This is a genomic window from Nocardia sp. NBC_01499 (assembly GCF_045040275.1).
Classification (GTDB): Bacteria; Actinomycetota; Actinomycetes; order Mycobacteriales; family Mycobacteriaceae; genus Nocardia.
The window spans coordinates 5,340,882-5,398,552 of record NZ_CP109426.1 but is presented as its reverse complement, the minus strand read 5'-3'; the positions used below and the strand labels follow the sequence as shown (position 1 = coordinate 5,398,552).

Below are 57,671 nucleotides of genomic sequence, written 5' to 3'. Positions count from 1 at the left end.
CGCCGACATCGCCGACTTCCTCGCCGCCATCGTTCACACCGACACCGGCTTCATCGCCCGCACTTCCTCCGGCGAACGCGCCCTTGCGATCGTCGCGGCCACCGCCGCCGCCCTGTGCGGCGAAGACATCCGCACCGCCCTGTCCACGCCGGACACAACATTCCTGAACGCGCTGAAACCCCCTGCGGTAGAGGCCCTCCGCACCGTCCTCCTCGCCGTCGAGACCGACGCCGTCGACGAAGTGACCCAAGCCCTGCACCCCCTCGCCCGCGGCTGACCCAGCCTCGGAAAACCGGGCTGGGGTTGGGGAGGGGGTTAATACCGGGAGCGCCGGTCGCGGACGCAAGTAAGGTCGTAACCGTGCCGCGCATCGCGTACTTCGGGCCCTCCGGAACCTTCACCGAGATGGCCCTTGCCGAACTCGAATCCTCGGGAGCCTTCGAAGGGGCCGTCGAGCGTATTGCCGCGCCGAGTCAGGGGGCCGCGCTCGAGTTGATCCGGTCCGGCGACGTGGCGGGTGCGGTGGTGCCGATCGAGAGTTCGGTGGAGGGTTCGATCTCCGCGACGCTCGATTCCCTCGCCATCGGTCCTCGGCTACAGATCGTGGCGGAGACCGAGTTGGAGGTGACCTTCACGATCCTTGGTCATCCGGGCACCAGCCTCGCCGAGGTGCGCACGCTGGCCGCCTATCCGGTCGCCGCCGCTCAGGTGCGCGAGTGGGTGTCGCGGGAGTTGCCGCAGGCGCGGCCCTACGTTTCGGCGTCGAACGCCGCGGCGGCCGAGGACGTGATGGCGGGCAATGCCGACGCCGCGGTGTCCACCGCGCTGGCCGGTGCGCGGCTGGGGCTTGCGGTGCTTGCCTCCGGTGTTGCCGACCACGAGCAGGCGATCACCCGTTTCGTGCTGGTCACCCGTCCCTGCGTGGCGCCACCGGCGACCGGCGCGGATCGGACATCGTTCGTGCTGGAGTTGACCAACGAGCCGGGTTCGCTGATGCGCGCGTTCGCCGAGTTCGCTACCCGCGGTATCGATTTGACCAGGATCGAATCCCGGCCGACGCGCACGGGCATGGGCACCTATCGCTTCTATCTCGACTGCGTCGGGCACATCGATGACACGGCGGTGGCCGAGGCGCTCAAGGCTTTACATCGCACCGCCCGGATCCGGTTCCTCGGTTCCTGGCCTGCGACGTCGGCGACCGGCACGCCGCCGCCCTCAGACGAGGCGGCCGCGGCGTGGCTGACGCAGCTACAGAAGGGGGTGGCGGATCTGTGACCGAGGCAAAGATCGGCCCTGGCAAGTTGATTCTGGTCCGGCACGGGGAGACCGAGGGCAATGTCGCGAAACTGCTCGACACCAAGGTTCCTGGTTTACCGCTCACCGAACGCGGTGCGGCACAGGCCAAGCTGTTCGGCGAAAACCTGCTGAACCCGCCGCAGGTGCTGTTGTGCTCGGCGGCTCAGCGCGCCCGCCAGACGGCCGGTTACATCGAGGCCGCGACCGGCGTGCCCGCCGTCGTCCTGGACAACGTGCAGGAGGTGCAGGCGGGCGATCTGGAAGGCAAGCACAGCGAGCAGGCACACCTGTTCTTCCAGCGGATCTACCGTGCCTGGCACAACGGCGACCTGGACGAGCGGGTCCCCGGCGGCGAGTCAGGGCGCGACGTGCTCGCCCGTTTCCTGCCGGTCGTCGAAGAACTCCGCGAAACGTATCTGACGCCCGACTCGACCGGTGATGTTCTACTCGTCAACCACGGCGCCGCGATGCGCCTGGTCTCCCGCTACCTAGCCGACGTGCTACCCCCGTTCACCACGAACAACCACCTGGACAACACCGAAACCATCGAACTCGTCCCACTCCCCGACGGCGGCTGGGACTGCACTCGCTGGGGCCGGTTCACCCCACCCTTCGGCTACGACGTCGCACCCACCTCCGACGACCCGATGGGCTAGCGCTGGCGACCCGATGAGCTAGCCACCCGAGGCTGTGGGTCCGTCTACACCTGTGGGTCCGGCTAGACCTGTTCGGGCTTACGCGGAAACTCCGCGCGTTCGGGCAGTCCACTGATCAAGTCCTGCAACGCGGTTCGCAATCGTGCCGGTGTTCCGGTGCTGAGCGACGTCCATTTCACGCCGTCGTCGGATTTGCTCGCGGTCGCGATGAAACGTCCTGCGCGGGTGTTGAATACCGCGATGTGGTTGTCGGTGACGTCGCGGGTGCCGTCGCCGTACACGACGGCGACGATCTCGGCGTGTGAGTGGATCTGCACCATGGCCGAGGCGAGGGCTTGCGCGTCGGCGGGTGGGGTGCCGACCTTGGCCAGCCGGTTGGCGGTTGCCGCCGCATCGCCGGTGTCGTCGAAGATCGGCACCAGCTGTTCGGTCGGGGCCCGCATGCCGGTCAGGTCGAGCGGCTCGCCGGGGCCGAGCGCCGCGATCACCGGGCCGGGCAGGTCGTCCTCGGCCTCGTCGATCACGTAGGACTGCGGCCCGCGCAGGGCGACGGTGACAACGTCGTCGCCCTTCGCGAGGCACATGCGACTCGCTCGACCTTCTACGAACAGCCGTAGCGCGACCACCCAGTGGGGTCGGTACAGCGCGAGCAGCCGGTCCTCGAGTTCCTGATGGATCACATCACCGACCAGGAGTTCCCGATCGGTGAGCGACTGGGCGGCCACGGCCATCGCGGCATCGTGATCGGCGACGTTGTCGTATTGCCCGCGTGCGTCAAGCACGACGGGCACCTCGTCGATCTCCAGCTTCTCCAGGAGAAACTGCATCTCGTCGAGCGACAGCACCACCGACGCGAGCATCGACGGGCCGCGGCCCGCACCGAGCACCGTCACTTAGCGGCCGACCCGGTGGCGTCGGCGCCGATCACTCCGTCGGCGGCGTAGCGGCCGTCGTTGAAGTGCTCGACCGAGCGCAGGTATTCCTGGCTCTTGTGCTCGGACTCGTCGTCCTCGTCGCGAACCTGGTTGCCGAGCAGCGGGCTGCCCGGCGTGCTGTTGCGCTGCACCGGTGCCGCGGTTGGCTGGCTGACCGCGACGTTCTCGGCGGCCGGTGCCGCGGCGGGCGCACCGCCGGGCGTACCGGAACCCCAGCCCTCGGGGAGCTTGAGCGAACCGTTGCCGAGCGAGACCGAGGCGCCGGAGCCGAACGACGCGGAGCGCGTCGCGGCCGACACACCGGCGGAGGCCAGACCCGCGCCGCCGACCATGGTTGCCGGTGCCGCCACCGCACCGCTGATGCCCGGTGACGCGGCGGTGGTGACGGCCGCGATCGCGTGCGAGCCGATGGTGCCCGCGGTGGACACGCCGGTGGTCGCCACCGAGCCGGCGAAGTTCGCCGCCTGCGTCGCTGCGCCGACCACGCCGGGGTTGTTCACGAACGCCGCTGCCGTCGAGATCGCGGTCTGCACCGGATCGACACTGGTGGCCTGGTATGCCTGATCGGCCTGGCCCGCCGAATCCGCGGTGCCGGCGCCGTGCGCGATCGCGGGCGGGTTGACGAACTCGCCCGGGGTCAGCACCATCGCGGTGGTCGCCGCCTCGTAGGTTTCCATGGTCAGCGCCGCGCGCAGGTCGAGCGCGGCCTTGGCCGCCTCAGCCGCTTCGGAGGAGCCGTTCAGCACGCCGCCGGTCGAGGCGGCGGCGACCCGCGCCGCGTCGACGGCCGCGATCTCCGGGAGGCTCGGCATGGCAAGCGATGCCACGGTGTAGGCGATCGCGTTGCCCGCCGCCTTCGAGCCCATAGTGGCCGCCATGACACCCTGCTGTTCGGCCCAGCCGATGAAGCCGGTGAGCTTGGACAGCGCCGAGATGCCGTTGAGGCCCTGCATGCCGACGCCGAGCTCCGCCATCACCCTGGCGACGGTCGCGGTGGCGTCGATCCATGCGGCGGTGAGCCCGCCCCAGGCGGTGGCCGCGGCCGAGATCGGGATGGCGTGCGCGCCGGAGTTCAGCGCGATCGAGTTTCCTTCTGCCAGACGGGGCAGCCAGAACACCCCGGTGATTCCTGCGGTCATGCTTTCTCCCCTTGCTTGTTCTTTTGCTATGCCCGCAGGCGTTAAGCGATTGTTCCGCTGATGACGTTGACGACGCCCGCCCGGGCGACATCCTCACCGATGTGTGTGACGAGCTGGCTGCGCAATGTCGCGGCAGCGTGATGCAGCTCCAGAATTCCCTGGGCGACTGCCTGGTCGTGTGTCATCGCCCCCCGGTTGAGGTGGTTCGCGGCATGCAACGACACCTCGTCGATGCCGGACGGGATGACATGCGTCGCCGGCGCGGTCAACGTGGCGGCGGCGGCCAGCCGCTCGGCGAGTAGATCCAGCTCAGCAGCGGCAGCGAGAACGACTTCGGGTTGTACTAATACGTGACCAACCATGACTCGACTCCTTCTAGTGGCGGCTATGGGGCGGAACCACGAGAATTCCCCCTTCGAGTGATAGGACGCGACAGCGAAGCGATCGGTTCCATCAGATCCCCTAAAGTTTCTTCCTGTCTCACCCCAACTGCAACCGCACTCATACAGCTGGGGTAAAGACTAACCCCATCCCAGCTGATGTAGACGGTCTTCGTCAATCCCGAAATAGTGTGCGATCTCATGGATCACGGTGATCGCCACCTCTTCCACCACTTCACTCTCGTCCGAGCAGATGGCGAGGATGGAGTCGCGATAGATCGTCACCGTGTCCGGCAGCGCACCCCCATAGTGGCTGTCCCGTTCGGTCAGCGCGATGCCGTGATACAGCCCGAGTAAATGTGGATCCTTCGGATTGCGTGCTTCGATCAGCACCACGACGTTATCGATGGCGCGCGCGAGTTCCGGCGGAATGCGGTCGAGCGCATCGCCGACCAGTTCCTCGAACCGATCCTCGGACATGGAGACCGACATCGTCGCGGACTACCTCGGCGCTGGCTGCGCGGGCAGCGGCGCCGCGCCGGGCAGCGGCGTCGGTGTCGAGCGGCCGGTGTTCGGCGGCGGCTGCGGTGCCTGGCCGTTGATCAGGATGTCGCCCTTCGCGGAACCGGTGATCGGCGCGAATCCCTCCCGATCCGCCCCCTTGCCGACCATGCAGTCCAGCTTGCGACTGCCGGCCAGCCAGCTGCGGGCGTCCAGATAATCGAAGAACAATGTCAGCGTCTTGTTCTTGATCACATCGGGCCCGCCGAGATAGTCCGACGAGGTCCGCGTGCATTCGTCCTCGACGAACTTGTCCTGATCGTCCTTGGCGGGCGGGCCGCCCTGGAACCGCTGGCCGAGGTCGATGGTCGAGACGACCTCCACCGCGTGCACCTGCGAGCAGTCCACCGGATCGGTGGGCAGGTTCTGATTGATGCCGAGGCATACGCCGGGGCCGTACACCTTCGACTGATCGTGTTCGGCGGCGCTGCCCGTCGACGGCGGTGTGCCCGTGCTCGCCGCGTACTGCAGCCCGCAGCGCAGCGTGCGGTCGCCGTGCTGCCAGCCGTCGGGGCTCGGATACATCAATCCGACGATGTAGCGCCCACGCGGATCGAACTTCCCGCCCATGTACTGCTGCACCGCGGGAACGCAGTGCTCTTCCTTCAGCTCGGTCAGCCGCAGCGAGTCGGGGAACCGCGACCCGGGCCCGAACTCCTTGCCCGGATACTTGCTCATGTCGACATCCGCCGCGACCTCGAACATGTGCTTGCTGTCGCAGCGCACCTTGAACAGGTCGGAATGGTCCGGCTTGGACCAGCTAAGGCAATCCCCCTTGACCGCCGTGCCGAATTCCTTGTCCACCACCGGCTCACCGGGCGAGCCCGGGTTGTGCGCCTCGACCTTGTTGTTGTCGAACCCGGTCACGAACAACGTCACCAGCGCGGCGATCACGGCACCGGCGGCCACCAGCAGTAGCCCCCAGCGCAGGGTCGGTGCTGGCAGGGCGACATCGCCGCTGAACAAGCCCCGAACCTTGTCGAGCGGACGCCGCGCCGTGCCAGGGCGTGACGGCAGGCCACGCTTGGGCAGCCGACTCGATGGCTCTGGCTTGGGTGCATGATCGGAGGGGGACATCGCGGTCCATCATGGCAGTCTCTGAGCCGCGGTGCCACGACCCGGTCTGATCAGCGCTTTTGGCCGCGCCCGGCCGGGCTAGCCGCGGAACGCGGACACGAAGATGCCGGGAATTCGCGCCGGGTTGCCGCTGGCGTAGAACTCGGTCAGCTTCTGCCCGGTCACCGCCGCGGCCGCGTTGTCGACGAACCACGGCGGCTTCGGTGACAACGCGAGCTCACCGTGCAGCACCGAGCGCGGCGCCGGTCGGAACGGTCCGTGCACCACCGTGCGCTCCACGTCGTCGAGTAGAAAAGCGTTGTGCACCACGCCGATTCCGCTCTGCACGTCGTCGAGGGTGTGGCCGGGGAACGCGCCCCACGAGGCGCGCGGGGTGAGGAAGGCGAGGCCGGTCCACGCGTTCACCGCGATCGCGCCGTAGCTCAGCCGTTCGATGGCTCGCTCGAAGCCGATGCCGAGCTTGCGGATGGTCGCCGGATGGGCGAGCACGTTGGCGCCGAGCGTTCCCGCTAGCTCGTTGTTCGCGAAATCGACTGCCTGCTGCAGGAATTCGCCGTCCGCGTAGGGCAGTTCGACCACGCCGAGGACGGGCGAGAAGTACTCGGTGCGCAGCAGCGGCGTATCGGTGAGCGGCAGCCGCTCGACCAGCACCCGGCCCGATCCGACCTGGTCGGCGCCGGGGTAGGCGGCCAACGCGTCGGCGACCCGCGCGTCACTGCCCGGGTAGTACGCGGCCCGCTGCGGTGCCTGCGCGAGCGCCGTGCGCAGCTCGGCCAGGAACTTGTCCTTGAGCGCCCAGTCCTTGCTGATCACGATCGCCTGCGCGGCGATGCAGTTGTAGCCGCCGTTGTGCAGCCGCTGGGTCGCCACGTGCTCGGCCTGGAAGCGCAGATCGGCGTCGGACCAGTCACCAGGCACCACGATCGTCGGCGATACGCCACCGAGCTCGCTGGTGATCGGCTTGTCCAGCAGCGGCCGCTTGTCCTGCTTACGTTCCAGTCCCTCCGGACCCGGCCCCCACACGATGGTGTCGTGCGTCTGCGCGCTGCCGGTCATGTGCACATGCGCGACGTCCGCGTGGTGCACCAGGTAGCTGCCGGTCGCCGCGCCACCGGTCACGATGCGCAGCACACCCAGCTCGCACAGCGGCGCGAACACCATCTCGAACACCGTGAACAGCGGGTCGGTGATCGGGTTCAGCTTCAGCACGACCACCCGGTTGTGCGCGTACAGCTCGTACAACGCGTCCAGCGGCGGAATAGAGGTGATGTTGCCCGCGCCGAGCACGGCCCCGATGCCGCCGGTCGCGGTCGGATCGAGCTGCGCGAGCCCGGCCCGCCGCCGCGCGGTATCGGCGTCGACACCGGGCCGCAGCCACACCTCGCCGTGAAAACCGTTGAGCAGCAACCGGTCATAGGTGCTCAGCGGCATAATCGGCACCGCGACCCGATTGCCGGGCGCCGCCTTCACCGCGACCCCGTCGAGCGGGCTGCGCCCGTCTTCCAGCGCGGCCAGCGTCGCGGACAGTGCGGCCGTGGCCTGCAGCATGGCCAACGGTCCCGACATCCACTCCTCGCCGACCAGCGGCGAGTCCGCGTCCAGGCCCTTGATGGTCCGCGCGGCCCGCACCCAATCGTCGGCGAAGCGCCCGGTTCGGGCGTGGATGTCATCGAGGAGCTCACGGCGGCGGCGCAGCGGGGTGCGCGACCACACCTTCTCGCCCTCGGTCAGCTCGACCAGTGCGTCATCGATCGCTGATTCGTCGAAAGTTGTACCCACAAGCCAACTATGCGCGCGCGATCGGCCGAGTGGTCCGCATCGTGGGATATCGGCGTGAAACAGCAATATCCGGACCACTAGGCTGAGGCCCCATGATCGACCTCCGATTCCTGCGGGACAACCCCGACGCGGTCCGCGCCTCGCAGCGCGCCCGTGGCGAAGACCCCGCCCTCGTCGACGCCCTGCTCGAAGCCGACGCGGCCCGCCGCGCGGCGGTGGCCACCGCCGACAACCTGCGCGCCGAGCACAAGGCGATGGGCAAGCTGGTCGGCAAGGCGAGCAAAGACGAGCGGTCCGCGCTACTCGCGCAGGCGCAGGAGATGTCGGTCAAGGTCAAGGAGGCCGAGGTCGCGCAGCACGCCGCCGACGCCGACATGGACGCCGCGCACCGCGCCATCTCGAACGTGGTGCAGGACGGCGCGCCCGCCGGTGGCGAGGCCGACTACGTCGTGCTGGAAACCATCGGCACGCCACCGCGATTCGACTTCGAGCCGAAGGACCACCTCGAGCTCGGTGAGTCGCTCGGCCTGATCGACATGGAACGCGGCGCGAAGGTCTCCGGCGCCCGCTTCTACTTCATGACCGGCTACGGCGCGCTGCTGCAGCTCGGCCTGCTGCAGCTCGCGGCGCAGCAGGCCGTGGCAAACGGCTTCACCATGATGATCCCGCCGGTGCTTGTTCGCCCGGAGATCATGGCGGGCACCGGCTTCCTCGGCCAGCATGCCTCGGAGGTCTACCGCCTCGCCGAGGAGGACCTCTACCTGGTCGGCACCTCGGAGGTGCCGCTGGCCGGTTACCACTCGGACGAGATCCTCGACCTGAGCAATGGCCCGAAGCGGTACGCGGGCTGGTCGTCGTGCTTCCGGCGCGAGGCGGGCAGCTACGGCAAGGACACCAGGGGCATCATCAGGGTGCACCAGTTCGACAAGGTCGAGATGTTCGTCTTCACCACGCCCGACCAGGCCGACGCCGAGCACCAGCGCCTGCTCGGCTGGGAGCGGGACATGCTCGCCGCCGTCGAGGTCCCTTACCGGGTCATCGATGTCGCCGCCGGCGATCTCGGCAGCTCGGCCGCGCGCAAGTTCGACTGCGAGGCCTGGGTACCGACCCAGCAGACCTACCGGGAACTCACCTCGACCTCGAATTGCACCACCTTCCAAGCCCGTCGCCTTTCCGTGCGCTACCGCGACGAGAACGGAAAGCCCCAGATCGCAGCCACTTTGAACGGCACGCTCGCGACTACCCGCTGGATCGTGGCGATCCTGGAGAACAACCAGCAGGCCGACGGTTCGGTCCGGGTGCCCGCCGCGCTGGTTCCGTTCGTCGGTACCGAGGTGCTGGAACCGCCGAAGTAGGCGGTGGGCGGACATCGGTCCGTCCGAAGTGCCCGCGATTCGCCTCTGGACAGACCGCGCTCGCGCAAACGAATGTCGAGTATGGGCACCCGTGGCCAAGTCGCGTTGGCTACCCGAATGTTTCGCGAAGATGAATAGCTGTCGGTTCGCCATGCCGGATTCACGGGATGTGGCAACCGCTGGGATTCGTTGTGTCTAGGCTATTCCCCGTGCGAGGAATCGGGGCGCGCGGCGATACCCGAACCCGGGTGCGGGCGGCATCGGCGCTGGCGACAGCTATGGTCATGGCTCGGACCACCGGGGCGTTCTACGTCATGGGTGGTGTGCTCGGTCTGCTGATTACCGCGATCGCCCCGGGCGACGAGGGTAGTCGGCCGCTGGTTGGTGCGGCTGCGGCGATTGCGCTGACGCTTGGGCTCACCCTGCTCGCGTGGGGTCCGCGCCTGCCGCATTCGGTGCATCACGTCTACGTCGCCATCGCGACGGTGCTGGTGACGATCGCGGTCTATGCCTTCCCGAACACCGTCGGCGCCATCAGCCTCGCCGCCTTCTACGTGTTCGTCGCCTGTGATGCCGCGCTGTTCTTCGCGTGGACGCAGGCCGCCGCGCACATCGCCTTCGCCATGGTGTTGTGCCTGTGGGTATTGCCCGCGCGGCCGGTGCATCCCGGGCTGCCGTGGTGGTCCGGGTTGATCCCGGCCGGGGTGACCTTCGGCGTCGGCGTGGTCGTCGGAATCCTGACCAGGATGGCCTCGGAAGCCGATATCGACGTGCTGACCGGGCTTTTGAACCGGCGTGGCTTCGATCGCGCGCTCAACTCCGCGATCGAGCAGGCCACCCGCACCGGCCAGGGACTTGCGCTTGTCCTTGTCGACCTCGACCGATTCCAGAAGATCAACGACCACCTCGGCCACCGCGCCGGCGACGCCGTGCTGCAGCGCGTCGCCGACACCTGGTCGAAACTGCTTGCGCCGGACCAGCGCCTGGCCCGCTACGGCGGTGACGCGTTCGCGATGCTGCTGCCGAACACCACCGAGCAGGCCGCCATTCTGCTCACCGAGCAATTGCGCGCGGCGGTGACCACCGGCTGTTCGGCGGGCGTGACCTCGTGGCAGCCAGGCGAATCCGGTTCGCTGCTGGTGAGCCGCGCCGACGTCGGCCTGTACCGGGCCAAGCAGGCGGGACGCAACCGGACGGTGCTCGAGTCGTCGCGCCAGCTGCCGCTTGCGGTGGAGTTGCGCGAGGCCATCGACCGCGGCCTGCTCGACGTGCACTACCAGCCGATCGTCAGCCTCAGCGAGGGCGGCGGCAAGGCGGTCGGCGTCGAGGCGCTGCTGCGCTGGTCGTCGAGCGCGCAGCCGGACGTCACCACCGAGGGACTGATCCGGGTCGCCGAGGAATACGACCTCATCTCCGACCTGGACGAGCTGGTGTTGCGCAGGGCCTGCGCCGACGCGGCTCGGCTGCAGGACACCTTCGCCCAACTCGATCTGACACTCAACGTCAACGTCAGCGGCTTGGAACTGGCCGAGGCGGGCTATGCCGACCGAGTCGCGAGCATCCTCGCCACCACCGGCTGGCCCGCCGAACAGCTGGTGCTCGAGGTGACCGAGAGCGAGCTGGCCGCCGAATCGCACACCGCCATCGCGAATCTGCACACGCTGCGCAACCGAGGCGTGCGCATCGCCATCGACGACTTCGGCACCGGCTACTCCTCGCTCAGCAGGCTGGCCACGCTGCCGAGCGACATCCTCAAGGTCGACCAGTCCTTCGTCGCCGCCATCCGCTCCGACTCCCCGGCGCCGCCGCTGCTCGGCGTGATCGCCGCACTGAGCAGCGCACTCGATCTCCAGGTGATCGCCGAGGGCGTGGAGACCGAATACCAGGCCGCGGTGCTCACCGAACTCGGTTTCGCCCTCGCCCAGGGCTACCACTACAGCGACTCGCACCCGGTCGCCGACCTGATCAGCGACCTCAACGAGAACCACGGCAGGGTCGGTCCCGGTGCGGCGGACCGGGAGCTCGACGAGGGCGGCTCGCGGGCCGCCGCCAACGGCTGGCTGCCACTCGGATAAACGGTTGACGCGGCAAGCTTCGGCTGCGCATGCTGATTCACATGCGCTTGCTCGTCTACGTCTGTTGATCTGTCCGAGGGGTGCTCACCCGGCTGACGGGTAGCGCCACTGTTCGTTCGTGCCCGGCGATGTCGCGCCGGCGGCTGAGTCCTGCGGTGCCGTCACTGACGATCCGCGCGGTGCTGTTCAAGGGTGTCGGCGACCTCATTCCGCTGTACGCGCTGTACGCCCTGCTGTTCGCCGAGCACGGGCTGAGCACCGGGCAGATCTCCTCGCTGTTCGCGATCTGGTCGACCACCTCGTTCCTGCTCGAAGTGCCGTCCGGCGCCTGGGCGGACACGGTTTCCCGGCGTGCGCTCCTCGTCCTCAGCGGTGTCCTGCTGACGGCCGGATTCACCCTGTGGACCGTCGTCCCGACCTACCTGGGCTTCGCCCTCGGATTCGTACTGTGGGGCGCGGCAGGCGCTTTGATGTCCGGCACCTTCGAAGCCCTCCTGTACGACGACCTGGCCGCCCGCGGTGCGCAGACCTCCTACGCCCGCATCCTCGGCTACACCCGAGCGGCCTCGGAAACCGCCGTCGTCGTCGGCATCGTCGCCGCCACCCCGCTGTACCTCTGGGGTGGCTACGCGCTGATCGGTTGGTCCAGTGTCGGTTTCGCCGCATTGCACACGGTGATCGCGATGTCGCTGCCAAGCGCGCCGAAGGTGGTGTCCGCTGCGGCTATCGATGAGCTGGAAGACGAAGTGGATCAAGGGTATTCACTGGGTGGCCGCGAACCTGTCGGGGCGAGTCACTCGGTAGGCCGCTATGGTCTGCCGGGCGCGCTGGTCGGAACGGGACCGTTCGCGCGCTACCTCAGCATGCTGAAAATCGGTGTTGGGGAAGCGATTCGGATGCGGACGGTGCGCAACGGTGTGCTGCTTGGCGCACTGCTGTTCGGGGTCACCGCATTCGACGAGTACTTCGCGCTGCTCGCCGAGTCGGTCGGCGTGGCAACGGCGGTGGTGCCGCTGCTCGTCGGGTTGACCGTGCTCGGTTCTCTGGTCGGCGCACTATTGGCCGGGCGCACCGAGGGCATGTCGGGGCGCACCATGGCGATCGCCGTCGGCCTCGGCGGCATCCTGTTCCTCGGCGGCGCGCTGATCGCCGGACTGGCCGAGCACCAACCGAATGCCGTGTATGTCCTTACCGGACTTGGCTTTACGGCGATCGGCCTCTCCTACGGCATCGTCTACAACGCCGGTATCGTCGCCGGAGCCCGTCTCCAGGACACGATCGAAGGGTCGGCCCGAGCGACCGTGACCTCGGTATCCGGCCTCCTCGGCGAGGTCGTCGCCCTGGCGGTATTCGCCTTCGCCGCCCTCGCCACCACCTGGTGGTCCATGTCGACCACCCTCGCCATCCTCGGCGCCACCATCCTGCCCATCGCCCTGCTGACCCCGTCCTGGCTCCCGCCTAGTCGAGCGGGACGCCGATGAGATGGCCTGCGGTGAGCAGGAATTGGTCGGTGGAGCGGTCGATCAGGGCGGCCCGGGTGACCGGGAGGGTGCCAGCAAGCCAGCTGTTGGTGGTCTCCCAGAGGCCGCCGAGGAGGTGGGTTGCGGCGAATTCGGCTTGGTCACCGGCCTTTTCGACCACGTCGGCGCCGACCTCGCCCGCGCACACGGCCACCATGATGCCCGCGAACGACCGCATCACCTCGGCCCTTCGCATGAGTAGCGCCGGGTTCAGTTGCGCCTCAACGGTGGCGATGCGCGCCTTGCGTGGGTCGTCGGCGATCAGGTCGATCGCCGCGGCGATGGCCGCCCTGGTTTTGGCGCGGATGTCGGTGGGCGTGGTGACGAACGCGGCGACCACCGCCTGCCCGATCTCGTCGACGATCCGGTCGAACAACTCGCTGAACACCGCGTCGAGATCGCTGAAGCTCTCGTAGTAGTACCGCTCCGACAGCCGCGCCTGCGCGCACAACCCGGAAACGGTCAGCTTGGCGAAACCCGAGGTGCCGATGATTTCCTGCGCGGCGTCGAGCAGCGCCGCCCGCCGCCGCGCTCTGCGCTGTTCGATCGGCACGCCGCCGTAGGACCGCGAAGTGGTAGCCACCCGAGTCATTCTGGCATGCATCCTTGCCAGATATCCGATTGTGTGGGACGGTCTTGTCAGAATGCTCGACCGCGAACCTCGATCCGACGGGTGAAGTGCAATGGCGCATGACAACCAGAAACTGCCAACTCCGCAGCTGTTCACGGAGTTTCCGTTCAAGTACGCCGTGCCTGTCATGGCGCCCGGCGACCTGAGCTGCACCGCCGCCCAGCGCGATTCGTTCCGCCGCTTCACCGCGGTCGGCGATCCGCTCGCGGACGCCATGGTCGCGATGTTCAAGCGGCTGCCCGTCGGCGAGGGACGTCGAATGTTCGAGATCGCGCTCGAAAACGGCATCGACGCAGTGCCGGACGCCCCCGCCGAGCTGGCCGCGTTCTTCGAGCAGGTCGAAGCCGATCCGTACTGGCTCGACCGGGAGAAGATCGATCGCGGCGCCCGCGTCGTCGGCCGCACCAGCGTCTGGGGCGGCATCGCGATGGGCATGTTCGCACTGATGGGCGGCTACCTGGCCTCGCGCGCGGACAAGACCCTCGTCGGCACCGGCGATCTCGACGCGATGGCACCGCGCCGCCTCGCCGAAACCACCCAGTGGTGGCTCGACGTGACCACTCCCGGTGCCCTGCGACGCAATGCGGTCGGCTACAAGAGCGTGCTGCGCGTGCGGTTGATGCACGCGCTGGTGCGGGCGGGCATGAACCGGCGGCCCGACTGGGACTACGAGGCGTGGGACCATCCGGTCAACCAGGTGCTCACCGTCGGCACCCTCGGCCTGTTCTCCATGGCGAATCTCGTTGGCGCGCAAGCACTCGGCCTGCAGTTCTCGGCCAAGGAGAAGGACGCGGTATTCCAGCTCTGGCGCTACATCGGGTTCCTGCTCGGCATCGACGCGGAGATCCTGCCGACCTGTGAGAACGACACCTGGCGCGCCTTCTGGATCCTCGCCGACACCGAATTCATCCCCGACGCCGACTCACAGCGCCTGGCCCAAGCCCTGATCCCCGCGGCGGGCGGCCTGTTCGTCGACAACACCACCGCGTCGCGGCGCGCGCTGCGCCGCGTGGTCACCAGCTACCTGGTCGCCTACAGCCGAATCATCCTTGGGTCCAGCAACGCCGATTTCCTCGGCCTCCCCGACAGCAGATTCTTCCAGGGCGCCGTCATGGCCACCGCCGTCGTCAACGGCGCGCTCGAGGTACCCCGCCGAATCCTGCCCGGTGCCACTCGCTTCCAGGAGAACCTCGGCGCCCGCGTCCGCACCCGCCTGGTCCGCGGTTCCATCGCCCGCAACGGCGGCGACCGCACCTACAACCGCCACGACAGCTACGCCACCCGCCCCGCCCTCCGCGCGGGCTGACCCTCATGATGAGGGTCCGGTGGAGCTTCCCGCTCGCACCCCGACATTCGGGGCCGTGTCTCAGCTCAGCTTGCGTGAGCGCAGTTCGTGGCCCTTCGACGTCTTGCAACGCCCCGATTCCAGGTCCCACTGCCAGCCGTGCAGATTGCAGGTGAGCGTGTTGCCTTCCACCACACCGAATTTCGACAGATCCGCCTTCAAATGCGGGCAGCGGCGCTGTACTTCCCAGCCGTCCAATTCCGTCGAGGCGGAATCGTCGTGCGCCTCGGAGAACCAGCCGTCGGCGTAGGCGATGCGTTCGTCGGTGAGGCATTTGAAGAAGGTGTAGAGGAATTCGTTGTAACCGCCGATCCGCCACGCCTGGAAGCGGGTGGACAGGAAGATGGTGTTCACCCAGTCGGGTTCGTTGTCCCGCAGCACGGTGCGCACCAGTTCGGGGGCGATGCGAAAACCGTAGCGGTACTTGCCTTCTCCCTCGATGGCCGCGCGCACCAGGCGCTTGGGGAAGTCGAGCACCACGGTCTCGTCGCCGATTACCAAACCGACCGGGTAGCCGATGCCGTCGCAGATCAGGTCGCTCTGCGCCATGATCGGCTCGAACAGCGCACGCAACGGTTCCAGCAACGGTCCGTCACCCGTTGCCCAGGAAGCCTTTTCGGCCTCGAGCACCGGCGCGAGGCGCTGCGCCATCAGCTCGATGTACTCGGCCTTGTTGTCGTAGATCAGTCCTGGCTCGAACGGGTGGGTCAACTCCAGCTCGGCACCGCGCACGTCGGCGACGGATCCGGGGATCATCAGGATCCCGCCCTCGTTGCCGTGGATCCGCATCTGGTCCAGGAACACCATCTGGTCCGGGAAGATATTGCCCTCGTCGCCGCGATCGTCGTTGAGGTAGCGCAGTTCGTCGTCGAGGAACACCGGCGGCCCGGCCGACGGCACCACCCAGGTGGCCCCGACCTGCTCGATGTAGCTGCGGCAGCGGTCCATGCCGCGCTGGCGCTTCTGCTTACCGAAGTTCGACTTGGTCCGGCTCGGGATGTCGTAGACCATCGGGTACCAGATCGCGCCCGAGTACTGCAGCAGATGGATGTCGATCGTGCCGAACGAGTCGTGCAGCACGTCCATGTCGACCGGGCGGGCGTCGTTCATGTTGAAGCAGGTCGTCTCGCCGTCGGAGACGACGAGGCCGGAGTCGCCGATCGGCCCGTCGGCGGGCGCGCGCAACGCGATGATCATGATGTCGAGCTCGGCGCCATGACCGCTGATCGTGTGCTTGACCGAGTCCTCGGTCTCGAAGAACTTGTGGAAGCCGAGCTGCTCCAGCTCCCGCTTCAGATCCGGCACCGGGTAGTCCGGCAGCAGCACCGTCGCGTCCTTGTTGACGTGCTTGGCCAGGTTCTCCGCGTCGAAGTGGTCGCGGTGCAGATGCGAGACGTAGAGGAAATCGCAGTTGCCGAGCTCGTCCCAGTCCAGCTGGGTGTTGTCGGGAAACGGGAACCACGAACCGAAGTACGCGGGGTTGACCCAGGGGTCGCAAAGGATCGACCCCGCCGCGGTGCGGATGTGGAATCCGGCGTGTCCGACGCTGGTGATCTGCACGAGCTGCTCCTCCTACCGTTACCAGCCATCCAGGGTAGTGGCTGGGTGGAACTGCCGGCGCTCGCGGTGCCCCTCGATGGTGCTGCCGCGCCGTCCTGCTCGGCTTGCGAGCGCCGCCCAGTGACCGGCGTTGTGCTCTCGGCCGGATCCGCCACGAGCGCGGCTAGGGGGAGACGTCGCCGATGCAGTAGCCCTGTGCCCCGGCGGCCAGGGTGAAGGTGCGAGTCTTGGTCGCCCCCGCAGAGCTGGTGACCGGAACATCGACGGTCAGGTAGTCCCCGCGTAGCGGCTCGGAGTGGATCTCCTGGTCGGCGAACTTGGTGGCGCCGGTCAGCTTTCCCGGGTTGTCGGCCAGTGGCGCGGCGATCGCCTTGCCGGTGCCGCTGGGATCCCAGGTCGCCGGGGACGCCTTGCAGACCAGCGGATAGGTGCCTTCTTTATCGGTCGCGTCGAGCGGAGTTCCGACGAACCTGGCCAGGTAGCGGCGCACCGTGTGTCTGGCGTCGGCGTCGTTGTACTCGATGTCGCCGCCCGCCGTGGCGACCCTTGGGCAGGCGTAGCCGGTGTCGAGGGCGGCGCGGTCGACGGCGACGGTGGTGGACCGGCTCTTCCAGGTGATGGTGTCCGGCGTCGCGGTGCCGGGCAGGGCGAGCGCGGCCAGGATCGGCTGATCGTCGGCGTACATCTCGGCCACGTTCCGTGGCGCGATGGTCCAGCACTTGGCCTGCATTTGCGCGACGGTGCTCGCCTTCAGATCCGTGATCCAACGCTGCACCGCGGCAGGCGGTTCGGCGACGGCACCGACCGAGGGGGCGGCGGCCGACGTAGTGGGCGGCGTCGTGGTCGCCTGCGTGGACGGGACCGCGGTCGCCGGTGTTCCGATCGAGGCCGTGGCCTCGACCGGCTCGTCGTTTGGAATACCGACCGCGGAATCACACCCCGCCAGCACGAAGGCCCCGGCGATCGCCAAGCCGCCGGCTAACACCCGCCCGCCACGTGCACCCGACCTGCGCTCGACTCGCCCTGCTGTCCCGCCGAGCGGTGTCCTCCGGTCGCGTCCAGGTGGATTCAAATGGGCGCTTTCCACTTCGACGATCCTCTTCTCTACAGCGTGCGACGGGCGATCGAACCGTCCAAGACCCGGTGCGACCCACAAAGCAGCGGCCCACTGCCGGATGAGACAGTCAGCGACTACGCTAGCGGAATTGTGGAACCCGTCTACCGGACGATCATCGGCCTTGCCCGTACCGTCTTCTTCGTCGAAGGCCTGAAGTTCACCGTCAAGGGCGCTGAACATATCCCCGCGCGGGGTGGTGCCGTGCTCGCGGTCAACCACACCGGGTACATGGACTTCACCTACGCGGGCCTGCCGGTGCGCACCCCCAAGCGCTACATCCGGTTCATGGCCAAAAAAGAGGTCTTCGACGACAAGATCTCCGGCCCGATCATGCGCGCGCTCAAGCACATTCCGGTCGACCGGGGTGCGGGCGCCGACTCCTACCAGGCCGCGGTCGAGTACCTGCGGCGTGGCGAGCTCGTCGGCGTGTACCCCGAGGCGACCATCAGCCGCAGCTTCGAGATCAAGGACCTCAAGTCCGGTGCCGCGCGGATGGCCATCGAATCGGACGTGCCGATCATCCCGATCGTCATCTGGGGCGCGCAGCGGGTGTGGACCAAGGGTTTTCCGAAGCGTCTCGGCCGCACCAACACGCCGATCTCCATCGCGGTCGGCGCACCCATCCCGCCGTCCGAGCCCGCGTCCGAGTTGACCGCGAAACTGCGCTCGACCATGCAGGAGATGCTGCTCGACCTGCAAAAGGACTACCCGCACGAGCAAGGCGCCTACTGGGTACCGGCCCGGCTCGGCGGCAGCGCTCCTACCCTGGAAGAGGCCGACGCGCTCGATGCCGCCGAGGCCGCGGATAAGGCCGCGCGGAAAAAGACGGCCTCGTAGTAGCGGAGATTCGGATGGCGCGGGAACCGGTTTACGACATTCTCACCGGCTTGGTCCGCACGGTGTTCTTCGTGCAGGGGCTGCGGATCGACATCGCCGACCAGCACCGGATCCCGAGTTCCGGCGGCGCGGTGCTTGCCGTGAACCACACCGCGTACCTGGATTTCATGGAGGTCGGGCTGGTCGGCCGCAAGTCAGGTCGCAATGTCAGGTACATGATGAAGGCCGAGCTCGAGCACGGCATCGTCGGCTTTCTGATGAAGCACTGCAAGGCAATTGGCGTTGACCGCACGGCGGGCGCCGAATCCTATAGTCGCGCGGTCCAATCGCTGCGCGACGGCGAACTCGTCGTGGTCTATCCCGAGGCGACCATCAGCCGCAGCTTCGAACTGAAGGAGTTCAAGTCCGGCGCCGCCCGGATGGCGATCGAAGCCGACGTCCCGATCATTCCCCTGGTCATTTGGGGTGCCCACCGGGTCTGGACCAAGGACATCCCGAAACAGCTCGGCCGCCACAACTTCCCGATCAACATCCGCGTCGGCGAACCCATCCCACCCGCCGAACCCGCGGAAACCCTCACCGCCACGCTGCACACCCACATGAGCGACCTGCTCACCCAGGCCCAACACGACTATCCCATGCAGCCCGGTGCGCGCTGGGTCCCCGCCCGCCTCGGCGGTACCGCCCCCACCCTCGCCGAAGCCGCCGTTCTGGAACAAGAAGAACTAGCGCGTCGCCGAGCCAAGTCCCAGCGCCCGAATCCCTGACCGAGCGGGACATAGCTGCGCCACCACCGAACAGCCTTCGGCCGTGCGTGGGATCGGCCCGAGTAGCTCCCGGCGCGGTGTGATCAGAGACGGTCCAGCGGGCGGCAGGGGGATGGCGTTGGGACGGCACCGCGCAGGAACGAGCTCGGCGGGACACCCATCAGGGTGCGGAAGTCGGCGGTCATGTGGGATTGGTCGAAGTACCCGTTGTCGGCGGCGAGTCGCGCGAGGGACGTAGTCGGCGCGTAATCGCAGGTGCCTTCGGGAATGTGCGCCGACGGCGTGCATCGCGCTTGCGCCACGATGCGGCGCACCCGATCGATACGCGCGAAGTGCTTGGGGGAGACGCCGATTCCGGCGGTGAACAGGTTGCGGAGTTGGCGTTCGCTGACGGCGAGGTCCCCTGCCAACGCACGCATGGAGCGGCCGTTCGGAGCCGCCGACAGTGCCGCGACGGCCGAGCTGAGCACATCACGGTGCGCGCGTCGTGTCGCGTTCTCGGAAATGCGTTGCGGCAGTGCACCTTCCAGGAAATCGAAGATCTCGTCGGCATTCAGTTCGATCAGTTCGCCTGCGAGATCGGCGGCGACGCCGGGCAGGTCGGCGAGGCGGATGACCCGATCGGTGAGCAGCGCCGCGGGCACGCCGAGCAGCGGACGGGCCGCGCCGTGCGCCAAGCGCAGCCGCAGGCACGACGCGGGCTTGTTCGGATGGGAGTAGAGCGCCTTGGTCTGCGGCCCGATGACGAGCGCTTCACGCGGCCCGGACTCCTGCGTGCGCAGCACGATCGTGGTCGCGGCCTGCGGGATGTGCGCGAAGGACTCGGCCAGGTCGCGCACCGTCGGAATGCGTCCGAGTTCGGTGAACCACGGCCGCAACGACTCGGGCGCGGGGACCGTCGTCTCGACGAGGTCGGCGGTCACGACGGGCGCCGTGCGCAGCATGGTGGTCACCGAATCCACTGTAAGCACTCGGCGCCGCGGCGGCTGTGCCGAAATCTCCTAGAGAACCCGGTGGTCCTGGCGGCAGCGTAGGCCTCATGATTCTGATCACCGGTGCCACGGGCACCATCGGCAGCGAAATCGTCCGGCAGTTGGTGGCGCGCGGCGAGCAGGTCCGTGCCGTCACCCGCGACCCGGCGCGGGCACAACTACCCGCAGGCGTCGAGGTGGTTCGCGGCGACTACCACGACCCGGCCTCGATCGAGGCGGCCACGAAGGGTGTCGATGCCGCGTTCATCGTCGGCATCCTCGGCCCCGAATACGTCGACGCCGACCGCACGCTGATCACCACCGCGCGCGACGCCGGCGTCCGTCGCATCGTGAAGCTCTCCGCCATCGGCACCGGCGAGGACGCAGTCGGCGGGATCGGCACCTGGCATCTGCCCGGCGAGCAGGCGGCCCGTGCGAGCGGCGCCGAATGGACCATCCTGCGCCCGAGCTCCTTCGCCTCGAACACGCTGAGCTGGGCTGACGCGATTCGCAACGGCCAGCCCGTGCCAAGCATGACCGGCAGCGGTCAGCAGGGCGTCGTCGATCCGCGCGACGTGTCCGCGGTCGCGGTGGCGGCCCTGCTCTCGTCCGACCACGCGGGCCAGATCTATACCCTCACCGGCCCGGAATTGCTGACCAGCGCGGACCAGGTTGCCGTGCTCGCCGAGGTGCTCGGCCAACCGCTGGAAGTCGTCGACGTACCGAACGAGGCCGCCCGCGAACACCTGCGCGCCGCCGGGCTGTCCGAGGCGTTCATCGACGGTGCCCTCGCAGGTCAGGAGTATGTCCGCAGCGGCGGTAACGCCATCGTCACCGACGATCTGCGCCGAGCCCTCGGCCGGGCACCGCGCACCTACGCCGAGTGGGCCGCCGACCATGTCGCGGCGTTCCGCGAGGTGTCGACCGCCTCTCGTGGCCGAGGAACTATCGCGTAGCGAGGCCACCTCGGCGCCGAATCACCGGCTGTGAATCGGCTGGCAATTGCGCGGGAGGTTGCCGAGAGTTCGGGTTCGGTCATTGTGGAGTGCTGTTGGGCGGCAGTAACTTTCGCTTGCTGATCAATGGCTCTACGAAAGGTCGAACTCATGATTCTGCTATCCCTCTTGGCCGCGACCGGTAGTGCCGCCGCAGCATGGGCCACGGGAAGTGCCGCGATGGGACTCGCCAATAGCGGCGTCCTGCAATAGCCCGAACCGCCGAACGGGACGGCACTCGTTGGTGCCGTCCCGTCGGTTTTCCCTCGACTACTGTGCCGTCGAACGGAAGGTCCGCAGCCGCAGGCTGTTGCTGACGACGAAGACCGAGGAGAACGCCATCGCGGCGCCCGCGAGCATCGGATTCAGCAGTCCGGCCATGGCCAGCGGGATGGCGGCGACGTTGTAGGCGAAGGCCCAGAACAGATTGCCCTTGATGGTGCCCAAGGTCCGGCGGGACAGGCGAATCGCGTCGACGGCGGCCCGCAGATCACCACGAACCAGGGTGAGATCGCTTGCCTCGATGGCGACGTCGGTGCCGGTGCCCATGGCCAAGCCGAGGTCGGCCTGAGCCAGCGCCGCGGCATCGTTGACCCCGTCGCCGACCATCGCGACGACCTTGCCCTCGGCCTGTAGCCGCTTGACGGTGTCGACCTTGTCCTGCGGCAGCACCTGCGCGATCACCTCATCGATGCCGACCTGTGCGGCGATCGCCGCCGCGGCGGCCGCATTGTCACCGGTCAGCATGATCGGCCTGAGACCGAGCGCACGCAGTTGCGAAATCGCCTGTGCGGAAGTCGGTTTCACCGCATCGGCGACGACGAGCACGCCGCGTGCCTTGCCATCCCAACCCACCGCCACCGCGGTTTTACCCTCGCCCTCGGCGGCCAGCATGGCCCGCTCCAGCTCGGCGTCCAAGTGCTGTGCCCAGTCCGCGAGCAGCCGGGCGCGCCCGACGATCACCGCGTGCCCGTCCACCACGCCCTGCACCCCGAGGCCCTCGATATTCTCGAAGCCCTCGACCGAGTGCAGCGCTGCGGCCTCCTTGGCCCCCTTGGCGATCGCCTGCGCGATCGGGTGCTCGGATGAATCCTCCAGTGCCCCGGCAAGTGCCAGCACCTGGCTGGTGTCTTCGCCTTCGGCCGCAACAACATCGAGCAAGGTCATCTTGCCGGTGGTGACGGTGCCCGTCTTGTCGAGCACCACGGTATCCACCCGCCTGGTCGATTCCAGCACCTGCGGCCCCTTGATCAGGATACCGAGCTGCGCACCGCGGCCGGTGCCGACCATCAGCGCCGTCGGCGTTGCCAGCCCGAGGGCGCAGGGGCAGGCGATGATCAGCACCGCGACGGCGGCGGTGAAGGCGGCCGCGACGGAACCGCCGGTGCCGAGCCAGAATCCGAGCGTCGCGACGGACAGCGCGATCACGATCGGCACGAAGATGCCGGAGACCCTGTCGGCCAGCCGCTGCGCCTGTGCCTTTCCGGTCTGCGCGTCCTCGACCAGCTTCGCCATCTGTGCCAGCTGAGTATCGGCGCCGATTCGGCTGGCGCGCACCACGATCCGCCCGCCGACGTTCACGGTGGCGCCGACCACCGCGTCCTCGGCCCCGACCTCCACCGGCACGGACTCACCGGTCAACATCGAGGCGTCGACCGCCGAGGAACCCTCGACCACCACGCCGTCGGTGGCGATCTTCTCACCGGGACGAACCACGAACCGATCACCAACGATCAACTGCTCCACGGGAATCCGCTGCTCAGCGCCCCCGCGCAGCACCGAAACCTCCTTGGCGCCGAGCTCGAGCAGCGCCCGCAACGCGGCACCGGCGCGCCGCTTGGCTCGTGCCTCGAAGAACCGTCCGGCCAGGATGAACGTGGTGACACCCGCCGCCGCCTCCAGGTAGATGCTGCCGGTGCCGTCCATCCGGGAGATGGTGAACTCGAACGGGTGCTTCATGCCAGGCATGCCCGCGGTGCCCCAGAACAGCGCGTACAACGACCAGCCGAGTGCCGCGAGGGTGCCCATCGACACCAGCGTGTCCATGGTCGCCGTGCCGTGGCGCAGGTTGGCCAGCGCCGCCCGGTGGAACGGCAGCGCGCCCCACACCACGACCGGCGCGGCCAGCGTCAGCGACAGCCACTGCCAGTTGGTGAACTGCAGCGCGGGGATCATCGCCATCGCGATGACCGGTACCGTCAGCACCAACGAGACCAGCAGCCTGGTACGCAACGCGGTGGTCGGATCAGACTCGGTGGCAACGGTTTCCGCGACTTTGGGCGTAGGCAGTGCCGCACTGTATCCCGCCTGCTCGACTGTGGCGATCAGCTCGTCCGGCGAGACGTCACCGGTGACATCGACCCGCGCCTTCTCGGTCGCGTAGTTCACCGTCGCGGTGACACCGTCGAGCTTGTTCAGCTTCTTCTCGATGCGATTGGCGCAGGACGCGCAGGTCATGCCGCCGATCACCAGTTCGACCTGCCCGATGCCTGGTGGTTGTGTCGTGGTGGTCATGGTGTGCTCCGTTCTGTGCGGCACGGTAGTGCAGATTCCGTCGTCGCGGTGGCTGCGCGACGGATCAGTGGTGCGCGACTATCAGTGGCTGTGCGCCGGTTCGGGAAGGGGCGCGCCGTGCCCGGCGTGTGTCGCGGGCTCGGCCGCTGCCGTGCCCTGGTCGACGGTCAGCGTGAATTCGGCGGTGCGGACCACTCCTTCGTGCTGGAAGTCGAGGAACAAGCGGTAGTCGCCCGCGCTGGGCGCGGTGACATAGAAGGTGATGCCTGGTCCGGCCGGGGTGACGCCGTCGCCGGGGTGGCCGTCCGGGTGTACGTGCAGGTAGGCGAGGTCGGCGGTGCGCAGCGCGACGAGGTGACCGTACGCCGCCAGGTAGGGCTGCAGGTCGGTGACCGGCTTACCGTCCCGGCTCACCGACAGCGTGACCTTCGATGCCTGGCCGGTGACGACGGTGCCGTCGAGGGTGACCGTGTAGCCGCCGACTGTGGTGGTGGTCGCCGCGGCGGGCAGCGGCTGCGGGTCATAGTTGCCCGCAACCCGCAGATCGGCGCCGAGGGTCAGGTTCGCACCACCCTCCGGTATGAAATCGGCGAACACTCGATAGTCGCCCGCGCGAGTGAGATCCAGTGGGACGCTCCAGGTTCCGTCGCCGCCGAGGACGGGGTGCACATGCTGGAAGGCGACCATGTCGCGCCGGACCACGATCAGGTGCAGGTCCTTGTCGTGGTTGGGCAGGTAGCGGGTGAGCGGTGTGCCGTCCTGGTTCAGGATGCGGAAGCGCAGTGGGACGTTCGGCGCCGCGGTGGTGAGCGCGGTGTCGAGCCGCAGGGTGTATCCGCTGTCGGTGGCCATCGTTGCTCCAGGTGCGTGGTCCGGACGGGCGGCGGGCGCGTCCTCATGAGCGGGTGATTCAGGGGCGGCGGGATCCGGGCCGATCGCGGCGCCGGTCGCAATGGCGATTCCGAAGACGGCGGCCAAGCCGAGGGCGAAGCCGGCGAACTTGGTGGATGTGTTCATCGGATGCCATCGATCCGGCCGATTCCGTCGCGCACCCGGTTGGCGCAGCCGCCGCAGGTCATCCCGGTAATGGTCACGGTGATCGCGGTGCTCATGATGTCTCTCCTTCTGCGGCGACGGCCTCCGCCGTGCCGATGAGACTTACCATACCCCCCTAGGGTACTGAGTCAAGATGTAGTTTTGCGGGATCGGAGTGCGCCTGGTCACAGCCGTGACCGCAGCGGGGCGCCATGCGGCACGAAAAAGGCCATCGCTCTGGGCATTAGGGCGATGGCCTGTGCTTTCGGCGAGCGCTAGGCGTGCAGGTGGCGGGCGGTGGGGGAGGATTCGGTGGCGGCCGGGTCGGGATGGGTGCCGAAGAGGCGGTCGGCGGTGCCGGAGGTGGTGACGGTGAACCAGTAGTGCTCGTTCTTGTAGTGGTGGTGGCGGTGGTTGCGCCAGACCGCGCGATAGAGCGAGCTCTTCGGCTTGTAGTCGGTGTGGATGAGGTAGTGGATCCATTCGTAGCCGAGGCCGAGCATCGTGATGGTGAGCAGGAAGGTCAGGCCGAGGCCCAGGCGTGGGAAAGCGAAGGCGGCCAGCGCGATCAGGGCGACGACCAGCACCGACAGTGTCCTGGTCGGGATGAAGATCAGCGGGATATCGCGCGGATCGACGTGGTGCTCACGGTGTTTGCGGGCCAGCTCGCTGTCGAGCGCGATCGGGCCGAGTTGCCTTGGTCGCCAATGCAATACGGTGACGTGCACGATCCATTCGAAGACCGGGAACACCGCGAGCATCGCCGCGGGCACCAGCGCGTCGGTCCATTGCCAGTCGCCGACCAGGATTCGGCCGATCAGCGCCGCGATCAGCGTGAGGCCGACGAGCCATGGCGAGGGATGGCGGCCGAACTCGCGGAATGCCGCGCCGAGCGTGCGTCCGCGGCGCACGGACCGTTCGTCGTCGCGCACCCGCGCGCGGGCGTTCGCCTCGACCGAATCTTGTTCGGCGGAAGGGGGTTTCGTCATGGTGTTTCCTAGGTGAAGCGTGCTCAGTGTCCGCTGAGGACCTCGAGCAGTGCGGTGGTCGCCGGTTCGAGCAGTGCCCGAGCGGTATCGGCGGCCTCTTGCGGCCGACCTGCCACAATGGCGGCGGCCAGTTCGCGGTAGGCCTCGGCATTGCCCACCTCGGCGGACATGATCGGGGCCAGCGCCGCGAGCGCCGGTTCGTAGGCGGCGCGCAGCATGTTGAACATCAGCCGGAACACGATCGAGTCGGCCGCGTCGACGACGTGATCCCAGAACTCCATCGCATGCCGCTGCCGCGCCACCGGATCCTGTTCCACGGCAAGCGCTTCCACGCTGTCCGTCAACGCGGCCTCGACCGTCGCGGAGTCCGTGGCGCCGAGCCGGACGGCGGCCAGCTCGGCCACCTTCGGCCCGTTGTGCAGCCGCGCCTCCAGAATGCTGCGCGCCACACCGGGATCCAACTCTCCGGCCCGCACAAGCAGCCGAGGCAAAACCTCCAGCCCCGCCCCCCGCCGATAATCCAGCACGGTCGTCGCGTCCCCCTGCCGCACCGCGACCAGTCCCGCCGCCGCCAGCCGCTGCAACGCCTCCCGCACCGCGGGTCGCGACACCCCCAACGCCTCCGCCAACTGCCGCTCACTGGGCAACGCGGTCCCCGGCGCCAACTCCCCACTCAGCACATCCGCCGCGATCTGCTCGAAAACATCCCCCGACACCGACCGCTTGACCACTGGTTGCAACGCCATACCCCCACTCTGCGCCCAAATAGGTCAGGAGGTCAAGTGGTCAGACCAATTCGCCACGTCCGTCGAACGGGACATGGCGGCGCGGCTATTCGCACTATCCCGCCGCCATGTCCCGTTCGCTGACCAGACGGGCGGGCCAGGTCCGCCATGGGAGCAGCAGTGAGCTGGCCAGTAGGGCGACGGCCGCGCAGCCGATCGCGAATCGGACGGTGGTGACAGTGGCCAAGGCGCCGCCGAGGGCGATGAACAGCGGCTGGCAGCCGCGGCCGCTGATGGACCAGGCGATGCCCACTCGCGACATGAACTCGTCGTCGGTGACGCGCATGCGGAATGTGGTGAATACCGGATTGAACACACCGGCGCAGAACAGCAGGGTGGTCTCCGCCGCGACAATGACCACCACTCCGACCAACCCCGGTCCGGCGAGCACTAGAAAGCCCATCCAGCAGGTGCGCAGCACACCGAAGCCGAGCAGGACGGTGCGTTCGCCGACGCGCGCGACAAGTCGGCTCGTCAGCAACGATCCGATGATCCCGCCGAGGCTGGGAATTCCGAGCGCCAGACCGTACTGCCACGGCGCGAGCTGGAGATCGCGCAGCATGAGAATCGCCAGCAGCGGGCTGGTGAGCCGGATCGCGCCGCCGAAGACCATGGCATTCCAGAACAGCGCGTGCAGTGTGCGATGTCGGAAGATGTAGGCCCACCCGGCGCGGATGTCGGCGATCCAGTGCTGCTCGACCTGCGCGACCGGTGGCGGTGGCTCTGGTCGCTGCAGCGAACGAATCCCCAACGCGGACAACAAGAAACTGACCGAATCGAGCAGCACGGTTGCGCCCGCCCCGAACACCCCGATCAGGATGCCGCCGACCGGAGCACCGAGACCGGAAACGGTCCAGAACGTCGTATCGAACCGGCTGTTCGCGGTGGTCAACATCGATCCCGGCACCAGTGCTTTGAGGTGTGCCCCGCTGGCGGCATTGAAGACCATCGTCCCGAGCACCTGGGCGGTGGCCACGACACACAGCTGCCCGTAACTGAGCACCCCGAACATCATCGCCGCCGGAACCGTCGCAAGGGCCGCGAAGCACAAGAGATCCGCACCGATCATCACCGGACGTTTGCGACGGAACTCGACAAAGGACCCGAGCGGCAGCGCGATGGCCGCACTGACCACCGCCGAGAGTGCCGCGAGCAGCGAAACCCGAAAGTCGGACGCCCCGAGCGCAATGATCGCGATCAACGGCAATGCGCCTGAGCCGAGCGAGCTTCCGAGCTGACTGATCGTGAACGCGCCCCACAATCGATGAAAGTCGTTGGGCAGCTTCGCTTCCGCCAGCACAGCGGACCGCGCGATCAAGGCTCAGCTCGGGTCGGAGCCGCGGATGGCGGACAACCAGAGGGCGGCCGCCGCGGCGACGCAGGTGGCGGCGAGGAAGGTGGTGAAGCCGCCACCGTCGATGTAGATCCACATGAGGGCGGCGAACGGTGCGGCAACGGTGGATTGGGCATCGAGGACCAGCCGTCGACGTAGCCGGGTCGCGGTGGCGGTGAGCGCGGCGGCATCCGGGTCGGGGCGGGACGGGTTGTCGACGAGTCGACCGGGCGGCTCGGTGGTGCTGATGCGGCCGGAGGGGTAGAGGCGGTGGCCCGCGAGGTGGATGGTGCGGTCGGTGAGATCGGCGCGAGTCTCGGTCAAGGTCAGCAGATCCGGGTCGAAATAGACCGGGAGCCAACGAGGTCGACCGGTGCCACTGATCTCGAGCCAAGAGCGGCTGACCAGCCGATGCTGCTGACGCATTCGGGAAACACTAACGGTGCGTACCGTTCCCGAGGGCCAGAACGCGAGAAGCCCCTGCGCGACAGCGATCCGGTACCCGGAGTACCCGATGATCCCCAGCGCCACCGCACCCAGCGCCGCCACCTGGTCCGAATCGCCGAACGGCGCCAAGGCGAGGCATATCGCCATGGCGCCGATCGTCACGCTGATCGGATAGGCCAGGTGCCGGCCCGATCCGAAACTCACTTCAGGAAGCCGACTTTGGTGTAGTCGGGCGAGGCGAGGCCGAATGCGCCCCAGTTGGCCAGGTTGTCCCGTACGGCGTAGGTGCCCGACGCCTGGTACAGCGGGATGGAATAGCCTTCTTCCCAGATCATCTGATCGCACTTGTTGGCCAGGTCGATGGCCTTCTGCGGATCCAGTTCCGCGATGGTCTGCTCGATCAGCGCGTTCAGCTCCGGCGATCCGATCCGTGCCTTGTTGCCCTGCAGATTGTTCGGGTCGTAGGCATAGGTCTGCGGCAGCGCGCCGAGCGGGAGAACGCTACCGTTCCAACTGAATTGGGCGATATCGAAGTTACCAGGATCGATGACATTCTTGAACAATCCACTGCCTGGCACCGTCTGGATATCCAGCTTGACGCCGACCTTCGCCAGATTCTGCTGCACGATCTGCGCGGTCTGCACCCACAGGTCCTGCTGATACATCACATCGCGGAGCTCGAGCTTGCGGCCATCCTTCTCGCGCACATCGCCATTGAGCTTCCAGCCGAGCTCGTCCAGCATCCGCGCGGCCGCGTCGGGGTCGTACGCGATCGGCGCCGCGTTGTCCTGGTAGCCCTTCTGACCCGCCACGAAGATGTGATTGTTGAGCGGCTTCGGGTTATCGACCACACCGTTCTGGGCGGCGTTGGCCAGACCCTGCCGGTCGATCGCCTTCGAGATCGCGACGCGCAGTTTGGCGTCATCGAGCAGTGCGCCGGGCGCGCCGTTGAAGGTCAGGTGCGACCAGCTCGGCTCGGGCGTGCGCCGAATGACGACATTCTTGGCATTGCGTGCGGCGGTGACGTTCTCGATGCCGGACATGTAGGAGTAGTCGAGTTCGTTGTTCTGCACCGCGGGCAGCGTCGCCGTGCTGTCGAGCACGCTGAAGGTGATCGAGTCGAGCCTCGGCGTCGCACCCCACCACTTCGGATTGCGGCCCAACGTGATTCGGTTCTGGCCGCGGTCTATCTGGGTGATGACGAACGGACCCGCGCTGACCGCGAGGCCATTGCGGTCGCGATCGTTGAACGCCTCGGGGGTCGCCGTGGTTTCCTTCGGGTACAGGAAGCCGAACTGGCCTTTCCATTCGGAATAGGGCTTGTTGAACGTGACGATCGCCTGCCGATCGTCCACCCCGCGTTCGACCTTCTCGACCCGTTCGAAACCGATGGTCGCGGAGACGAGGAACCGGTTGTCCCGGCCACTCAGCGCGGCCGCCTGGGAGCGAAGATCCTCCCAGGTGATCGGCGAGCCATCCGACCACACGGCCTTCGGATTGATCGTGTAGGTGATCTGCTGGGGGCTGGTATTCGTCAGCTGCACATCGGTGAAGTAGTCGTGATCGACGGTCAGCTCGCCCGCCGCGTCGCTGGTGAACGACGTTGGCATGGTCGGCGAGATAACGGACGAGGTGTCGGCGTCGCCGCCGTCGATGTGCAGATAGTTGAAGGTCTCCGGTAGTGCGGTCAGTGCCAGCCGCAGATTGCCGCCGTCGCGCAGTTCGCTCGGGTCTTTCGGGTTGATGTCGTTCGTGCTGCCGACGGTGCTCGTGCCCGGCGTCACGCCGCCGTTATCGGCGCAACCGGCCACGATCAGCCCGACGGCGACGCAGGGGATGGCGAACCGCGCACCCAGAGAGCGAATCCTCATTCGGGGACCTTCCTGTTCAGTGAACAATCGGAGACGTCTACTGCACGAAACCGATCTTGGTGTAGTCGTAGGAGGCGAGGCCGACGGCACCGTAATTGGCGAGATTGTCGCGCACGGCGATGGCTCCGGGCGACTGCGTGATGGGCAGCGAGAAGCCTTCCTCGAAGATCATCCGGTCGGCCTTGTTGGCCAGCTCGATCGCCTTTTGCGGGTCGAGTTCGGAAATGACCTGGTCGATCAGCGCGTTCAGTTCGGGTGTGCCGATCTTGCCCTTGTTGCTCTGCGGGTTCGCGGGGTCGTAGGCGTAGATCTGCGGCAGGGCGCCGAGTGGCAGGGTGCCGCCGGACCAGACGAATTGGACGATGTCGAAGTTGCCAGGATTGACGATATTGGTGAAAAGCCCGTTACCAGGGGCGGTTTCGATATCGAGCTTGACGCCGACCTTCGCCAGATTCTGCTGTGCGATCTGCGCGATCTGCACCCAGGTGTCCTGCTGGTACATCACGTCACGGATCTCGAGCTTGCGGCCGTCCTTCTCCCTGACGTCGCCGTTGAGCTTCCAGCCGAGCTCGTCCAGCATCCGCGCGGCCGCGTCGGGGTCATAGGCGACCGGGGCCGAGTTGTCCTGGTAGCCCTTCTGACCGGCGAGGTAGATGTGGTTGTTCAGTGGTTTGGGGTCCGTGACGACCCCGTTCTGGGACGCCGTGGCAATGCCCTGCCGGTCGATCGCCTTCGAGATCGCCACGCGCAGTTTCGGATCCGCGAGGATCGAGCCGGGCGCACCGTTGAAGGTGAAGTGCGAGTAGGTCTGGCCGGGAGCGCGCCGCACCTTGATGCCCGCTGAATTTGACGCGGTCTTCACCTCATCGATTCCGGCAACCGTTGCCGCGTCGAGTTCGTTGTTCTGCAGCGCGTTGATGCGGGCCGAATAGTCGAGCACGCTGTAGGTGACGGTGTCCAGCTTCGGCTTGTCGCCCCACCATTTCGGGTTGCGGCTCAACACGACTCGCTGCTGCGCCTTATCGACCGAGGTGACCATGAACGGACCGGAGGACACCGGAAGGGTGTTGCGGTCGACGTCGTTGAATGCCTGCGGCGACTCCATCGAAGCCTTCGGATACAACGGATTGAACAGACCCTGCCATTCCGCGTAATGCTGGCCGAAAGTGACGATCGCCTGCTTGTCGTCGACGCCGCGTTCGACCTTGTCGACCCGGCTGTAGCCCTGCGTCGCGCTCACCTGGAAGGCGTTATCGCGACCGCTCAGCGCGTTGGCCTGGGTCCGCAGATCTTCCCACGTGATGGGGGTGCCGTCGGACCAGACGGCCTTCGGGTTGATCGTGTAGGTGATCTGCTGCGGATTCGTGCTGGTGAGCCGCATATCGGTGAAGTAGTTGTGGTCGACGGCGATCTCGCCCGCCGCGTTCGTGGTGATGGTGCCAGGCAGCGTCCAGGAGGTCAGATCGCCGACCTCGCCGTTCGCGTCGATGTGCAGCGAGTTGAAGGTCGGCGGGAAGTTGGTGAGCGCGAGCCGCAGATTGCCGCCATCCTTGATCGCGCTCGCATCCTTCGGATTGATGTCGTTGATCGCGCCGATCGCGCTCGACGTCGTTTGCGGATCACCCGATGAACCACACCCGGCCACGATCAACGCCAACGCGACAGCCGGTGCGGCACACCGAATACCGATGGCGCGGACGGTACGGGCGCTGCCTGCGGTTGAGTTCATTTCAGGAATCCGATCTCGGTGTGGTCGTAGGAGGCGAGTCCGAAGGTGTGCTGCGACTGACGGCAGGAACGGGTACCGCGTCGATCAACTCACGGGTGTACCAGTGCTGTGGATCGGCGAAAATCTGTTCCGCCGTACCGGATTCGACGATCTTGCCGCGATACATCACCGCGATGTCGTGTGCCAGGTTGCGGACGACGGACAGGTCGTGCGAGACGAACAGGAAGGACAGGCCGCGCTCGACTTGCAAGTCGCGCAACAGGTTCAGCACCCCGGCCTGAATGGAGACGTCGAGCGAGGACACCGGTTCGTCGAGCACCAGGATCTCCGGGTCCAGCGCGAGCGCGCGGGCGATGCTGATGCGCTGCTTCTGCCCGCCGGAGAAGTCGGCGGGATAGCGTTCGGCGTGATCGCGGCGCAGGCCGACCTGTTCGAGCAATTCCGGTACGCGGCGGCCGATCTCGTCGCGCGGGCGTCCGTCGATGCGCATCGGCTCGGCCAGCGCGTCGAAGACCGGCAGGCGCGGGTCGAGGGAGGCGGTCGGATCCTGGAAGACGATCTGCATCTTCCGGCGGATCTCGCGCTTACGCGCCTTGGTCAGGGTCGCGACATCGCTGCCCATGATCTCGATGGTCCCCGACTCCGGCCGCACCAGGTCGAGAATCTGACTCAGTGTCGTCGATTTCCCGGAACCCGACTCGCCGACCAGGGCCAGCGTGCGCCCCGCGCGCACCTCGAAGCTGATCCCGTCGACCGCGCGGATCTCGCCCTTGCGGCGCTTGAACAGGATGCCCGAGGTGATCGGGAAGGTCTTCACCAGCTCCGAAACCCGAAGCACCACTTGGTCACTGATCGCGGCCTCGGCCCTCGGCTCGGTGATCTCCTGCCGATAGGCCTCGAACAGGTCGTCGGTGCCGACCTCCGCGGTGCGGATGCAGGCGGCGGCGTGACCGGGATTGGTCTTCTCCAACGGTGGTTCGGCGACCCGGCATTCATCGATCGCGATCGGGCAGCGCGGCGCGAACGAGCAGCCGGGCGGCAGCGCGTGCATGGCGGGCGGCGCGCCGACGATCGGGATCAGCGGCTGGCGGGCCGGGCGGTCCATCCGCGGGATGGAGCCGAGCAGGCCGACCGTGTACGGCATCCGCGGTGTGCTGAAAAGCTCTGTCGTGGTGGCGGTTTCGACGATCTTCCCGGCGTACATCACCGCGACCCGGTCGGCAAGGGTCGCGGCGATACCCATGTCGTGGGTGATCATGATGACGCCGGCGCCGGTGATATCGCGCGCCTTGCGCAGCAGGTTCAGGATCTGCGCCTGCACCGTGACGTCGAGCGCGGTGGTCGGCTCGTCGCAGATGATCAGCGCGGGATCGTTGGCGATGGCCATCGCGATGACCACGCGTTGGCGCATGCCACCGGAGAACTCGTGCGGAAATGCCTTGGCGCGCACCTCCGGTTCCCCGATGCCGACCAGGCCGAGCAGCTCGATCGCCCTGGCCGCCGCCTCGGACCTGTTCATCTTGCCGTGTGCCAGTAGGGCTTCGGCGATCTGATCGCCGACCCGATACACCGGGGTCAGCGCCGAGAGCGGGTCCTGGAACACCATGCTGATGGAACTGCCACGCAGCCTGGACAATTCGCGATCGCCGAGGCCGAGCAGTTCGCGGCCGCGCAAGCGGATCGAGCCGCCGACGCGCGCCTGCTCGGGCAGCAGGCCGATCACCGCGAGCGAGGACAACGACTTGCCGGAACCGGATTCGCCGACGATGGCGAGCACTTCGCCGTCGGAGACGGTGTAGTTGACACCGCGCACCGCCTCGACGCGTCCCTCCTCGCTGGGAAAGGACACGCGCAGGTCGGTGACCTCCAACAGCGGTGCGGTGAAGTTCTTCTCGACCACGACCTTCTCGGTGGGGTCAGCGCCCGTCATACCTTTGCCTTCTTCTTCGAGCGCGCCCGCTTGGCGCTTGGATCGAACGCGTCGCGCAGTCCGTCACCGACCAGGTTGGCGCACAACACGATGGTGATCAGCAGGCCACCGGCGAACAGGAACAGCCACGGATAGGTGAGCGCCGACTTGGTGCCAACCGCGATCAGCGAGCCGAGCGAGACATCCGGCGGCTGCACACCGAAACCGAGGAAGCTGAGCCCGGTTTCGGCCATGATCGACGCGCCGACCGACAGCGTCGTGTCGATGATCAGGATCGAGGCGATGTTCGGCAGGATGTGGCTGATGATGATGGTGCGCGTCGGCGCGCCCATATATCTTGCGGCCCTGACGAATTCGCGGTCGCGCAGGCTGAGCGTCAGGCCGCGCACGATGCGCGCGCTTATCATCCAGCCGAACACGCTGAGCAGCACGATCAGCAGCAGAATCGATCCGGTGCCCTTGGTGCGCGGCGCGAACAGCGCGACGATGATGAAGCTCGGCACCACAAGCAGCAGGTCGACCACCCACATGATCGCGCGATCGGTCCAGCCGCCGAGCAGCCCGGCCGTCGCGCCCGCCGTCGCGGCGATGGTGGTGGAGATGAGTGCGACGCACACTCCGATCAGCAGCGACTTCTGCATGCCACGCAGCGTCTGGGCGAGCACGTCCTGCCCGATCTGGGTGGTGCCGAAGGGATGTCTGCCGCTCGGCGGCTTCCGCAGGGCGGAGTAGTCCAGCTGCTGATAGTCGTACTTCAACAGGGGCGGCAACGCGTAGCAGGCGATGAAGAGCAGGACCAGGATCACCGCGCTGATCACCGCTGGCTTATTGCGCAGGAACCGGCGCAGGACCAGCTTGCTCCGGCCCGCCGCGGCGGGCTCCGGTGCGCCCTGGACGATGATTTCGGCTTCGGTCACGACTGCACCTCGCTGGCGCTCGGCTCCGTCGTGACCGACGGTGCTGCATTGTTGGATGGCTCGCTGCGCTCGCTCATCGGACGCGCACCCGGGGATCGAGCAGAGCCAACACGATGTCGGAGAGCAGGCCGGACACCAGCACCACCAGTCCGGCGAACGCGGTCACCGTCACCACCGGGTACAGGTCCTGGGCATTGATCGAATCGACAAGCCATTCGCCGACGCCGTGCCAGCCGAAGATCTTCTCGGTGAACGTCGCGCCGGTGATCAAGCCGAGCAGGCTGTAGGCGAACAGTGTCGCCATCGGGATCAGCGCGGTGCGCAGGCCGTGCTTGTACAGCGCCTTGCCTCGGGTCAGGCCCTTGGCGCGGGCGGTGCGAATGAAATCGCTCTGCAGCACGTCGAGCATGGCGTTGCGTTGATAGCGGCTGTAGCCCGCCATGCCGCCGAGCGCCAGACCTGCCGTCGGCAGCACCAGGTGCTGGAGCCGGTCGAGCAGTTGCGGCCAGAATCCGTCGATCCGGTTCGCCGAGGTCTCCCCGGTATACAGGAATATCTGCGACCCGGTGAGCGAATTGATTTCCAGCGCACCATATTTCAGGAGTGTCGCAAGAAGGAACACCGGGGTGCTCAGTACCAGCAGCGAGATGATCGTCGTGAAGTAATCGCTGAATTTGTACTGTCTGATGGCTCCGGCCGCGCCGATCAAGACACCGAGCACAGTGCCGACCAGCGAACCGATGATCAACAACCGCAGACTCACCGCGACCCGGCGCGGCAGTTCCTCGCTCACCGGCTGACCGGCAAGGGTTTTGCCGAAGTCGCCGGACGGTATGCCCTTCAGCCAGGTGATATAGCGCTGCGGGATCGGGTCGTTGAGATGTAACTCCTCGGCCTTGGCATCGATCACCGCCTGGGGTGGGCGCGGATTGCGTTGTTCCAGACTGTCCAGCGGGCGAAACGTCAGCGACGCCAAGCTGAATGTCAGGAACGACGCCAGCAGCAACAGCACGACATAGTGAAGCGCGCGTCGTAGCAGGAAGCCGGTCATCAGTCCTCGTGGTCTTTCGGCTGGACGGACCAGCGTCGAGTATTAGCCCCTGATCATAAGGACGATGACCCGTACGCGCGTGTCACGCGGGGCTCTGGCATGTCCTTTATTCTTGCGGCACAGGCGTGCGCGGTCGGTTCGACGCGATGAAGGGGGAGTCATGAGGGAGTGCCAGCGGGTGAAACGAAGGCACAGCAGGCTTTTGCGAACGGCGGAGCCGACTGTCGGCAAGGGGGACACATGAGTTATCCGCAATATCCGGGTGGGTACAACCCGTATCCGGCGTATCCGACCGGAATGTCGGCGCCGAGCGGGGCTACCGCGATCACCGCGGGGGTGCTGGCCTGTGTCGGTGCCGTCGGTGAATTGTTCAGCGGTGGAATCAGTTTGGTGTTCGGGATCATCGGCGGAAAACTCGGTGAGTACGACACGACCGGACTGTTTTCCGAGGGGTGGTTCCAGGCATGGGCCATCGCGACCGGTGTGATCGGGCTGATCGCCGCCGTCCTGCTCGGGGTCGGTGCGGTCGCGATGTTCACCAGGAAATCGTTCGGCCGGGTGCTCGTTGTCGTCGGCAGCGTCGTGGTGATCGTGACCGACATCGTTGGGCCCGTGCTTTTGCACTCGTTCGACACCTCGTCGAACCGGTTGACCGCCCTCAGCAGCGGAGTCGGCAGCCTGTTCAGTCTCATCTTCCCCATCGCCACGGCGATACTCGCCCTGCTTCCCGTGACCGGCCGCTGGTTGGCGCACACCCCGGTCGCCGCTCAGCAGTACGGCTACCCGTATCCCGGGCCGCCACAGCCCGGTCCCGCCTTGCCAACGCAACCGGGTGTCGATGGGCGGCAAGCCGCGTTGGGTCAGCCCGGACCAGCCGATGGCCCGGTACCCGCTGGTCAGGCCGCATGGCAGGGGTCCGCGCCGCCAGCCGCCGGGAGCCTGCCCGCGCCGGCCTGGCAGCAACCCGCTGCGGCAGTGCCCATCGACAATCCATCGGCCGCAGCACAATCGGCCTGGGGCGTACCTGCGCATCCCGGTCGCTCGGTACCGAATCAGCTCGATGGACCGCTTCCGGTCTCGCAATCCGCGTGGGGTGTGCCCGCGCAGCTGAGTCAGTCGGCACCTGATCAGCTCGATGGACTGCCTCCGGCGCCGCAAGCTTCGTGGGGTGTACCTGCGCAGCCAGGTCCGTCGGCACCTGATCACGTCGGCGGACTGCCTCCGGTACCGCAATCCTCCTGGGGTGTGCCCGCGCAACCGAGCTCCTTGGCACCGAACGGCCAAGTCGCGCCGCCGTCCGAGCCGCAGGTCACGCGGGGCGCACCGGCACAGCCCTCAACCATCGGGCGCGACGACGAGACGGTTCTCCGGCCGCCATCGTCGGTCCCTCCGTCCGCTGCCACGGCACCGCAGCCTGCGGATGACACTGTTCGGCACCAACCGCCCTCGTAGCCCGAGTGTCGATCGGAGTCCGCTCTCGGCGCGCGAGGGCTCTCCGCGATCGCGCGGGGCCGCCATTCGGCGGGTTCGCCTGAGGGCTCGGCTCGGCCGGTGGCTACCTTCCTGGTGACACGCCCGCCACTTCGAGACGGTTGTCCGGCAGGATGGAATGGGTGACCCTCCTGCACCTGCCCAAGCCGAAGATGGTGGCGACCGATGTCGACGGCACCCTCATCGACCACGACGAGCGGGTCACCGCGCGCACCAAGGCGGCGGTGGACGCGCTGATCGGCGACGGTGTGCCGTTCGTGCTCGCCACCGGCCGCCCGCCGCGCTGGATCGATCCGGTCGTCGACGGGCTCGGCTACGCGCCGCTGTGCGTGTGCGGCAACGGGGCGGTCATCTACGACAGTGCCACCGATCGGGTGCTCGCCAGCATGACGTTGGACGTGGCGACCCTGTCCTGGATCGCGGACCTGGCCGAGGAGGCGCTGCCAGGGTGCGGGCTCGCGGCCGAACGGGTCGGCGAAAGCGCGCACGACGCGGTCACCCCGCAGTTCGTGAGCTCCCCGCTGTACGAGCACGCCTGGCTGAACCCGGACGACACCACGGTCGCCCGCAACGAGGTCATCGACGCCCCCGCGATCAAGATGCTGATCCGCCTCCCCGGCGCCCGCAGTTCCGACATGCGCGCGGTGCTCGCCCCACTGATCGGCGAGCGTTCCGACATCACCTACTCCACCGAGCACGGTCTGATCGAACTGTCCGCACCCGGCGTCACCAAGGCGTCCGGGCTGTCGATCGTCGCGCAACGCCTCGGCGTCGAGTCCGCGACCATCGTCGCGTTCGGCGATATGCCCAATGACGTGCCGATGCTGACGATGGCAGGCCATGGCGTCGCGATGGCCAACGCTCACCCCGAAGCCATCGCCGCCGCCGACGAGGTCGCCGAATCCAACGCCGACGACGGCGTCGCCCGCATCCTCGAACGCTGGTGGATCTGACCGAGTCGCCCCACCATCGAGTCGCACAAGCACCAGGAATGCGGCCTCATCGACCCGTTCCACAAACTGGCGGTTTCGTGCGCGGCGGGCGATCAGGTGCGCGCGTGCGGGGGCGTGAACGCGCTCGGAGCTCGCGGCCGTTGAGTAGATCACGGCGGCGAGCTCCGAGGGGTTCGTGCTGGGTCAGCCTGCTGGTGCGGGTGTCGGGAGGAAGTCTTCGGGGGACGGGAACTGGAGGGAATCGGGTTGTGGCGCTGGGAGTTCGGCGGGAGCCGGGACCTCGGCTGGGGCCGGAACTTCAGCGGGAGTGGGGGATTCGGCGGGGGCCGGAACCTGAGCGGGAGTAGGAGCCTCAGCCGGGGCCGCAGGTGCACCGGCTTGGTTGGGTGCGGGTCGGCCCGAATTCTGCTGGTACAGGTCGTTATAGGTCTTCCACACCGTTGTGACAACACCGGTCACCTGGTTGAGGATCAGCGAGCCGTACTGGAAGTCCGAGCGCTGACCGTTCGGCACCGGGTAGGCGTCGCTTGCCGGGAGGCCGAGGACGCCCGCGTCGCCGCCGAGTTGCAGGAAGCGATCGAGGATCTTGCCGAGCACCTCGATGACGTTGCCGTCCGGTGCGGTGTAGGCGTAGCCATTGGCGAACTTGACGTACTGCTGGCCCTGCGCGGCGGGCAGCGGCTCGGTCTGCACGGCGCCGAGTGGTCCATGGGGACCGCCCTTGTCGGCCCAGTGCTTGGCGATGGGGTTCTCGTTCACCATGCCGAGCAGCTTCTTGGTGAGTGCGGCCAGCTTGGTGAGGTCGGGCTTGGCGCGCGGCGCGGCCTGCGGGGCCTGGCTGTTCGCGGTGCCGTCGGTTCCGGTGCCGTTGTTCGCGTAGCTGTCGGTGCCATCACTGGTGCTGTTGTCGCTGGGCGCGGGGCTGGAACCGCCCGCGACACTCGCGGCGATTTCGCGAATTCGATCCATCATTTCGTAGGCGGCATCGCCGGGGCAGGCGGTATTGCCGACGTCGCGGTGGGCGAACACGATCGGCAGCTTCACCGCCTGGCCGAGGGCGTAGGAGGTGTACTCGGTCCCCTCGGAGTACATCGTGGTGTAGCCGACCGGGTCGAGATGCGCGATCTTGGCGCGCCAGCCGATGAAGTTGCCGATGGCGTTGATCGACTCTTCGGTGGGCGCTTCGGAGCTGTAGTTGCCCATCAGCGCGATACCCGCGGTGTTCTCGTTGAAGCCGCCGGCGTGCGCGCCCTGCACCGCGCGATCGAGCCCGCCGGCGCGGCCCTCGAAGATCTGGCCGTACTTGTCGACCAGCGCGTTGTAGCCGATGTCGCACCAGCCCAACGTTTTCGCGTGATAGGTGTAAATCGCGCGGACGATGCCAGCGGATTCTTCCTCGGTGTAGTCGTTGCGTCCGGCGGTGTGGTGCACGGTGATGCCGCCGAGGCCGTCCTTGCCCGGGCCGTCGTCGTAGGTCGGTTCCTGGCAGCGGATGCTTTCGTCGGCGCCCCAGCCCTCGCGGGTGATCACCTTGGGTCCGCCGCCGGGCGCGGGCGCGGCGACCTTGTGCAACGCGCCGTCGATGGCGCCGCGGCCTGGATCGATGAGGACGGCAGTCAGGTCCGCGCCCGACATCTGGGCGGGATCGTCTGACTTCGGTGCGGGCTCGGGGGTGACCGTGTCCGCCGGTGCCGGTGCGGCGGCGACCGGCTTGCGGGTTACCAGCATCTGTACGGCTTTGGTGGTGCCGACGTAGAGCGGTTCGGTGCCGGTCTTGCCGCCCGCGGGGCTGCGATCGGTGCGGCGGGTGTCCACCGGTTCGGTGTTGAACCAGGGGCCCCAGGTGCCGTCGGGTTGGCGGGCACGCAGCGATGCCGTGGTGTTCGTCAGATCGGCGGCGGTGAGGGCGACCACGCTGAAGGGTGTGTCCCTGGTCAGTTCCTTGACCTGCGCGCCGACCTGATCGGCCAGTTCAGGGGAGACCGCACCGGGAGCCAGTGCGGGCGTGTCGGGCGTGGTGCCAGGTTCGAGTCGGGCGGGATCGGCGACGAAACGGGTGCCGCCGGGAATGGATTGAGTGGGCGCCGATGCGGTCTGCCCGGAATTAGGGACCTGCCCCGGAATTGTGTTTTGAGTTGGCGCGGCGGCTTGCCCTGGGAATGTCTGCCCTGGTGCGGCAGCCTGCCCGGGGAATTGCGTCTGGCCTGGTGTGGCGGCTTGTCCGGGGAGTGTCTGCCCTGGTGCGGCGGCCTGTCCTGGGAATTGCGTCTGGCCTGGTGCGGCGGCTTGTCCCGGGAATGTCTGCCCTGGCGTGGTGGCTTGCCCAGGAAATTGCGTCTGGCCTGGTGTGATGCCCGGCCCGGGAGTGGCGTTCGATCCAGGCGTGGTGCTCTGACCTGGCGCGCTCTGCTGGCCGGGAGTGGCCGGATGTGGACCATTCAGTTTCGGTAGCGGAATTTCCTTGGGTAGTTGCACGCCGGGTGGCAGCGGTAAGCCATCGGGAATGGGAATGGACGCGGGCAGCGGCAGCATTCGCAGATCCGACAGGTGCAGATCCGGCAGGTCCAATCCGGTGAGCTCGCGCAGCGGAAGCACGATGTCGGGCGCCGAGTTCAGCACGACCTCGGCGAGTTGCGCCGGTACGGCTGCGACCTCGCTGCCGGTGGTCGCGCGATAGTCGGGCGAGTCGCTCATCGTGAGCGCCGCGAGCGGGGCCGCTACCGCAAGCGTGGTGACAACCGGGAGGACGTAGGAACGTTTCGGTTTGCGGTAGGGCACGAGCGTCTCCATTCAGGTCGAACCAGTGATCGTGTGCAAAACCAGGGTTGCTTCCTGATGTATCAACGATCACAATAGTCACAACTGTCACATATCTAAACCTCTGGTTGAGGATTATGTGATTGCTCGAATGTAGCTCTCGGAATGCGGCCGGATGGATCGACATGCCGACAGGTATCCAATCCGCCCGGCCCCGGAATACCGTGGGAGTGAACGGATGCGACGCCACACAGCACCGGAACGAAAGAGCACGGGGGGAGCACAAATGCGGGTGAAATCCGCGCGCAGAGCGAAACGAGCGGCCCGCCGGGGACAGCGCAGGCGCGGGCCGGGTCAACCTGCGCTATCCGTGCGCTCGGTGCTGGTCACGGGTGGCGCGACACTGACCGTCGGCGCCGTACTCGTGCTGTGGGTCTGGCCGGGTGAAACGCCGTATCGGACGGTGGCGGGACCCGGCCACGGACGCGGGATGAGTCAACTCGGCGCGTTCGCGAACGCCCAAGATGGGTGGACCGCGGAAAACATCCTCGGGCACTACTACCCCGGCGCCACGTTCGGCACCGTTGCGGCAAACACCGTGCGGATCCGGCTCACCGCCCAGGACGACTCCACCCTCGACACCTACGCGGGCGCCGGTCTCCGCGTCGCCGGTCGGGCGGTCGAGGCGGGGCAGGCCGCTCATCTCACCCCGCTGCCCACCGGCGGCGCGAACGTAGTGGTGACCGTCGGGTGCGACGGTGACGTGCTGTGGCAGGCGGCGACCGACGATCCGTGGGTGTATCCGATCGACCCCGGACCGAACCGTCCCGCCGCGGAACACCTCACCCTCTGCGGTGGTTCGGCGTATCGCGGCGCGCTCGGTGTGGCGATGGAGAACGGGCAGGCGCGCACCGTCAACCGCGTCGACGCGGAGGACTACCTGCTCGGCGTTATCCCGGCCGAGGTGCAGGCCAACTGGGCGGACAAGGGTGGGGCCGAGGCATTGAAGGCGCAGGCGATCGCCGCGCGCTCGTATGTCCTTGCGGAGCACCGTTATTCGTATGCGCAGAGCTGTGACACCACCGACTGTCAGGCGTATCCCGGTACCGCGAAGGAGGATCCGCGCGCGGCCGCCGCCGTCGTGGCCACCGCGGGGACCGTGCTGCTGCGCGACGGACGGATCCTGCGATCGGAGTACTCCTCCGCGCCCGGCGGTGGTGAGCCCGCCGACATCTATACCTTCGATGTCGGCCCGGCCCTGACCGATCTCGCCCCGACCGCCCCGACCGCGCCGACCGCGCCGGTGGACCCGCGCAAACAAGCCGCCGTCGGCGAATCACCGATCGATGTCGAATACCGCCGGATCGGCGGCGCCGCAAGCTCGGTCGGCCAGCCGCTCGGCCCGGAGATGTCCTTACCGGAACACGCCGGAACATATCGCATGTTCACCAACGGGGTAATCATCTCGACAGCCACCCTCGGCGCCCAGGTCGTCGACTTCACCACACTCCTCCAAATGGTCCCCGATCCAGCCGCACACGCATCCGGAACACCCAGTGCGAGTACACCATCGGGGCACGCATCCGTCCCGGCCGGTGCCGGTGCGCCACCTGCACTCGGCACCAGCCCCTCGGCTGCGAGCGCACCACCGGTACCTGAATCCGCCCCGGCCAGCGCCGGTTTCCCGCCTGATGCGAGCGCACCACCGATGCCCGATCCTGCCCCGTCTGGTGTCAGCGCGCCGCCGGTCTCCGGACCCGCCCCGTCTGATGCCAGTTCGCCGCGGGTGCCTGAATCTGCGCCGTCCGTCGACGGCGTGCCGCCGACATCGGAACCTGCCCCGTCTAATACGAGCGCTCCGTCAGCACCCGAGTCGGCCCCCTCTGGTGCGAGCGCGCCGCGGGTGCTTGAATCCGCACCGTCCGTCGACGGCGTGCCGCCGATATCGGAACCTGCCCCGTCTAATGCCAGCGCTCCGTCAGCGCCCGCGCCAACCCCCTCAGGTCCGAGTGCACCGCCGATGCCCGAATCTGCGCCGTCCGCCGACGGTGTCCCACCGATATCCGCCCACGCCCCATCAGGTGCCAGCGCATCACCGGCGTCGAAAGTGCTTCCGCCCCTAGTTGTTTCGCCGTCAGTGTTCGAGTCGGGTCCGTCCGATATGAGCCTGTCGCCGGTGTCGACGTCGGTCTCGTCTGATGTCAGCGTGGGGTCGGTCCTATCTGGCGCGAGTGTGGCGCCGGTGTCGGAGTTCGTCTCGTCGGGCGTGGGGGTACAGCCGGTATCGGAGCTTGCGCTGCCTGGTGCCAACGCGTCTCCGGTGTCGAAATCGGTTCCGCCCGTTGTTGATGCGCCGTCGGTATTCGAGTCGGTTCCGTCCGATGTCAGCCGGTCGCCGGCGTCGAAGTCGGTCTCGTTTGGTGCCAGCGCGCTGTCGGTGTCCGAATCGGCCCCGGCTGGTGCGAGCATGCCGCCGCTACTTGGATCTGCGTCGACTGCTGCGGTTGTGGCACCGGTTTCAGAGTCGGTTCCGTCCGGCGCGAGCGCGTCACCCGTGTCGGAGTCGGTCCTGTCCGGCGTGGTGGTGGCGCCGGTGCCGGAGTTCGTCTCGTCGGGCGCGGGGGTCCCGCCGGTATCCGAGCCTGCGCTGTCCGATGCCAGCGCATCGTCGGTGTCGGAATTGGTTCCGCCCGTTGTCGATACGCCGTCGGTGTCCGGATCGGTTTCATCCGTTGCCGTTGTGCCGTCGGTGTTCGGGGCGGTTCCGTCTGGCGTGGCGTCGGAGTCGGATCCGTCGGACGTAGGGGTGGCGCCGGTGTCGGAGGTGCCGCCGTCCAGTGTGGGTTTGCCGTCTGTGGCGCAGTCTGCGCCTTCCGGTGTTGGTTTGCCGCCTGGGAATTCGGTGTCGCCTGGGAGCACGCTTGCGCCGACTACTGCGGCTACTCCTACGCCGCGGCCGACGCCGGGGATTCCGGTTCCGGCGGGCAATGCGACGAGCGGGGCGCTTTCGCCGGAGGCGATGTGGCGTAGCGGTGATCGATGACCGCACGGTGGGGGCGGTCTACGCGGACATTTGTCGTTGCGGCGCACCGATAGAAGTAGTTAAGTGGCCGAAAGTGTCCACCTAGGCCGGGCTTTCGGCACCTCCGGATCAGTCCGGCACACGGTCCCCAAGTGATTCCGTCAGCGTCCGCAACAACCCCGCGAGCTGCTCACGCGATTCCAGGTCCAGTGCCGCGAGTATCCGCTGCTCGTTCTCCATGTGCTTCGGCAAAACATCGTCGATCATCCGGCGACCCGCCGCGGTGAGCCGGACCCGGATCACCCTGCGGTCCTCCGGGCACGGCACGCGCTCGACCAAGTCCTTCGCGACCAGCCGGTCGATCCGGTTGGTAATCGCGCCCGAGGTCACCATGGCCACCTTGAGCAGCGCACCCGCGGTGAGTCCCTCGTCGCCGCCGGAGCGGCGCAGCGTGGCGAGCACGTCGAACTCCCAGAACTCCACACCGAACTCGTTGAAGAAGCGCTTGAGTTCCTGCTCGAACAGGCGCGACAACCGTTGGACGCGACCGATCACGGCCATCGGCGAGACGTCGACCTCCGGTCGCTCCCGATTCCAGTGCTTGGTGAACAGATCCACCGCGTCCGCCACGGCCGCTCCTTTCTACTCTAAGAATCTTAACATTGATCTACTTGACGTTGAGGCAACCAGGAGAGTAGATATTTCAACGTTGAGATTATCAATGAGGAGCGGACGACATGACGACAAGCACCACCCCGCGCGCCGGAAACTCGTACGCGGGCACCCTGGCGCTCACCGCCCTCACTCCCATCGTCTGGGGCTCCACCTACGCCATCACCACCGAACTCCTGCCGCCGGACCGCCCGCTGTTCACCGCGCTCATGCGCGCGCTGCCCGCCGGCCTCGCGCTGCTCGCCATCACCAGGGTGCTGCCGCGCGGCATCTGGATCGGGCGTGCCGCCGCACTCGGTCTGCTCAACATCGGCGCCTTCTTCCCGCTGCTGTTCGTTGCCGCGTACCGGCTGCCGGGTGGCGTCGCGGGGGTGCTCGGCGCGATCGCGCCGATGTTCGCGCTCGGTCTGGCCACCGTCGTGCTCGCCGAAAAGCCCAACGGGCGCAAGGTGATTGCCGGTCTGATCGGCGTCTTCGGCGTCGCGCTCGTTGTGCTGCGGGCCAATGCGCAACTCGACACCGTCGGCGTCATCGCCGGACTGGCCGGTGCCGCGTCCATGGCGGCGGGCACCGTGCTCACGCAGCGGTGGGGACGGCCGGCGGGGGTCGGCCCGCTCGCGCTGACCGGCTGGCAGCTCACCGTCGGTGGCCTGTTCATCCTGCCGCTCGCCCTGCTCGTCGAGGGCGCGCCGCCCGCGCTGGACGGCCGCGCGGTCGGCGGCTACCTGTACATCGGCATCGTCGGCACCGCGGCGGCCTACTGGCTCTGGTTCCGTGGCATCTCCAAGGTGCCCGCCACCTCGGTCGCCTTCCTCGGCCTGCTGAGCCCGGTGTCCGCCGCCGTGATCGGGTGGATCGCGCTCGGTCAGGCGCTCAGCCCGCTGCAGCTGCTCGGCCTGGTCATCGCGCTGGGTGGCACGGTGTTCGGCCAGATGGCGGGCAGGCCCAAGGCGGTCCCCGTCACGGAACCGGCCGTGCCTGCGCTGGCGACTACGCGCTGAACTGCGGATAAAGACGCTTGACCTTGACGTAACGTCAACTTGCATGCTGGAAACACCGACGAGAGGAGAAGGGGGAACAGGGTCGTGAACACCGAATGGTCCATCCAGGATCTGGCCAAGGCGGCCGGTACCACCAGCCGCACGCTGCGCCACTACGGCCAGCTCGGGCTGTTGCCGCCAAGCCGGATCGGTGCCAACGGTTATCGCTATTACGACCAGGACTCCCTGGTGCGGTTGCAACGCATCCTGCTGCTGCGAGAACTCGGCCTCGGCCTTCCGGTCATCGCCGAAGTCCTTGTCGGGCAACAGGACCCCGCCGCCGCGCTGCGCACGCACCTGGAACTGCTTCGGCAGGAACAGGATCGGATCCGGCGCCAGATCGAGTCGGTGCAAACAACGCTGCAGAAGACCGAAAGAGGTGAACAACTCATGGCCGCAGAAGTTTTCGACGGCTTCGATCACACTCAGTACAAGGACGAGGTGATCGAACGCTGGGGCAAGGACGCCTATGAAAGCGGCGACCGCTGGTGGCGCTCGCTGAGCGAGGCCGAGAAGAAGGGGTTCCAGCAGACCCAGCTGGACATCGCCACCGAGTACGGCCGAGCCCACGCTGCCGGGCTCGCTCCGGACAGCGAAGAGGTGCAGGCCATCACCGAGCGCCATCACCGCTGGGTTGGCATCGGTTGGCAAGGTCGCCCAGTATCGAAGGAGGCCTTCATCGGCCTCGGCGAGATGTACGTCGCCGACCCTCGGTTCACGGCAAACTACGACGTACACGACGTAGGCACTGCGGAGCTTGTCCGTGACGCCATGCGCGTCTACGCCGAAACGCACCTGTAGATCGCGCTCAACAGACGACCGGTACGCATACTGAATGCGTGCCGGTCGTCGGCGGAGAGGGGCATCCGAGCAATGACATACGCCAGTGAGCGTCCGCGGGTGGCCGCGGAGCCGAGCGGAGTGGTCGCGACCACCGCGGCAGTACTGGCCCTGTGTGCCGGGCTGCTCAACCTGTGGGGCGAACGAACCGTGCTGAGCGCCCTGCGCGACGGCCCGCACATCGACAAATCGCTCGCCGCCTTCGCCATCCTCGGTGCCCTGCTCGCCGCGGTCGCCCTCATCTACGGCGCCATCCTGCTGCTGCGCCGCGAGGAGACCGGCCGCTACATCCTCATCCTCACCTCCGGCCTGCTGACCGTGGTTGCCCTGGTCGCCCTCGTCTGCTCACTCACCGGCTACCAACCCGACTTCGGCATCGACTGGCTCCCGAAGCGCAGCCATTCGGCCGAGGCGGTCAACGGCATTTTCGACGGGCTCATCGGCACGCTGACCGCCCTGCTCCATCGCGAATGGATCGCCTCGCTGACCGCCGCGATCCTGCCGCTAGCCGTCTTCCTGCTGACCTCCGCCCGCTACACCGCCCGCTGGGTCGCCTACCCGCCGCCACGCTTTCGCGCCGAAAACCCATACAGCCAAGCGACTTTTGGATCTATCGACGCTTAGCCGCACCACATCGCCCGCCCGCTGGCACCCCTCGTCGGCTCGATCGTCGGCACTCCGGAGGTCGCCGCACTCGCTTTGCGCGCGTGGGGCCGAGTGCACGGCGAGGTCTCCCTCGAGGCGCACGGCCACCTGCGGCCCGTGTCCGCGGATCCCCGCCGCGCTGTTCCACGCGGACATGCTCGATCTCGTCGCGTCTCTCGGTAGCGCGCCGAGCCGGTAAGCCCGTGCTGGTCGACGCCGCGCGAGACGAGCAGGATCTGCGTAGACATTCTCTCGCCGCGCACAAGGCTGGCTGATCCGCACGCGAGAACGGGCGTGGCGACAGAGAACTGTCCATTCAATAGAGCCCCCATTGCCGTCAAGTCCACTATTCGGCAAACTACCGGCGAAATCGGGATGGCTCGGACACGAAACCGGCCGCCGACCCGGTCGCACAATGTGCGCCGCACGACTCCACCCAGACCTCGCGCGGACTTCCGATACTCTGGGCTCCCGTGACCGTCGCATCGTCCCCGGGTAACTCCGCTACCTCCACCTCACAGTTCGATCTGATCGTCGTCGGCTCCGGATTCTTCGGGCTGACCGTCGCCGAACGCGCCGCTACCGAGCTCGGCAAACGCGTGCTGGTGATCGATCGTCGCTACCACCTCGGCGGCAACGCCTACTCGGAGCCGGACCCGGATACCGGGATCGAGATCCACAAGTACGGCGCGCACCTGTTCCACACCTCGAACAAGCGGGTGTGGGATTACGTCACCCAGTTCACCGAGTTCACCGGGTACCAGCACCGGGTCTTCGCGTTGCACAAGGGGCAGGCCTACCAGTTCCCGATGGGCCTCGGCCTGATCTCCCAGTTCTTCGGCCGCTACTTCACCCCCGAAGAGGCGCGCACGCTGATCGCCGAGCAGGCCGCGGAGTTCGACAGCAAGGACGCGCAGAACTTCGAGGAAAAGGCGATCTCGCTGATCGGCCGCCCGCTGTACGAGGCGTTCATGCGCGACTACACCGCCAAGCAGTGGCAGACCGACCCGAAGGAACTGCCCGCTGGCAACATCACCCGCCTGCCGGTGCGCTACACCTTCGACAACCGCTACTTCAACGACACCTACGAGGGCCTGCCCAAAGAGGGTTACACGAAGTGGCTGGAGAACATGGCCGCCTCCGAGCTCATCGAGGTCAGGGTGAACACCGACTGGTTCGAGGTGCGCGACGAGCTGCGCGCCGCGAACCAGGACGCCCCGGTCGTCTACACCGGCCCGCTCGACCGCTACTTCGACTACCAAGAGGGCGAACTCGGCTGGCGCACCATCGATTTCGAGACCGAGGTGCTGGAGACCGGCGACTACCAGGGCACCTCGGTGATGAACTACAACGACGCGGACGTGCCCTTCACCCGCATCATCGAGCCGCGCCATTTCCACCCGGAGCGCGACTACCCGAAGGACAAGACGGTCATCATGCGCGAGTTCTCCCGCTCCGCGCAGACCGGCGACGAGCCGTACTACCCGATCAACACGCCGGAGGATCGGGCCAAGCTGTCCGCATACCGCGCGCTCGCCAAGAAGGAAACCGCGACGGACAAGGTCCTTTTCGGTGGCCGCCTCGGCACCTATCAGTACCTGGATATGCACATGGCCATCGGCAGTGCGCTCAGCATGTTCGACAATGTGCTGCGGCCGCACCTGGAGACCGGTGCGCCGCTCGCTGACGAAAGTGCAGAATGACCTCCCAATCCCTTGCGGAAGACATGACCACCGAGACCCGCGCGAAATCGCTGCTGCAGCGGATCATCCTGCCCCGGCCGGGTGAGCCGCTCGACGTGCGCACCCTCTACGTCGAGGAATCCAAGACCAACGCCAAGCGCGCACACGCCGCCACCCGCACCTCGCTGTCCATCGGCGCGGAGTCCGAGGTGTCGTTCTGCACCTACTTCAACGCGCTGCCCGCGAGCTACTGGCGGCGCTGGAGCATCCTCGGATCGGTGGTGCTGCGCCTGGAACTGGCCGGTCACGGCCGGGTGGACGTGTACCGCTCGAAGGCGGACGGTTCGCGAATCCACGTGCAGGGCAAGGAATTCGCCGTTGCGACCGCGGTGCGAGCGTCAGGCCCGGAGGAGGTAGCGGAGCGTAACCACGGAGGGCCCCGGGAGTACCGCGAATTCGGCAGAGCTGCCGAATCGGTGCACGTCGAGTTCGAGACCGATCTCGGCCCGTTCGAGGACGGCGGCTGGATCTGGTTCGACATCACCACCGACACGGCGGTCACGCTGCTGTCCGGCGGCTGGCACGCGCCGGTCGAGGCGCCCGACGAGGGCAGCATCGCGGTCGGCATGCCGACCTTCAACCGGCCCACCGATCTGGTGAAAACCCTTGCCGCCCTTGGCTCGGACCCGCTGGTGCTGGAGAAGATCGCCGCGGTGATCGTCGCGGACCAGGGCAACCGCAAGGTGGTCGACGAGCCGGGCTTCACCGAGGCCGCCGCGCCGCTCGGCGACCGGCTGTCCATCCACAACCAGCCCAACCTCGGCGGCTCCGGCGGCTACAGCCGGGTGATGTACGAGGCGCTCAAGACCACCGACGCCCAGTACATCGTCTACATGGACGACGATATCGAGATCGAGCCCGACTCGATCCTGCGCGCGCTGGCCTTCGCCCGGTTCGCCAAGTCGCCAATGCTGGTCGGCGGGCAGATGCTCAACCTGCAGGAGCGTTCGCACCTGCACAGCATGGGTGAGGTCGTCGACCGCGGCATCTTCATGTGGACCTCCGCGCCGAACGTCGAATACGACCACGACTTCTCGAAGTACCCGCTCAAGGACCGCGACAACTCCAAGCTGCTGCACCGGCGCATCGACGTCGACTTCAACGGCTGGTGGACCTGCGTGATCCCGCGCCGGGTGGCCGAGGAGATCGGCCAGCCGCTGCCGCTGTTCCTGAAGTGGGACGACGTCGAATACGGGCTGCGCGCGCGGGACCACGGGTACTCGACGGTCACCCTGCCCGGTGCCGCGGTGTGGCACATGGCGTGGAGCGACAAGGACGACGCCATCGACTGGCAGGCGTACTTCCACCTGCGCAACCGGCTGGTCGTCGCCTCGCTGCACATGCCGGGCAACGGTCGCGGCATGGTGGTCAACACGGTCAAGGCGACGCTGAAACACCTGCTCTGCCTCGAGTATTCGACCGTCGCCATCCAGAACCTGGCGATCAAAGACTTCCTCGCCGGCCCGGAGCGGCTGTTCCAGCTGCTGCCGAGCGCGCTCGGCGCGGTGCACGCGCTGCGCAAGCAGTTCCCCGACGCGGTGATTCTGCCGTCGTCGACCGAACTGCCGCTGGCCAGCCATCTCGAGGTCGGCGCCGTCGCCGAGCCGGCCAACCCGATCGCCAAGGTGGTCCGGCTGGCCAAGGGCGTTGTGCACAACTTCCGCCCGGCGCACACCCAACACCACGAGACCCCGCAGCTGAACGTTCCGACGCTGGACGCGCGCTGGTTCTTGCTGTCCCAGGTCGACGGGGTTACCGTCACCACCGCCGACGGACGTGGCGTGGTCTACCGCAAGCGCGACCCGCGCCAGGCCCTCGGCCTGTTCAAGGAAGCGCTGCGCCTGCGCAAGGAACTGGCCGCGCGCTTCCCCGAAATGCAACAGCGCTACCGCGCCGCCCATCCGCAGCTGACCAGCACCGCGGCCTGGGAAAACGCCTTCGGCATCGGGGCTGAGACGAAGGGGGAGCAGCAGTGAGCGAGCGCCAGCGAGCGAACCAAAGACACAGCGCCTTTAGGCGAACGGCGGAGCCGAGCGGCAGCGAGGTGGAGTCGTGAGTCTCGCGGACAACACCGCGGTCAATCAGCCGCTGCAGAGTACGAACGGCCATGGCGGGCCGGTGTCCGCGGTGCCATCGACCGCACCGGCGCCGCCCGAGGTGAAGATCATCAATGCGGTGCAGGCCAGGATCGGCACGCCCGAGGTGATCAAGGCGGCCCGCGGCATGTCGCACTTCGGCGAGCACGCGCTCGGCTGGGTCGGCATCGCCGCGACGGGCTGGCTCGTCGACAAGCCGCGCCGTCGGCAGTGGGCCGGGGTCGCGGTCGGCGCGGTCGGCGCGCACGCCGCCTCGATCGTCATCAAGCGGATCGTCCGGCGGCCCCGCCCCAACGATCCGTCGGTGCAGGTCAACGTGGCGACGCCGAGCAAGCTGAGCTTCCCGTCCTCGCACGCCACCTCGACGACCGCGGCAGCGGTGTTGCTCGGCAGAGTGACCGGGCTACCCTTGCCAGCGGTGCTCGTCCCACCGATGCTGCTGTCCCGGGTCGTTCTCGGGGTGCACTATCCCTCCGATGTGCTCGCTGGTTCGGCGCTCGGTGCCGCGTCCGCCGCCGTTGTGCTTGCCGCCGAAAAGAGACTCGATGACCGCCACAGAAAGAGCCTTGGTTGACCATGAGGGAGCGAAGCGAGCGAATCATGACACAGCGTGCCTCGCACACGACAGAGCCGAGCGCCAGCGAGGCGAAGTCATGAGTGAAGAGCCGACTGGTGCCGACCTAGCCGAAGCGGTCGTCAAAGGCCCGCCGAAGACGTTGGCAGGCGGGCTGTTCAAGGCTGTCCGGCCGCGGCAGTGGGTCAAGAACGTCCTCGTGCTCGCCGCCCCGCTGGCCGCTGGCACGGTCAACGAGATCGATGTGCTCGCGCACGTCGGTATCGCGTTCGTGGTGTTCTGTCTCGCGGCCTCCGGCATCTACCTGGTCAACGACGCGCTCGACGTGGAAGCCGACCGGGCGCACCCGACCAAGCGGTTCCGCCCGATCGCCGCTGGCGTCGTCCCGGTGAACCTGGCCTACATGCTGTCGGTCGTGCTGCTCGTCGCGTCGATCGCCGGATCGTTCCTCGCGTCCTGGAACCTGGCCGTGGTGATGGCGATCTACATCGGCATCCAGCTGGCCTACTGCTTCGGCCTCAAGCACCAGGCGGTGCTCGACATCTGTATCGTCTCCTCGGGCTTCCTGCTGCGCGCCGTCGCCGGTAGCGCGGCCGCGAATATCTCTCCGTCGCAATGGTTCCTGCTGATCATGGCGTTCGGTTCGCTGTTCATGGCGGCGGGCAAGCGCTATGCCGAACTGCAGATCGCGGTGAGTACCGGCGCCAAGATCCGCAAGTCGCTCGAGTACTACACGCCGACCTACCTGCGGTTCGTCTGGACCCTCTCGGCAACGGCGGTCGTGGTGTTCTACGGTCTGTGGGCGTTCCAGCAGGACAACCTGAAAGACACCAATTGGTACGCAATCTCCATGATTCCGTTTACCATCGCAATCCTGCGTTACGCGGTCGACGTCGATGGTGGCGAGGCCGGTGAACCTGAAGAGATCGCTCTGGGGGATCGTGTCCTCCAGTTACTCGCAATCGCCTTGATCGGAGCGGTAGGTGTCGCTGTCTATCTCACCTGACGAGATGTTGGTAGCGGGAGTGGAGCAAACGGAATACGCGAACGAGGGGCCGGCTACGCAGCCGGCCCGCTCGGCGTCGCGGTTCGCCCTGCTATCCCGCGCCACGTTCGTCGGTGGGATCGCGCTCACCGTGGTCCTTTTCGGCATCGGCGGCTGGCAGCGCCGCTGGATCGCCGACGACGGCCTGATCGTGCTCCGCACGGTGCGCAACCTGCTGGCAGGCAACGGGCCCGTCTTCAACGAGGGCGAGCGCGTCGAGACCAACACCAGCACCGCGTGGACCTACATCGTCTGGTTCTTCAGCTGGGTGACCCAGGCGCGACTCGAGTACGTGGTGCTCGGCATCGCGTTCACGTTGTCGATGGTCGCGGTCGTGTTCGCCATGCTCGGCGCGAGCAGGCTGTGGGGCGGCCCGAAATCGGCGCTGCTGCTGCCCGCCGGGGTGCTTGTCTACATCGCTCTGCCGCCCGCCCGCGACTACGTCACCTCGGGGCTGGAGAGCTGCCTGGTGATCTGCTGGCTCGGCCTGCTGTGGTGGCAGCTGATCCGCTGGAGCCAGGCCGAGCGCGTCCGGTTGCCCGGTCTGTTCGGCCTGGTGTTCCTCGCGGGGCTCGCCCCGCTGATCCGCCCGGAGATGACCCTGGTCGGCGGGCTCGCGCTGCTGATGATCGTCATCGCGCCGATGCCGGAGTCGCGGCTGCGCCCGATCGTGTTGCGCGCCTTGATCGTTGTCGTCGCGGGCCTGGTGCCGCTGAGCTACCAGGTCTGGCGGATGGGCTACTACGGCCTGCCCTACCCGAACACCGCGGTCGCCAAGGACGCGGGCGGCGCCAAATGGCATCAGGGCTTCATCTACCTCTGGGATCTCGTCGGCCCGTACTACCTGTGGGTGCCGCTGCTCGTGCTGCTCGCCGCGGGAGTCGTTGCGGCGCGCGGTAAGTCCGCCGCGCTCGTGGATCCGGCCGGACGGCATGCCGCGCCGGCGGAGCAGTCGCGATGGAACGCGCGCCGCGTTCGAGAGTGGCTGCACTCGCCCGCAGCGGTGGTCACCCTGGTGCTGGTGAGCGGCTTCATCCTCACCGTCTACGCGCTGCGCGTCGGCGGCGACTTCATGCACGGCCGAATGCTGTTGGCGCAGTTGTTCCTGTTGCTGCTTCCGGTCGCGGTGGTGCCGATCCGGCTGCCGCAGGGCGGCCTGCGCGCCGCGACGGCCGCCGACTGGTCGTTCGCGGTGGTGCTGTTCGCGTTGCTCGGCACCGCGGGCTGGGCGCTGTTCGCCGCCAACACGACCGCGATCAAGTCCGGCACCAAGATCACCGCGTCCGGCATCGTCGACGAGCGGGTCTACTACGTCCTCAACACCGGCCACGATCATCCGATCCTGGCCGAGGACTACCTGGACTACCCGCGCATCCGGCCCATGGTCGACAACATTGCCGAGACCCCGAACGGCGGCCTGCTGCTGAACTCGCCGTCGTTCATGTTCTGGTACATCGCCCCACCGCCGCAGCCGATTCCGGCGGGCGGCGCCGGGCACACCGTCTTCTTCCTCAACCTCGGCATGACCAGCATGAACGTCCCGCTGAACGTGCGCGTCATCGACCAGATGGGCCTGGCCTACCCACTCGCCGCGCACACCGACCGGCTCACCGACGGCCGGATCGGGCACGACAAGGCCCTGTACCCGGACTGGGTCGTCGTCGACACCGGCATGGTGGACAAGAAGCCGTGGATGCCGTGGTATCTGGACGAGAAGTGGGTGACCCAGGCGCGCACCGCGATGTCCTGCCCGGCCACCGAGGCGCTGGAGATCTCCTACCGCGACCCGCTCACCTTCGAGCGCTTCCGGCACAACCTGCGCCACGCGCTCACTTTCGCCAAGTACCGGATCGATCGGGTGCCCAAGTACGAGATCGAGCGCTGCGGCTTGGTCGATCCGTTCCCCACGGCGCCCGCGCCGCGCTGAGTCATCAATAGCCACACTGGGTCTCCTTCACAGGGGACCCGGTGGTGGCATTGGGCAGGTTTCACAAAATCTGTGTACATCCCTCTGTCTCGGTTCGATAACGCCCTTGTCACGATGACGCGCTAGGCTGCGAAAGTACGCCCGTCATGACGTCAACTAGTTGTGGGCATCGGCGGGTCATCGTTAGACGACGGCCGATGCCGTTTCATGAACGAGAGGTCGAAACTGATGCGAGGCGTGTTCGGGCGTCTGAATACTCGAAGAGCCGGATCGTGGCTGAAGCGCTCGGCGCTGGTGTCGATGGCGATTCTGCTACCGCTCGGGGTGTCGGTGGCAGGCCCAGCCGGACCGGCAGCCGCGGCGTTCAATCCGGACGGCTTCGATTTCTGGGTCGATTCGGAGATGGGCCCGATCAAGAACCGGGTCTTCCGCGCCGCCGACGGCAACACCAGTCGGGTGGTCTACGCGCTGGACGGCATGCGCGCCCGGCCGGACCTGAGCGGCTGGGAAGTCGATACCGAGGTCGTGCGCGAGCTGACCAAATGGAACATGAACGTCGTCATGCCGGTGGGCGGCCCGTCGAGCTTCTACGCCGACTGGAACGGACCGAGCAACTTCTTCGGTCTCGGCAGCGCGGGCTCCTCTTCCACCGGCTCGGCCAATTCCGGATCGGGCCTGCTGTCGGGGTCCGCGGGCATGGGCAAGACGAATACCTACAAGTGGGAAACCTTCCTCACCCAGAACCTGCGCAATGCGCTGCGGGATCGCCTCGGCTTCAATCCGAACGGCAACGCCGTGTTCGGCTTGTCCATGGGCGGCAGCGCCGCGCTGACTCTGGCCGCGTACCACCCGGACCAGTTCCGTTACGCCGGTTCGTATTCCGGCTATCTGAACATCTCGGCACCGGGTATGCGCGAGGCGCTGCGGGTGGCCATGCTCGACGCCGGCGGCTTCAATATCGACGCGATGGCGCCGCCGTGGGGTCCGCAGTGGCTGCGGATGGATCCGTTCGTCTTCGCGCCGCGATTGAAGGCCAACAACACCCGCCTGTGGGTGTCCGCGGGCAGTGGTCTGCCGAGCGGTGCGGACGGGCTGAGCTTCAACACCGTCAACGCGATGGGACTCGAGGCGCTCGCCCTCGCCAACACCCGCGCGTTCCAGGTCCGGATGGCCACGCTCGGTGCCACCAACGCCACCTACGACTTCCCGGCCGTCGGTGTACACAACTGGACCTACTGGGCCGATGAGGTCTACCGGATGATCCCGGACATGTCCGCCAATATCGGGTGATTTTCGGGTAAGTCCGCACGACAGACCGCCCGGTGCCGAGTGCACCGGGCGGTCTTTTCGTTTGCCAGGCGTCCAAGCGGCGTTTGGTAACGAATGTTGATGGGTAGCGGCAGGCGAGTTGTGGCATGAGTCACTTTCCAGCAACATATAAGCTTCGGCTGCCGATTTATACACGAAGAGTATGCACAGAGGTCGATTCGTCCGTTTTCGATGGACGGCGGCACTCGGTGTCCGCAGAGGGGGCCGGTCGAGATCGCCAACTGTTTGCCCCCCGGCCGCCCGAACGAAAGGTCGAGTTTGATGCGAATTGCCCGCTGGAAAGGTAGACCCGGTACGTCCGGGACTGGTTCGTGGGTGAAGCGATCCGCACTCGGGGTCGCCGTGGCACTTTTGCTGCCCTTCGGAATCGCGGCAGCAGGTAGCGGTGCCATCGCATCGGCGGGAATGGACCCCGGGGCGTTCGACTTCTGGGTCGACTCCGGCATGGGCCCGATCAAGACCCGCGTGCTGCGTGCCAGGGACGGCAACACCAACCGGGTCGCCTACGTGCTCGACGGCATGCGTGCGCCGGAGACGCTGAACGGCTGGGAGATCGAAACCAACGTTCCCGCGGTGCTGGCCGACGCGAACATCAACGTCGTCATGCCCGTCGGCGGCATGTCCAGCTTCTACGCGGACTGGAATGCGCCGAGCGAGCTGGCCGGTATTCCGGCGGGCACCGGCTCGTCCTCCGGTTCCGGCGCGCTCAACATCTTGGCCGCGGGGCCTGGCAAGAGCTACCGGTACCAGTGGGAGACCTTCCTGACCCGCGACCTGCGCAACGCGCTGCACGACCGGCTCGGCTTCAACACGACCCGCAACGGCGTGTTCGGCCTGTCCATGGGCGGCAGCGCCGCGCTCACGCTGGCCGCGTACCACCCGGACCAGTTCAGCTTCGCCGGTTCCTACTCCGGGTACCTGAACATCTCCGCGCCCGGCATGCGTGAGGCGATCCGCATCGCGATGCTCGACGCGGGCGGCTACAACGTCGACTCGATGGCGCCGCCGTGGGGTCCGCAGTGGCTGCGGATGGATCCGTTCGTCTTCGCGCCCAATCTGGTTCGCAACGGCACCCGCCTGTGGATCGCCGCGGCGAGCGGTCTGCCGACGGCGAATGACGGACCGAGCTTCAACACCCTCAACGGGATGGGCCTGGAGGCGCTGGCACTGGCGAACACCCGCGCGTTCAACGTGCGGATGGCATCGCTCGGCGGCGGCAACACCGTCTACTCCTATCCCGCCTACGGTATTCACGCGTGGAACAACTGGACCGACGAGGCCTACCGGATGATTCCGGACATGTCCGCCAATATCGGCTGACGAATTCGTCGTAGACAGACCGCCCGGCGCTACCAAGCGCCGGGCGGTCTGTTGTTTTCCGGATATCCGCGAGATGATTGTCTGGTTGATCGCTGGCGAACGAATTGCGATCTTGTGGCCACCGGGTAGTTCCGAGGTCGCCAGGAGATCGGCAAATCGCGGGTTCGCGTCACGATCCGGTGTCACGATGCGTTTTTCGACAGGCAGAGTTCGAATAGCTGCTTATAGAGGAGCGATAGGACCGAAGACTTCGCACCGAGAAGCCATCGATTCGGAGTGTCGATCTCCATGCAGCACAGTTGCGGTCAACGGGGATCGCACGGGCGAAAGGTCGAATCGATGCGATCAGCCGGGGTGCGCGGGACAGTTGCCAGTGTTCGTGAATCGGCGGATCGTCGCTGGCTCCGGCGTTCGATCGCCGGTCTGGCCGTCGCGCTCGCGTTGCCGTTCGGCGCCGCAGCGGTCGGCGCGCCGGCGCGGGCCGGGTTCAACCCCGGCGGTGCCGACTTCTGGGTCGACTCGAGCATGGGCCCGATCAAGTCGAGGATCTTCCGCGCCGCGGACGGCAACACCCGTCGCGTGGTCTACGCGCTGGACGGGCTGCGCGCTCGCGACGACCTG

General features: G+C 67.2%; 48 protein-coding genes (2 of these 48 cut by a window edge). 24 read left to right on the top strand and 24 right to left on the bottom strand.

The window, feature by feature from the left end:
• The 3 genes from OG203_RS24640 to OG203_RS24630 all read left to right on the top strand — a co-directional run.
• Positions 1-277 carry the 3' portion of a hypothetical protein gene (locus OG203_RS24640; protein WP_405159640.1) on the top strand. It extends 161 nt beyond the left edge of the window, so the window shows 277 of its 438 coding nt (coding positions 162-438); its start codon lies beyond the left edge, outside the window; the stop codon is at positions 275-277.
• Positions 278-360: 83 nt separating this feature from the next.
• Positions 361-1,275: a prephenate dehydratase gene (gene pheA, locus OG203_RS24635; RefSeq protein ID WP_405159639.1), complete on the top strand. Its 915-nt coding sequence runs from the start codon at positions 361-363 to the stop codon at positions 1,273-1,275.
• On the top strand, positions 1,272-1,952 hold the full coding sequence (locus OG203_RS24630; RefSeq protein ID WP_405159638.1) for a histidine phosphatase family protein: 681 nt from the start codon (positions 1,272-1,274) through the stop codon (positions 1,950-1,952). Before pheA ends, OG203_RS24630 begins: the two co-directional genes overlap by 4 nt.
• Before the next feature lie 62 nt (positions 1,953-2,014).
• Here the strand turns inward: OG203_RS24630 and OG203_RS24625 are convergent, their stop codons facing one another.
• The 6 genes from OG203_RS24625 to OG203_RS24600 form a co-directional block, all read right to left on the bottom strand.
• Entirely contained in the window at positions 2,015-2,845 is an 831-nt protein-coding gene (locus OG203_RS24625) for an ESX secretion-associated protein EspG (RefSeq protein ID WP_405159637.1), read from the bottom strand.
• Complete coding sequence (locus OG203_RS24620) at positions 2,842-4,026, bottom strand: PPE domain-containing protein (protein ID WP_405159636.1); 1,185 nt, start codon at positions 4,024-4,026, stop codon at positions 2,842-2,844. The genes OG203_RS24625 and OG203_RS24620 overlap by 4 nt, the downstream gene beginning before the upstream one ends.
• Before the next feature lie 41 nt (positions 4,027-4,067).
• On the bottom strand, positions 4,068-4,388 hold the full coding sequence (locus tag OG203_RS24615; protein WP_405159635.1) for a PE domain-containing protein: 321 nt from the start codon (positions 4,386-4,388) through the stop codon (positions 4,068-4,070).
• Between the two features lie 159 nt (positions 4,389-4,547).
• Entirely contained in the window at positions 4,548-4,898 is a 351-nt protein-coding gene (locus OG203_RS24610) for a metallopeptidase family protein (RefSeq protein ID WP_405159634.1), read from the bottom strand.
• 9 nt (positions 4,899-4,907) lie between these two features.
• Positions 4,908-6,044, bottom strand: coding sequence for a septum formation family protein (locus OG203_RS24605; RefSeq protein WP_405159633.1), 1,137 nt, complete (start codon positions 6,042-6,044; stop codon positions 4,908-4,910).
• A 78-nt stretch (positions 6,045-6,122) separates the two neighbouring features.
• Positions 6,123-7,823 carry an aldehyde dehydrogenase family protein gene (locus tag OG203_RS24600; RefSeq protein ID WP_405159632.1) on the bottom strand — a complete coding sequence of 567 codons (1,701 nt, stop codon included), beginning with the start codon at positions 7,821-7,823 and terminating at the stop codon, positions 6,123-6,125.
• 92 nt (positions 7,824-7,915) lie between these two features.
• Between OG203_RS24600 and serS the strand changes: the two genes are divergently transcribed.
• The 3 genes from serS (at position 7,916) to OG203_RS24585 (ending at position 12,734) form a co-directional block, all read left to right on the top strand.
• Positions 7,916-9,178 (top strand): serine--tRNA ligase, encoded by a 1,263-nt coding sequence (gene serS / locus OG203_RS24595; RefSeq protein ID WP_405159631.1) that lies wholly within the window; start codon positions 7,916-7,918, stop codon positions 9,176-9,178.
• 209 nt (positions 9,179-9,387) lie between these two features.
• A complete protein-coding gene (locus OG203_RS24590) occupies positions 9,388-11,253 on the top strand; it encodes a putative bifunctional diguanylate cyclase/phosphodiesterase (protein ID WP_405159630.1) in 1,866 nt (621 codons plus the stop codon).
• 155 nt (positions 11,254-11,408) lie between these two features.
• Positions 11,409-12,734: an MFS transporter gene (locus tag OG203_RS24585; RefSeq protein ID WP_405159629.1), complete on the top strand. Its 1,326-nt coding sequence runs from the start codon at positions 11,409-11,411 to the stop codon at positions 12,732-12,734.
• Here OG203_RS24585 and OG203_RS24580 read toward each other — a convergent pair.
• On the bottom strand, positions 12,712-13,356 hold the full coding sequence (locus tag OG203_RS24580) for a TetR/AcrR family transcriptional regulator (RefSeq protein ID WP_405159628.1): 645 nt from the start codon (positions 13,354-13,356) through the stop codon (positions 12,712-12,714). The two genes, OG203_RS24585 and OG203_RS24580, sit on opposite strands and share 23 nt — an antisense overlap.
• A 100-nt stretch (positions 13,357-13,456) precedes the next feature.
• Between OG203_RS24580 and OG203_RS24575 the strand changes: the two genes are divergently transcribed.
• Entirely contained in the window at positions 13,457-14,710 is a 1,254-nt protein-coding gene (locus OG203_RS24575) for an oxygenase MpaB family protein (RefSeq protein WP_405159627.1), read from the top strand.
• A gap of 60 nt (positions 14,711-14,770) precedes the next feature.
• Here OG203_RS24575 and OG203_RS24570 read toward each other — a convergent pair whose 3' ends face one another.
• Positions 14,771-16,309 (bottom strand): Rieske 2Fe-2S domain-containing protein, encoded by a 1,539-nt coding sequence (locus OG203_RS24570; protein ID WP_405159626.1) that lies wholly within the window; start codon positions 16,307-16,309, stop codon positions 14,771-14,773.
• Positions 16,310-16,472: 163 nt separating this feature from the next.
• The gene (locus OG203_RS24565) at positions 16,473-17,294 is read right to left on the bottom strand and encodes a hypothetical protein (protein ID WP_405159625.1); all 822 of its coding nucleotides are present in this window, start codon (positions 17,292-17,294) and stop codon (positions 16,473-16,475) included.
• A 222-nt stretch (positions 17,295-17,516) separates the two neighbouring features.
• Here OG203_RS24565 and OG203_RS24560 point away from each other — a divergent pair, with 222 nt between their 5' ends.
• Together OG203_RS24560 and OG203_RS24555 are read left to right on the top strand one after the other, a co-directional pair.
• Positions 17,517-18,263: a lysophospholipid acyltransferase family protein gene (locus tag OG203_RS24560; protein WP_405159624.1), complete on the top strand. Its 747-nt coding sequence runs from the start codon at positions 17,517-17,519 to the stop codon at positions 18,261-18,263.
• Between the two features lie 14 nt (positions 18,264-18,277).
• Positions 18,278-19,030, top strand: coding sequence for a lysophospholipid acyltransferase family protein (locus OG203_RS24555; protein WP_405159623.1), 753 nt, complete (start codon positions 18,278-18,280; stop codon positions 19,028-19,030).
• Positions 19,031-19,113: 83 nt separating this feature from the next.
• Here OG203_RS24555 and OG203_RS24550 read toward each other — a convergent pair whose 3' ends face one another.
• Complete coding sequence (locus OG203_RS24550; RefSeq protein WP_405159622.1) at positions 19,114-19,983, bottom strand: helix-turn-helix domain-containing protein; 870 nt, start codon at positions 19,981-19,983, stop codon at positions 19,114-19,116.
• An 86-nt stretch (positions 19,984-20,069) separates the two neighbouring features.
• Here OG203_RS24550 and OG203_RS24545 point away from each other — a divergent pair, with 86 nt between their 5' ends.
• Positions 20,070-20,957, top strand: a complete 888-nt coding sequence (locus tag OG203_RS24545) for an SDR family oxidoreductase (RefSeq protein ID WP_405159621.1) — start codon at positions 20,070-20,072, stop codon at positions 20,955-20,957.
• Between the two features lie 309 nt (positions 20,958-21,266).
• Here the strand turns inward: OG203_RS24545 and OG203_RS24540 are convergent, their stop codons facing one another.
• The 12 genes from OG203_RS24540 to OG203_RS24485 form a co-directional block, all read right to left on the bottom strand.
• Positions 21,267-23,510 (bottom strand): heavy metal translocating P-type ATPase, encoded by a 2,244-nt coding sequence (locus tag OG203_RS24540; RefSeq protein ID WP_405159620.1) that lies wholly within the window; start codon positions 23,508-23,510, stop codon positions 21,267-21,269.
• An 81-nt stretch (positions 23,511-23,591) separates the two neighbouring features.
• Positions 23,592-24,527: a hypothetical protein gene (locus OG203_RS24535; protein ID WP_405159619.1), complete on the bottom strand. Its 936-nt coding sequence runs from the start codon at positions 24,525-24,527 to the stop codon at positions 23,592-23,594.
• The gene (locus OG203_RS24530) at positions 24,524-24,622 is read right to left on the bottom strand and encodes a heavy-metal-associated domain-containing protein (protein WP_405159618.1); all 99 of its coding nucleotides are present in this window, start codon (positions 24,620-24,622) and stop codon (positions 24,524-24,526) included. Before OG203_RS24530 ends, OG203_RS24535 begins: the two co-directional genes overlap by 4 nt.
• A 198-nt stretch (positions 24,623-24,820) precedes the next feature.
• On the bottom strand, positions 24,821-25,534 hold the full coding sequence (locus tag OG203_RS24525; protein ID WP_405159617.1) for a sterol desaturase family protein: 714 nt from the start codon (positions 25,532-25,534) through the stop codon (positions 24,821-24,823).
• A gap of 23 nt (positions 25,535-25,557) precedes the next feature.
• Positions 25,558-26,280 carry a FadR/GntR family transcriptional regulator gene (locus OG203_RS24520; protein WP_405159616.1) on the bottom strand — a complete coding sequence of 241 codons (723 nt, stop codon included), beginning with the start codon at positions 26,278-26,280 and terminating at the stop codon, positions 25,558-25,560.
• 94 nt (positions 26,281-26,374) lie between these two features.
• A complete protein-coding gene (locus OG203_RS24515; RefSeq protein WP_405159615.1) occupies positions 26,375-27,619 on the bottom strand; it encodes an MFS transporter in 1,245 nt (414 codons plus the stop codon).
• Positions 27,620-27,640: 21 nt separating this feature from the next.
• Positions 27,641-28,303 carry a hypothetical protein gene (locus OG203_RS24510; RefSeq protein WP_405159614.1) on the bottom strand — a complete coding sequence of 221 codons (663 nt, stop codon included), beginning with the start codon at positions 28,301-28,303 and terminating at the stop codon, positions 27,641-27,643.
• Positions 28,300-29,970: an ABC transporter family substrate-binding protein gene (locus OG203_RS24505; RefSeq protein WP_405159613.1), complete on the bottom strand. Its 1,671-nt coding sequence runs from the start codon at positions 29,968-29,970 to the stop codon at positions 28,300-28,302. Before OG203_RS24505 ends, OG203_RS24510 begins: the two co-directional genes overlap by 4 nt.
• Positions 29,971-30,007: 37 nt before the next feature.
• Entirely contained in the window at positions 30,008-31,699 is a 1,692-nt protein-coding gene (locus tag OG203_RS24500) for an ABC transporter family substrate-binding protein (RefSeq protein ID WP_405159612.1), read from the bottom strand.
• Position 31,700: 1 nt separating this feature from the next.
• Positions 31,701-33,629 (bottom strand): dipeptide ABC transporter ATP-binding protein, encoded by a 1,929-nt coding sequence (locus OG203_RS24495; RefSeq protein ID WP_405159611.1) that lies wholly within the window; start codon positions 33,627-33,629, stop codon positions 31,701-31,703.
• On the bottom strand, positions 33,626-34,546 hold the full coding sequence (locus OG203_RS24490; RefSeq protein ID WP_405159610.1) for an ABC transporter permease: 921 nt from the start codon (positions 34,544-34,546) through the stop codon (positions 33,626-33,628). Before OG203_RS24490 ends, OG203_RS24495 begins: the two co-directional genes overlap by 4 nt.
• 73 nt (positions 34,547-34,619) lie before the next feature.
• On the bottom strand, positions 34,620-35,597 hold the full coding sequence (locus OG203_RS24485; protein ID WP_405159609.1) for an ABC transporter permease: 978 nt from the start codon (positions 35,595-35,597) through the stop codon (positions 34,620-34,622).
• Between the two features lie 240 nt (positions 35,598-35,837).
• Here OG203_RS24485 and OG203_RS24480 point away from each other — a divergent pair, with 240 nt between their 5' ends.
• A complete protein-coding gene (locus OG203_RS24480; RefSeq protein ID WP_405159608.1) occupies positions 35,838-37,049 on the top strand; it encodes a hypothetical protein in 1,212 nt (403 codons plus the stop codon).
• Positions 37,050-37,201: 152 nt separating this feature from the next.
• Positions 37,202-38,041, top strand: a complete 840-nt coding sequence (locus OG203_RS24475) for an HAD family hydrolase (RefSeq protein WP_405159607.1) — start codon at positions 37,202-37,204, stop codon at positions 38,039-38,041.
• A gap of 183 nt (positions 38,042-38,224) precedes the next feature.
• Here OG203_RS24475 and OG203_RS24470 read toward each other — a convergent pair whose 3' ends face one another.
• The gene (locus tag OG203_RS24470) at positions 38,225-40,831 is read right to left on the bottom strand and encodes an N-acetylmuramoyl-L-alanine amidase (protein ID WP_405159606.1); all 2,607 of its coding nucleotides are present in this window, start codon (positions 40,829-40,831) and stop codon (positions 38,225-38,227) included.
• Between the two features lie 253 nt (positions 40,832-41,084).
• Here OG203_RS24470 and OG203_RS24465 point away from each other — a divergent pair, with 253 nt between their 5' ends.
• Positions 41,085-43,841, top strand: coding sequence for a SpoIID/LytB domain-containing protein (locus OG203_RS24465; RefSeq protein WP_405159605.1), 2,757 nt, complete (start codon positions 41,085-41,087; stop codon positions 43,839-43,841).
• Between the two features lie 108 nt (positions 43,842-43,949).
• Here OG203_RS24465 and OG203_RS24460 read toward each other — a convergent pair whose 3' ends face one another.
• Positions 43,950-44,450, bottom strand: coding sequence for a MarR family winged helix-turn-helix transcriptional regulator (locus OG203_RS24460; protein ID WP_405159604.1), 501 nt, complete (start codon positions 44,448-44,450; stop codon positions 43,950-43,952).
• Between the two features lie 107 nt (positions 44,451-44,557).
• On the opposite strand from OG203_RS24460, the gene OG203_RS24455 reads away from it, so the two are divergent.
• The 11 genes from OG203_RS24455 to OG203_RS24405 form a co-directional block, all read left to right on the top strand.
• On the top strand, positions 44,558-45,493 hold the full coding sequence (locus OG203_RS24455) for an EamA family transporter (RefSeq protein ID WP_405159603.1): 936 nt from the start codon (positions 44,558-44,560) through the stop codon (positions 45,491-45,493).
• Between the two features lie 84 nt (positions 45,494-45,577).
• Positions 45,578-46,333, top strand: a complete 756-nt coding sequence (locus tag OG203_RS24450) for a MerR family transcriptional regulator (protein WP_405159602.1) — start codon at positions 45,578-45,580, stop codon at positions 46,331-46,333.
• Between the two features lie 72 nt (positions 46,334-46,405).
• Positions 46,406-46,996 carry a hypothetical protein gene (locus OG203_RS24445; protein ID WP_405159601.1) on the top strand — a complete coding sequence of 197 codons (591 nt, stop codon included), beginning with the start codon at positions 46,406-46,408 and terminating at the stop codon, positions 46,994-46,996.
• 494 nt (positions 46,997-47,490) lie between these two features.
• Positions 47,491-48,720 carry a UDP-galactopyranose mutase gene (gene glf / locus OG203_RS24440; RefSeq protein WP_405159600.1) on the top strand — a complete coding sequence of 410 codons (1,230 nt, stop codon included), beginning with the start codon at positions 47,491-47,493 and terminating at the stop codon, positions 48,718-48,720.
• On the top strand, positions 48,717-50,735 hold the full coding sequence (locus tag OG203_RS24435) for a glycosyltransferase (protein WP_405159599.1): 2,019 nt from the start codon (positions 48,717-48,719) through the stop codon (positions 50,733-50,735). The genes glf and OG203_RS24435 overlap by 4 nt, the downstream gene beginning before the upstream one ends.
• Before the next feature lie 142 nt (positions 50,736-50,877).
• Entirely contained in the window at positions 50,878-51,429 is a 552-nt protein-coding gene (locus tag OG203_RS24430; RefSeq protein ID WP_405167991.1) for a phosphatase PAP2 family protein, read from the top strand.
• 79 nt (positions 51,430-51,508) lie between these two features.
• A complete protein-coding gene (locus tag OG203_RS24425; RefSeq protein WP_405159598.1) occupies positions 51,509-52,435 on the top strand; it encodes a decaprenyl-phosphate phosphoribosyltransferase in 927 nt (308 codons plus the stop codon).
• 4 nt (positions 52,436-52,439) lie between these two features.
• Positions 52,440-54,401 carry a flagellar motor control protein ZomB gene (zomB, locus tag OG203_RS24420; RefSeq protein ID WP_405159597.1) on the top strand — a complete coding sequence of 654 codons (1,962 nt, stop codon included), beginning with the start codon at positions 52,440-52,442 and terminating at the stop codon, positions 54,399-54,401.
• 207 nt (positions 54,402-54,608) lie between these two features.
• Positions 54,609-55,691 (top strand): alpha/beta hydrolase, encoded by a 1,083-nt coding sequence (locus OG203_RS24415; protein WP_405159596.1) that lies wholly within the window; start codon positions 54,609-54,611, stop codon positions 55,689-55,691.
• Positions 55,692-55,991: 300 nt separating this feature from the next.
• Positions 55,992-57,050 (top strand): alpha/beta hydrolase, encoded by a 1,059-nt coding sequence (locus tag OG203_RS24410; protein WP_405159595.1) that lies wholly within the window; start codon positions 55,992-55,994, stop codon positions 57,048-57,050.
• A gap of 339 nt (positions 57,051-57,389) precedes the next feature.
• A protein-coding gene (locus OG203_RS24405) for an alpha/beta hydrolase (RefSeq protein ID WP_405159594.1) crosses the window boundary here: on the top strand, positions 57,390-57,671 show its start. 732 nt of this gene lie beyond the right edge of the window; 282 of the gene's 1,014 nt are visible here — the first part of the coding sequence; the start codon lies at positions 57,390-57,392; its stop codon lies beyond the right edge, outside the window.

What these genes read in the sequence shown, in the direction of transcription:
- OG203_RS24620 (WP_405159636.1), bottom strand. Translation starts at nt 4,026, where the DNA reads ATGACCGCAGGAATCACCGGGGTGTTCTGGCTGCCCCGTCTGGCAGAA.
- OG203_RS24615 (WP_405159635.1), bottom strand. Translation starts at nt 4,388, where the DNA reads ATGGTTGGTCACGTATTAGTACAACCCGAAGTCGTTCTCGCTGCCGCT.
- OG203_RS24610 (WP_405159634.1), bottom strand. Translation starts at nt 4,898, where the DNA reads ATGTCGGTCTCCATGTCCGAGGATCGGTTCGAGGAACTGGTCGGCGAT.
- OG203_RS24605 (WP_405159633.1), bottom strand. Translation starts at nt 6,044, where the DNA reads ATGTCCCCCTCCGATCATGCACCCAAGCCAGAGCCATCGAGTCGGCTG.
- serS (WP_405159631.1), top strand. Translation starts at nt 7,916, where the DNA reads ATGATCGACCTCCGATTCCTGCGGGACAACCCCGACGCGGTCCGCGCC.
- OG203_RS24575 (WP_405159627.1), top strand. Translation starts at nt 13,457, where the DNA reads ATGGCGCATGACAACCAGAAACTGCCAACTCCGCAGCTGTTCACGGAG.
- OG203_RS24555 (WP_405159623.1), top strand. Translation starts at nt 18,278, where the DNA reads ATGGCGCGGGAACCGGTTTACGACATTCTCACCGGCTTGGTCCGCACG.
- OG203_RS24545 (WP_405159621.1), top strand. Translation starts at nt 20,070, where the DNA reads ATGATTCTGATCACCGGTGCCACGGGCACCATCGGCAGCGAAATCGTC.
- OG203_RS24540 (WP_405159620.1), bottom strand. Translation starts at nt 23,510, where the DNA reads ATGACCACCACGACACAACCACCAGGCATCGGGCAGGTCGAACTGGTG.
- OG203_RS24535 (WP_405159619.1), bottom strand. Translation starts at nt 24,527, where the DNA reads ATGAACACATCCACCAAGTTCGCCGGCTTCGCCCTCGGCTTGGCCGCC.
- OG203_RS24530 (WP_405159618.1), bottom strand. Translation starts at nt 24,622, where the DNA reads ATGAGCACCGCGATCACCGTGACCATTACCGGGATGACCTGCGGCGGC.
- OG203_RS24525 (WP_405159617.1), bottom strand. Translation starts at nt 25,534, where the DNA reads ATGACGAAACCCCCTTCCGCCGAACAAGATTCGGTCGAGGCGAACGCC.
- OG203_RS24520 (WP_405159616.1), bottom strand. Translation starts at nt 26,280, where the DNA reads ATGGCGTTGCAACCAGTGGTCAAGCGGTCGGTGTCGGGGGATGTTTTC.
- OG203_RS24505 (WP_405159613.1), bottom strand. Translation starts at nt 29,970, where the DNA reads ATGAGGATTCGCTCTCTGGGTGCGCGGTTCGCCATCCCCTGCGTCGCC.
- OG203_RS24500 (WP_405159612.1), bottom strand. Translation starts at nt 31,699, where the DNA reads ATGAACTCAACCGCAGGCAGCGCCCGTACCGTCCGCGCCATCGGTATT.
- OG203_RS24495 (WP_405159611.1), bottom strand. Translation starts at nt 33,629, where the DNA reads ATGACGGGCGCTGACCCCACCGAGAAGGTCGTGGTCGAGAAGAACTTC.
- OG203_RS24485 (WP_405159609.1), bottom strand. Translation starts at nt 35,597, where the DNA reads ATGACCGGCTTCCTGCTACGACGCGCGCTTCACTATGTCGTGCTGTTG.
- OG203_RS24480 (WP_405159608.1), top strand. Translation starts at nt 35,838, where the DNA reads ATGAGTTATCCGCAATATCCGGGTGGGTACAACCCGTATCCGGCGTAT.
- OG203_RS24475 (WP_405159607.1), top strand. Translation starts at nt 37,202, where the DNA reads ATGGAATGGGTGACCCTCCTGCACCTGCCCAAGCCGAAGATGGTGGCG.
- OG203_RS24470 (WP_405159606.1), bottom strand. Translation starts at nt 40,831, where the DNA reads ATGGAGACGCTCGTGCCCTACCGCAAACCGAAACGTTCCTACGTCCTC.
- OG203_RS24465 (WP_405159605.1), top strand. Translation starts at nt 41,085, where the DNA reads ATGCGGGTGAAATCCGCGCGCAGAGCGAAACGAGCGGCCCGCCGGGGA.
- OG203_RS24455 (WP_405159603.1), top strand. Translation starts at nt 44,558, where the DNA reads ATGACGACAAGCACCACCCCGCGCGCCGGAAACTCGTACGCGGGCACC.
- OG203_RS24445 (WP_405159601.1), top strand. Translation starts at nt 46,406, where the DNA reads ATGACATACGCCAGTGAGCGTCCGCGGGTGGCCGCGGAGCCGAGCGGA.
- OG203_RS24435 (WP_405159599.1), top strand. Translation starts at nt 48,717, where the DNA reads ATGACCTCCCAATCCCTTGCGGAAGACATGACCACCGAGACCCGCGCG.
- OG203_RS24425 (WP_405159598.1), top strand. Translation starts at nt 51,509, where the DNA reads ATGAGTGAAGAGCCGACTGGTGCCGACCTAGCCGAAGCGGTCGTCAAA.
- zomB (WP_405159597.1), top strand. Translation starts at nt 52,440, where the DNA reads ATGTTGGTAGCGGGAGTGGAGCAAACGGAATACGCGAACGAGGGGCCG.
- OG203_RS24415 (WP_405159596.1), top strand. Translation starts at nt 54,609, where the DNA reads ATGAACGAGAGGTCGAAACTGATGCGAGGCGTGTTCGGGCGTCTGAAT.
- OG203_RS24410 (WP_405159595.1), top strand. Translation starts at nt 55,992, where the DNA reads ATGCGAATTGCCCGCTGGAAAGGTAGACCCGGTACGTCCGGGACTGGT.